42 protein-coding genes, 1 tRNA gene and 1 pseudogene (1 of these 44 only partly in view) are annotated in these 44,289 nt (G+C 65.4%); 23 read left to right on the top strand and 21 right to left on the bottom strand.

The features are described from left to right. The first annotated feature begins 197 nt into the window (after nucleotides 1–197). Both P2G62_RS12335 and P2G62_RS12330 read left to right on the top strand, forming a co-directional pair. On the top strand, nucleotides 198–374 hold the full coding sequence (locus P2G62_RS12335) for a hypothetical protein (RefSeq protein ID WP_275735203.1): 177 nt from the start codon (nucleotides 198–200) through the stop codon (nucleotides 372–374). Between the two features lie 117 nt (nucleotides 375–491). After that, nucleotides 492–1,130 (top strand): XRE family transcriptional regulator, encoded by a 639-nt coding sequence (locus P2G62_RS12330; protein ID WP_275735201.1) that lies wholly within the window; start codon nucleotides 492–494, stop codon nucleotides 1,128–1,130. Here the strand turns inward: P2G62_RS12330 and P2G62_RS12325 are convergent. Beyond that, nucleotides 1,118–1,516: a RidA family protein gene (locus P2G62_RS12325; protein ID WP_275735200.1), complete on the bottom strand. Its 399-nt coding sequence runs from the start codon at nucleotides 1,514–1,516 to the stop codon at nucleotides 1,118–1,120. The two genes, P2G62_RS12330 and P2G62_RS12325, sit on opposite strands and share 13 nt — an antisense overlap. 25 nt (nucleotides 1,517–1,541) lie before the next feature. Beyond that, the gene (locus P2G62_RS12320; RefSeq protein ID WP_275735199.1) at nucleotides 1,542–2,894 is read right to left on the bottom strand and encodes an FAD-binding oxidoreductase; all 1,353 of its coding nucleotides are present in this window, start codon (nucleotides 2,892–2,894) and stop codon (nucleotides 1,542–1,544) included. Between the two features lie 164 nt (nucleotides 2,895–3,058). On the opposite strand from P2G62_RS12320, the gene glnT reads away from it, so the two are divergent. From glnT to P2G62_RS12300, 4 genes are read left to right on the top strand one after another with little or no spacing between them, the layout of a single operon-like run. Next, nucleotides 3,059–4,456, top strand: coding sequence for a type III glutamate--ammonia ligase (gene glnT / locus P2G62_RS12315; RefSeq protein ID WP_275735198.1), 1,398 nt, complete (start codon nucleotides 3,059–3,061; stop codon nucleotides 4,454–4,456). Nucleotides 4,457–4,471: 15 nt separating this feature from the next. Beyond that, nucleotides 4,472–5,365 carry a glutamine amidotransferase family protein gene (locus P2G62_RS12310; RefSeq protein ID WP_275735197.1) on the top strand — a complete coding sequence of 298 codons (894 nt, stop codon included), beginning with the start codon at nucleotides 4,472–4,474 and terminating at the stop codon, nucleotides 5,363–5,365. Then, nucleotides 5,365–6,054, top strand: coding sequence for a protein GlxC (locus P2G62_RS12305; RefSeq protein WP_275735196.1), 690 nt, complete (start codon nucleotides 5,365–5,367; stop codon nucleotides 6,052–6,054). Before P2G62_RS12310 ends, P2G62_RS12305 begins: the two co-directional genes overlap by 1 nt. Next, nucleotides 6,054–7,385, top strand: coding sequence for an FMN-binding glutamate synthase family protein (locus P2G62_RS12300; RefSeq protein WP_275735195.1), 1,332 nt, complete (start codon nucleotides 6,054–6,056; stop codon nucleotides 7,383–7,385). Before P2G62_RS12305 ends, P2G62_RS12300 begins: the two co-directional genes overlap by 1 nt. A gap of 67 nt (nucleotides 7,386–7,452) precedes the next feature. Here P2G62_RS12300 and rnd read toward each other — a convergent pair whose 3' ends face one another. The 3 genes from rnd to purM all read right to left on the bottom strand — a co-directional run bounded on the left by rnd (nucleotide 7,453) and on the right by purM (nucleotide 10,414). Continuing rightward, entirely contained in the window at nucleotides 7,453–8,616 is a 1,164-nt protein-coding gene (gene rnd / locus P2G62_RS12295; protein WP_275735194.1) for a ribonuclease D, read from the bottom strand. Nucleotides 8,617–8,765: 149 nt separating this feature from the next. Then, the gene (gene purN, locus P2G62_RS12290) at nucleotides 8,766–9,359 is read right to left on the bottom strand and encodes a phosphoribosylglycinamide formyltransferase (RefSeq protein ID WP_275735193.1); all 594 of its coding nucleotides are present in this window, start codon (nucleotides 9,357–9,359) and stop codon (nucleotides 8,766–8,768) included. Next, on the bottom strand, nucleotides 9,356–10,414 hold the full coding sequence (gene purM / locus P2G62_RS12285; protein WP_275735192.1) for a phosphoribosylformylglycinamidine cyclo-ligase: 1,059 nt from the start codon (nucleotides 10,412–10,414) through the stop codon (nucleotides 9,356–9,358). Before purM ends, purN begins: the two co-directional genes overlap by 4 nt. Nucleotides 10,415–10,553: 139 nt before the next feature. Between purM and P2G62_RS12280 the strand changes: the two genes are divergently transcribed. Next, nucleotides 10,554–10,629: transfer RNA gene (locus tag P2G62_RS12280), tRNA-Ile, on the top strand. 179 nt (nucleotides 10,630–10,808) lie between these two features. Here the strand turns inward: P2G62_RS12280 and P2G62_RS12275 are convergent. Then, nucleotides 10,809–10,922 (bottom strand): annotated as a pseudogene (locus P2G62_RS12275) (IS5/IS1182 family transposase); the annotation flags it as partial. 61 nt (nucleotides 10,923–10,983) lie between these two features. Further along, nucleotides 10,984–11,931, bottom strand: a complete 948-nt coding sequence (locus tag P2G62_RS12270) for an ATP-grasp fold amidoligase family protein (protein ID WP_275735191.1) — start codon at nucleotides 11,929–11,931, stop codon at nucleotides 10,984–10,986. 84 nt (nucleotides 11,932–12,015) lie between these two features. Between P2G62_RS12270 and P2G62_RS12265 the strand changes: the two genes are divergently transcribed. From P2G62_RS12265 to P2G62_RS12255, 3 genes are all read left to right on the top strand, one after another. Further along, entirely contained in the window at nucleotides 12,016–12,783 is a 768-nt protein-coding gene (locus P2G62_RS12265; protein WP_275735190.1) for a glycosyl transferase, read from the top strand. Nucleotides 12,784–13,203: 420 nt separating this feature from the next. After that, nucleotides 13,204–14,541, top strand: a complete 1,338-nt coding sequence (locus P2G62_RS12260) for an efflux RND transporter periplasmic adaptor subunit (protein WP_275735189.1) — start codon at nucleotides 13,204–13,206, stop codon at nucleotides 14,539–14,541. Beyond that, entirely contained in the window at nucleotides 14,538–17,666 is a 3,129-nt protein-coding gene (locus P2G62_RS12255) for an efflux RND transporter permease subunit (protein WP_275735188.1), read from the top strand. Before P2G62_RS12260 ends, P2G62_RS12255 begins: the two co-directional genes overlap by 4 nt. 22 nt (nucleotides 17,667–17,688) lie before the next feature. Here P2G62_RS12255 and P2G62_RS12250 read toward each other — a convergent pair whose 3' ends face one another. After that, nucleotides 17,689–18,618: an MYG1 family protein gene (locus P2G62_RS12250; RefSeq protein WP_275735187.1), complete on the bottom strand. Its 930-nt coding sequence runs from the start codon at nucleotides 18,616–18,618 to the stop codon at nucleotides 17,689–17,691. A 127-nt stretch (nucleotides 18,619–18,745) separates the two neighbouring features. Continuing rightward, nucleotides 18,746–19,057 (bottom strand): ETC complex I subunit, encoded by a 312-nt coding sequence (locus tag P2G62_RS12245; RefSeq protein WP_275735186.1) that lies wholly within the window; start codon nucleotides 19,055–19,057, stop codon nucleotides 18,746–18,748. Between the two features lie 379 nt (nucleotides 19,058–19,436). Between P2G62_RS12245 and uvrB the strand changes: the two genes are divergently transcribed. Further along, the gene (gene uvrB, locus P2G62_RS12240) at nucleotides 19,437–21,620 is read left to right on the top strand and encodes an excinuclease ABC subunit UvrB (protein ID WP_275735185.1); all 2,184 of its coding nucleotides are present in this window, start codon (nucleotides 19,437–19,439) and stop codon (nucleotides 21,618–21,620) included. A gap of 21 nt (nucleotides 21,621–21,641) precedes the next feature. Here the strand turns inward: uvrB and P2G62_RS12235 are convergent, their stop codons facing one another. Next, on the bottom strand, nucleotides 21,642–22,265 hold the full coding sequence (locus P2G62_RS12235; RefSeq protein ID WP_275735184.1) for a rhodanese-like domain-containing protein: 624 nt from the start codon (nucleotides 22,263–22,265) through the stop codon (nucleotides 21,642–21,644). A gap of 62 nt (nucleotides 22,266–22,327) precedes the next feature. After that, nucleotides 22,328–22,954, bottom strand: coding sequence for a ParA family partition ATPase (gene parA / locus P2G62_RS12230; RefSeq protein WP_275735183.1), 627 nt, complete (start codon nucleotides 22,952–22,954; stop codon nucleotides 22,328–22,330). 147 nt (nucleotides 22,955–23,101) lie between these two features. Between parA and P2G62_RS12225 the strand changes: the two genes are divergently transcribed. Further along, on the top strand, nucleotides 23,102–24,067 hold the full coding sequence (locus P2G62_RS12225) for a hypothetical protein (protein WP_275735182.1): 966 nt from the start codon (nucleotides 23,102–23,104) through the stop codon (nucleotides 24,065–24,067). Between the two features lie 21 nt (nucleotides 24,068–24,088). Here the strand turns inward: P2G62_RS12225 and P2G62_RS12220 are convergent, their stop codons facing one another. From P2G62_RS12220 to P2G62_RS12200, 5 genes are all read right to left on the bottom strand, one after another. Further along, the gene (locus P2G62_RS12220) at nucleotides 24,089–24,406 is read right to left on the bottom strand and encodes an antibiotic biosynthesis monooxygenase (RefSeq protein ID WP_275735181.1); all 318 of its coding nucleotides are present in this window, start codon (nucleotides 24,404–24,406) and stop codon (nucleotides 24,089–24,091) included. 63 nt (nucleotides 24,407–24,469) lie between these two features. Further along, complete coding sequence (locus P2G62_RS12215; protein WP_275735180.1) at nucleotides 24,470–25,780, bottom strand: TRAP transporter large permease; 1,311 nt, start codon at nucleotides 25,778–25,780, stop codon at nucleotides 24,470–24,472. Next, complete coding sequence (locus P2G62_RS12210) at nucleotides 25,777–26,277, bottom strand: TRAP transporter small permease subunit (RefSeq protein ID WP_275735179.1); 501 nt, start codon at nucleotides 26,275–26,277, stop codon at nucleotides 25,777–25,779. The genes P2G62_RS12215 and P2G62_RS12210 overlap by 4 nt, the downstream gene beginning before the upstream one ends. Before the next feature lie 19 nt (nucleotides 26,278–26,296). Continuing rightward, nucleotides 26,297–27,313 (bottom strand): TRAP transporter substrate-binding protein, encoded by a 1,017-nt coding sequence (locus P2G62_RS12205; protein ID WP_275735178.1) that lies wholly within the window; start codon nucleotides 27,311–27,313, stop codon nucleotides 26,297–26,299. Between the two features lie 260 nt (nucleotides 27,314–27,573). Then, nucleotides 27,574–28,446: a MurR/RpiR family transcriptional regulator gene (locus P2G62_RS12200; RefSeq protein WP_275735177.1), complete on the bottom strand. Its 873-nt coding sequence runs from the start codon at nucleotides 28,444–28,446 to the stop codon at nucleotides 27,574–27,576. Between the two features lie 153 nt (nucleotides 28,447–28,599). Between P2G62_RS12200 and P2G62_RS12195 the strand changes: the two genes are divergently transcribed. From P2G62_RS12195 to P2G62_RS12165, 7 genes are all read left to right on the top strand, one after another. Beyond that, nucleotides 28,600–29,364 (top strand): N-formylglutamate amidohydrolase, encoded by a 765-nt coding sequence (locus tag P2G62_RS12195; protein WP_275735176.1) that lies wholly within the window; start codon nucleotides 28,600–28,602, stop codon nucleotides 29,362–29,364. Beyond that, nucleotides 29,364–29,870, top strand: coding sequence for a TRAP transporter small permease subunit (locus P2G62_RS12190; RefSeq protein ID WP_275735175.1), 507 nt, complete (start codon nucleotides 29,364–29,366; stop codon nucleotides 29,868–29,870). The genes P2G62_RS12195 and P2G62_RS12190 overlap by 1 nt, the downstream gene beginning before the upstream one ends. Further along, nucleotides 29,870–31,195: a TRAP transporter large permease subunit gene (locus P2G62_RS12185; protein WP_275735174.1), complete on the top strand. Its 1,326-nt coding sequence runs from the start codon at nucleotides 29,870–29,872 to the stop codon at nucleotides 31,193–31,195. The genes P2G62_RS12190 and P2G62_RS12185 overlap by 1 nt, the downstream gene beginning before the upstream one ends. A gap of 80 nt (nucleotides 31,196–31,275) precedes the next feature. Further along, nucleotides 31,276–32,313 (top strand): TRAP transporter substrate-binding protein, encoded by a 1,038-nt coding sequence (locus tag P2G62_RS12180; protein WP_275735173.1) that lies wholly within the window; start codon nucleotides 31,276–31,278, stop codon nucleotides 32,311–32,313. A 65-nt stretch (nucleotides 32,314–32,378) separates the two neighbouring features. Beyond that, the gene (locus P2G62_RS12175; RefSeq protein WP_275735172.1) at nucleotides 32,379–33,743 is read left to right on the top strand and encodes a glutamine synthetase family protein; all 1,365 of its coding nucleotides are present in this window, start codon (nucleotides 32,379–32,381) and stop codon (nucleotides 33,741–33,743) included. A 79-nt stretch (nucleotides 33,744–33,822) separates the two neighbouring features. After that, the gene (locus tag P2G62_RS12170; protein ID WP_275735171.1) at nucleotides 33,823–35,211 is read left to right on the top strand and encodes an aldehyde dehydrogenase family protein; all 1,389 of its coding nucleotides are present in this window, start codon (nucleotides 33,823–33,825) and stop codon (nucleotides 35,209–35,211) included. Next, a complete protein-coding gene (locus P2G62_RS12165) occupies nucleotides 35,208–36,362 on the top strand; it encodes an iron-containing alcohol dehydrogenase (RefSeq protein WP_275735170.1) in 1,155 nt (384 codons plus the stop codon). The genes P2G62_RS12170 and P2G62_RS12165 overlap by 4 nt, the downstream gene beginning before the upstream one ends. A 73-nt stretch (nucleotides 36,363–36,435) precedes the next feature. Here P2G62_RS12165 and P2G62_RS12160 read toward each other — a convergent pair whose 3' ends face one another. Next, a complete protein-coding gene (locus P2G62_RS12160) occupies nucleotides 36,436–36,831 on the bottom strand; it encodes a hypothetical protein (protein WP_275735169.1) in 396 nt (131 codons plus the stop codon). 293 nt (nucleotides 36,832–37,124) lie between these two features. Between P2G62_RS12160 and P2G62_RS12155 the strand changes: the two genes are divergently transcribed. Next, on the top strand, nucleotides 37,125–39,236 hold the full coding sequence (locus tag P2G62_RS12155) for a YjbH domain-containing protein (protein WP_275735168.1): 2,112 nt from the start codon (nucleotides 37,125–37,127) through the stop codon (nucleotides 39,234–39,236). Continuing rightward, nucleotides 39,233–39,937, top strand: a complete 705-nt coding sequence (locus P2G62_RS12150) for a YjbF family lipoprotein (protein ID WP_275735167.1) — start codon at nucleotides 39,233–39,235, stop codon at nucleotides 39,935–39,937. Before P2G62_RS12155 ends, P2G62_RS12150 begins: the two co-directional genes overlap by 4 nt. Nucleotides 39,938–40,075: 138 nt before the next feature. Here the strand turns inward: P2G62_RS12150 and P2G62_RS12145 are convergent, their stop codons facing one another. The 4 genes from P2G62_RS12145 to P2G62_RS12130 form a co-directional block, all read right to left on the bottom strand. Next, nucleotides 40,076–40,261, bottom strand: coding sequence for a hypothetical protein (locus P2G62_RS12145; RefSeq protein WP_275735166.1), 186 nt, complete (start codon nucleotides 40,259–40,261; stop codon nucleotides 40,076–40,078). Nucleotides 40,262–40,551: 290 nt separating this feature from the next. Further along, nucleotides 40,552–41,337, bottom strand: coding sequence for an iron chelate uptake ABC transporter family permease subunit (locus P2G62_RS12140; RefSeq protein WP_275735208.1), 786 nt, complete (start codon nucleotides 41,335–41,337; stop codon nucleotides 40,552–40,554). Then, on the bottom strand, nucleotides 41,327–42,160 hold the full coding sequence (locus tag P2G62_RS12135) for a metal ABC transporter ATP-binding protein (RefSeq protein ID WP_275735165.1): 834 nt from the start codon (nucleotides 42,158–42,160) through the stop codon (nucleotides 41,327–41,329). The genes P2G62_RS12140 and P2G62_RS12135 overlap by 11 nt, the downstream gene beginning before the upstream one ends. Beyond that, complete coding sequence (locus tag P2G62_RS12130; RefSeq protein WP_275735164.1) at nucleotides 42,144–42,659, bottom strand: transcriptional repressor; 516 nt, start codon at nucleotides 42,657–42,659, stop codon at nucleotides 42,144–42,146. Before P2G62_RS12130 ends, P2G62_RS12135 begins: the two co-directional genes overlap by 17 nt. Nucleotides 42,660–42,742: 83 nt before the next feature. Here P2G62_RS12130 and P2G62_RS12125 point away from each other — a divergent pair, with 83 nt between their 5' ends. Then, nucleotides 42,743–43,702 carry a zinc ABC transporter substrate-binding protein gene (locus P2G62_RS12125; RefSeq protein ID WP_275735163.1) on the top strand — a complete coding sequence of 320 codons (960 nt, stop codon included), beginning with the start codon at nucleotides 42,743–42,745 and terminating at the stop codon, nucleotides 43,700–43,702. An 86-nt stretch (nucleotides 43,703–43,788) separates the two neighbouring features. Next, a protein-coding gene (locus P2G62_RS12120) for a 2-dehydro-3-deoxygalactonokinase (protein ID WP_275735162.1) crosses the window boundary here: on the top strand, nucleotides 43,789–44,289 show its 5' portion. Its footprint extends 255 nt past the window's final position; only the first 501 of its 756 coding nucleotides appear in the window; its start codon is at nucleotides 43,789–43,791; its stop codon lies beyond the right edge, outside the window.

Raw genomic sequence — 44,289 nt, 5'->3', positions numbered from 1 at the left:
GTGATCGAGACCTCGTTCACCGGGCAGCTGGTGGGGGGGCTGGTGATGGCGGCCCTGGGCTTCGTGCCGGGCTATGCGATCTCGTGGCTTTTGGCCGCGATCGGCCAGCTGCGGGTGCCCGCCTCGGCCTATCCCGAAGCGCTGCACCCCACCGTCACCCCGGCTGAATAAGCCCCCGATCCCGAGAGGAAAACCCAATGGAAGCACCTTTTGACGCCACCTCGTGGGAGGGCATCTCCGGCGCGATCTACGCAGGCTTCGGCAGCGCCGAACTGTTCTGGATCGCCCTGTGCTACCTCTGCGTCCTGATCGCCGTCATCCTCGGATGGAAACACGAAAAACACGCTTATGACACGGCCAAAAACGGACAGTGAGGCCAAGCCCCCCGGCACGCCGGGGGGCGTTTTCCTGCGGGGTGCTGTCTGCGCGCTGTTCCCTTTTGCGCGCTGCGGCGTCACAATCGGGCGTAGTATCGTGACAGGAAATTTCAGATGCCCAAAGCCGCCAAGCCCCGTTCGCCCGCCGCAGACCCCTCGCCCGAGCGCCGCACGGAACAGGCGCATCTGCCGATCGACCAGCGCATCGGGGCCGCGATCCGGCGCAAGCGTCTGGCGCTGATGCTGACACTGGCGGATCTGGCCTCGGGGTCGGACATGTCGGCGGCGATGCTCAGCCGGATCGAGAACGGTCAGGCCAGTGCCAGCCTTGATGTGCTGGAGCGGATCTGCACGGCGCTTGGGGTGTCGATCTCGATGCTGCTGAGCGAGGTCGAGAACCGGAAGGGCGAGGCGCAGCTGATCAAGGCCGAGGATCAGCTGGAGGTGGTGCGCACCGGCACCAAGCACGGCCATACCTACCGGCTGCTGTCCTATCACCGCGGGCCGCAGAAACTGTTCGAGCCGTTCCTGATCGAGATGGACAAGGAAAGCGAAAGCTACCCCCGGTTCCAGCACCCCGGAACCGAGTTCATCTATATGCTGGAAGGCGAGATGGATTATCAGTTCGGCGAGAAGCGATTCACCCTGACGCCGGGCGATGCGCTCACCTTCTCGGGCGAGGTCGAGCATGGCCCGGCCGAATTGCGCAGCGAGAAGGTGAAGTTCATCTCGACGATCATCTACGCCGAATAGCCGCCGCGCTGCGCGGTCAGTTCGATCTCGACCTTCTGCCAGGGCCGCATCATCGAGACCACCTGCACCAGAGTCGACGCCGGGCGCACGGTGCCGAACACCTCGGCATGGGCACGCGCGACCTCTTCGGCATCGTTGATGTCGCGCAGGAAAACGGTCGTGCGCACGGTATCGGCAAAGCTGGCCCCTGCGCCCTCCAGCGCGCGCCCGATGATGTCGAGCGCGGCCTTGGCCTGGGTGTAGCAATCGCTTTTCTCGTGCCCGGCGGGGGCGCAGGTGCCCGACACATGCACCCAGCCCCCCTGGGCCACGGCGCGGGAATAGCCATAGACGGTTTCGAAGGCACCGCCCGAAGAAATCAGTTGGCGGGGGGATTGGTCGGTCATGGGACTCTCCTGTTTGGGGGAAGGATCAGAAAGCGAAACGGTCGCGCAGGCGATACCACTGCTCGACAAAGGGGACGGCCGCGGGGGCCAGTGCGGCGAAGGGATGGCTGGGGAAGCGCAGGTCGCTGAATTCCGAGGCGCCCTCGGCCACGCCCATCAGTTGCTGCGCGATCTTGCGCCCGAACCAGGTCGCGCGGGATACGCCGGTGCCGCAATAGCCCATCGCGTAATGCACGCCCGCCGGGGTGCGGCCCAGATGCGGGAATTCGTCGAAGGTGTAGCCGATGCGCCCTGACCAGGCGTGACTGACCGGGGCGTCGGCCATCTGCGGAAAGGTCGCCAGCAGGTCGCGCGCCAGATGGGCATAGGCGCGCGGATCGGTCTGCGCCGCGTTATGGCCGATCCGCCCGCCCCAGATCAGGCGGGGCGCATCGGGGGCGGCGCGGAAATAGGAAAACACCCGCGCGCTGTTGCCATACATCCGCCCGCCGGGCATCAGCGCCGCGATCCGCGCGGGTGGCAGCGCGCCGGTGGCGATCAGCGCCGATCCGACCGGCACGATCCGGCGGCGGGTGTAGCTGTCGAAATGCTGGGTGTAGCCATTGGTGGCGACGATCACATCGCGGGCCTGCACGCGGCCCCGCGGGGTGACGAGGGTGAAGCCCCGCGCCTCGGGACGCAGGGCCACGACCTCGGCCTGGCCCGCAACGATGCCGCCTGCCGCCTGCACCCGGTCCAGCAGACCCGCGTGATAAAGCCCCGGATGCAGGCTGGCGTCATCGGGCAGGACCGAGCCGCCGTGAAACAGATCCGAGGCGATTTCGGCGTGCTGCGCGGCGCGCGGCACCATGAACGACGCCACCCCGGCATGGCGGCGCAGATCCTCCATGTCGCGGGCCATCGCCTCGTAATGCGCAGGCCGCATCGCGCCCCGAAACCGCCCGCAGCGGGTGAAATGACAGGCGATGCCTTCATCGCGGATCAGCGCCTCGATATGGTCGAGCATCGCCACACCTTCGCGCAGCAGCGCCTCGGCCTTGGTCTGCCCCATCATCGCGATCAGGGTTTTCACGCGGAATTTCTGGTTGCCCGAACCGATCTGCCCGCCATTGCGGGTCGAGGCGCCGAAGCCCGGGCGTCCGGCCTCGAGCACCGTGACCGAACGGCCCGCCCGCAGCAGCGTCAGCGCCGCGACAAGCCCGGTGAACCCCGATCCGACGATCGCCACATCGACCGGCGCGCCCGGCAGCGCGGCGGGCGGCGCGTCGTCCAGCGGCTCCCACCACCAAGGCGCCATCGTCAGACCGGAGCGGACCCGGCCCTGGGCCAGATCGGCCAGGGTCGGAAGGGAAACGGGGGCGACGGAATCGGCGATCACGGGTCTCTCCTGCGGGGGTTTGGGCGCGACACCCCTACGGGCCGCGCCATGTGTGTTTGCGTTTAATACAAACTTATTGCATATAACGCAATCCTGAATTATGCCTGTCCGCCATGCGATCCGGTCGAGATCGCGCAAAGAACCAGTTCAACAAGGAGAGAATCATGTCGGCTGTTGCCGGAACGAAGGAGACGCCCGAACCCGGTGCGCTGGCCACGCCAAAGGGGCTGACGCCCGAAACGGCGCAGACCTGGCTGAAACAGAACGGCGTGCGTCAGGTGCTGGCGCAATTCGTCGACATCCACGGCGTGGCCAAGGCCAAGGCGGTGCCGCTGCCGCATCTGAACGCAATCCTCAAGGATGGCGCGGGCTTTGCGGGCGCGGGCTTCTGGGGATCGGGGATGAAGCCGCATCATTCGGAATACATGATGCGCGCCGATCTGGGCACGCTGGGGCTGACGCCGTGGATTCCGGGCTATGCCTCGCTGTTCGGCACCGGGCTGGTCAATGACGCAGAACATGTCTTCGACACGCGCAACGTTCTGGCGGCGCAGGTGGCACGGCTGGCCGAAAAGGGGCTGACGCTGAATACCGGGCTGGAGCCGGAATTCATGCTGCTGCGCCGCGACGAGACCGGTGCGATCCGACCGTTCGACGCCACCGACACGCTGGAAAAGGCCGCCTATGACTATCGCGGGCTGATGCGGGCGCGCGATGTGCTGAACGATCTGGTCGAAAGCCTGGAGGCGGTGGGCATCGACGTCTACCAGATCGACCACGAGGACGCGAACGGCCAGTACGAGATCAACTTCCGCTATGCCGACGCGATGACGACCGCCGATCAGGTCACCTATTTCAAGATGGCCGCAAGCGAGATCGCCCGTGCGGCGGGCGCGATCTGCTCGTTCATGCCAAAGCCCTTTGCCCGGGCGACCGGCAACGGCATGCACATCCATTTCTCGATCGCCGATGCCAGCGGGCGCAACCTGTTCGAGGACACCTCCGATCCTTCGGGGCTGGAGCTGAGCGAGATGGCCTATCACTTCCTGGGCGGCGTTCTGGCCCATGCGCCCGCGCTGACGGCGCTCTTGTGCCCCACGGTCAACAGCTACAAGCGGCTGGTGGTGGGCAACGATGCCTCGGGCACGAACTGGGCGCCGGTCTTCGTGACCTATGGCGACAACAACCGCACGGCGATGGTGCGGGTGCCGGGCGGGCGGCTGGAACTGCGGGTCGGCGACAGCGCGATGAACCCCTATCTGGCCAGCGCCGCGCTGATCGCCGCCGGTCTTGACGGGATCGAGCGCAAGCTGGACCCCGGCGCGCCGCATAACGTCAATTTCTATGAACTGAGCCCGGCCGAAGTTGCCGAGATGGGCATCGACGTGCTGCCGCAATCGCTGGCCGCCGCGTTGCGGGCCCTGCGCGAGGACCGGCTGTTTGCCGAAACCCTGGGCGCCGGGCTGATCGACGAATTCACCGCGCTCAAGCAGGCCGAATGGGATGGCTATCACCGCCATGTCTCGGACTGGGAACTGAACCGCTATCTGAGCTTCTTCTGAAAGGATTTCCGAAACATGTGTGGAATTGCAGGACTGTTCATCAAGGACAAGGCGCTGGAGCCGCAGCTGGGCGCGCTGCTGGCGCAGATGACCTCGACGCTGTGCGGACGCGGGCCGGATTCGGCGGGGTTTGCGATCTATGGCGCCGAACGCCCCGGCACGATCAAGATCACCGTGCAGGGCACCGAAGCCACGGATTTCGCCGCGCTGGCCGCCGATCTGGGCCGGGCCATCGGCGCCGAGGTGTCGTTTGAGCCCCACTGGACCCATGCCGTGCTGTTCGTGCCGCGCGAAAAGACCGAGATCGCCGAAAGCTGGATCGACAACCGTGCCGACATCGCGCTTGTGTCGAAAGGCGCGCGGCTCGAGATATTCAAGGAAGTCGGCTATCCCGATGATGTGGCCACCAAATTCGGCATCCCGGCGATGGCGGGCAGCCATGGCATCGCGCATACCCGGATGGCCACGGAAAGTGCTGTGACGACCGACGGTGCGCACCCGTTCTCGACCGGCGCCGATCAGTGTCTGGTGCATAACGGCTCGCTCTCGAACCACGCGTCGTTGCGGCGTGAATTGCTGGCCGACGGCATCCGCATCCGCACGCAAAACGACAGCGAAGTCGCCGCGGGCTACATCAGCCGCGAATTGCGCGCGGGCAAGACGCTGGGTCAGGCGCTGGAACACAGCCTGGGCGATCTGGACGGCTTCTTCACCTTCGTGATCGGCACCGAGGATGGCTTTGGCGTGCTGCGCGACCCGATCGCCTGCAAGCCCGCCGTGATGGCCGAGACCGACCAATATGTCGCCTTCGCCTCGGAATACAAAAGCCTGACCTGCCTGCCCGGGATCAAGACCGCCCGGGTGTGGGAACCCAAACCCGCCCAATCCTATTTCTGGGAGCATGCCTGATGACCCGCTTCGACCTTGAAACCCAAACCGTGCGCGATCTGAACGCCGCGCTGCATCGCCTGCCGCTGACCGGCGCTGCCGCGCCGTTCCAGATCCTCAATCCCAACGGCGAACATTCCATCGCGGTCGGCGTCGATGCCGATGTCGAAATCGCGATCGACGGTCCGGTGGGCTATTTCTGCGGCGGCATGTGCCGGCAGGCGCGCATCACCATCGACGGCAACGCCGGTCAGGGCGTGGGCGAGAACATGGAATCGGGCCTGATCCATGTGAAGGGCGATGCCAGCCAGTCGGCGGGCGCCACCGGCCGCGGCGGGCTGTTGCTGATCGAAGGCAATGCCTCGGCGCGCTGCGGCATCTCGATGAAGGGCGTCGACATCGTGGTGAAGGGCGACATCGGCCACCTGTCGGGCTTCATGGCGCAGACCGGGCGAATGGTGGTCTTTGGCGAGGCGGGCGAAAGCCTGGGCGACAGCCTTTATGAAGCGCGGCTTTATGTGCGCGGCCCGGTCGCAAGCCTTGGTGCCGATTGCATCGCCAAAGAGATGCGCGACACCCACCGCGCCGAACTTTACGACCTGCTGACCGCGGCAGGCGAGGCTGGCCGCGTCGATGTGGGCGAATTCACCCGCTACGGCTCTGCCCGCCAGCTTTACACCTTCCACGTCGACAACGCCGGAGCTTACTGATGACCGCCCCCTCCCCTTTCCACACGCTGCCGCGCAAATCGGCGACCTTCGACGATTACACCCTGTCCGAAATCCGCCGTGCCGCTGCGACCGGGATCTATGACATCCGCGGCGGCGGCACCAAACGCAAGCTGCCGCATTTCGACGACCTGCTGTTTCTGGGCGCCTCGATGAGCCGCTACCCGCTGGAAGGCTATCGCGAGAAATGCGCGACCAATGTCACACTGGGCACGCGCTTCGCGAAAAAACCGATCGAGCTGAAGATCCCGGTGACCATCGCGGGCATGTCCTTCGGCGCGCTGTCGGCGCAGGCGAAAGAGGCACTTGGCCGCGGCGCCTCGATTGCGGGCACCTCGACCACCACGGGCGACGGCGGCATGACGCCAGAGGAACGCGGCCAGTCGCAGACCTTGGTCTATCAATACCTGCCCTCGCGCTATGGCATGAACCTGCGCGATCTGAAAAAGGCCGATGCCATCGAAATCGTCGTGGGTCAGGGCGCGAAGCCGGGCGGCGGCGGGATGCTGCTGGGGCAGAAGATTTCCGACCGCGTGGCCGAGATGCGATCGCTGCCCAAGGGGATTGACCAGCGCTCGGCCTGCCGCCACCCGGACTGGACCGGCGCCGACGATCTGGAACTGAAGATCCTGGAGCTGCGCGAGATCACCGACTGGGAAAAGCCGATCTACCTGAAGATCGGCGCAAGCCGGCCTTATTACGACACGGCGCTGGCGGTGAAGACCGGGGCCGATGTGATCGTGCTGGACGGGATGCAGGGCGGCACCGCCGCGTCGCAGGATGTGTTCATCGAACATGTCGGCATCCCGATCCTGTCGGCCATTCGCCCGGCGGTGCAGGCGCTGCAGGATCTGGGGATGCATCGCAAGGTGCAGCTGATCGTGTCGGGCGGCATCCGCAACGGGGCCGATGTGGCCAAGGCGCTGGCGCTTGGGGCCGATGCGGTCTCGATCGGGTCGGCGGCGATGGTGGCCTTGGGCGACAACGATCCGCGATGGGAGGCCGAGTATCAGGCGCTCGGCTCGACTGCGGGGGCCTATGACGACTGGCACGAAGGGCTCGACCCGGCCGGGATCACCACGCAGGACCCCGCGCTGGCCGCGCGGCTTGATCCGGTGGCGGCGGGGCGGCGGCTGGCCAATTACCTGTCGGTGATGACGCTGGAGGCGCAGACCATCGCCCGCGCCTGCGGCAAAAGCCACCTGCACAACCTTGAACCCGAGGATCTGTGCGCGCTGACGCTGGAAGCCGCCGCGATGGCGCAGGTGCCGCTGGCGGGCACCGGCTGGGTTCCGGGCCGCAACGGGTTCTGAGCCGCAGATACCGAAAGAGGCGCCGATGGCGCCTCTTTTTTCAGGGTCGAACGGGTTGCGCGCGGGATCAGACGGTGACCACGCGCACCGCCCCGCCCGCTGCGGTCAGCGCGATCTCGCCATGCGCCAGACGCAGCGCATCGCGACCGAAGACCTCGTGCCGCCAGCCGGTCAGCGCCGCCACGTCGCGCTTGCCCGCCGCGATCCGGTCCAGATCCGAGGCCGAGGCGATCAGCTTGGCCGCCACCCCCTCGGCTTCGGATTTCGCTTTCAGCAGCACGCGCAGCAGATCGGCCAGCGCGGTGTTCACCTGCAGCTGCGCGGATTCTTCGGGCAGGCGCGGGAAATCCTCTGGCTTGGCCTCCATCCCGGCCTTCACGGCGGTGATGATCCCCTCGGCGATGTCGCCGCGCCGCGCCTCGCGCAGCAGCAGGCGCGATTTGTTCAGCTCGTCAAAGCTGGTGGGCTTGGTCGAGGCCAGTTCCAGCAGCGCGTCATCCTTGAAGATGCGCGACCGCGGGATGTTCTTGTTCTGGGCATAACCTTCGCGGAACCGCGCCAGTTCGCGCACCACCGCCAGAAACCGCCCCGAGGTGGTGCGCGTCTTGACCCGCATCCACGCCTCTTCGGGCCGGGTGATATAGGTTTCCGGGTTCAGAAGGATCGCTTCCTCTTCCTCGACCCAGGGCTCGCGGCCCGATTTCTTCAGCTCGCGCGCGAGGAATTCATAGATCACCCGCAGATGGGTCACGTCGGCCACGGCATATTTCAGCTGCGCATCGGTCAGCGGACGGCGCGACCAGTCGGTGAAGCGCGAGGTCTTGTCGAGCGATTGCCGTGCGATCTTTTTCACCAGCGTTTCATAGCCGACCTGTTCGCCAAAGCCGCAGACCATGGCCGCAACCTGGGTGTCGAACAGCGGGATCGGAAAGACCTGCGCTTCGGTGAAGAAGATTTCCAGATCCTGCCGCGCGGCGTGAAACACCTTGACCGTGCCGGAGTGGCGGAACAGGTCATACATCGGTTCGAGCGAGATCCCTTCGGCCAGCGGATCGACCAGAACGGCCGCGCCTTCCTCTTTGCCGTGATTGGGCAGCGCCATCTGCACCAGACAGAGCTTCGACCAATAGGTCCGTTCCCGCAGGAATTCGGTATCGACGGTGACGTAGGGTTCGGTTTTGGCCTTGGCGCAGAACTCTGCCAGGGCTTCGGTCGTAGTAATGGTCTGCATCGCGCGCTTTCTCGTGGTGCGGGGTCATCCCGCCGATCACTTCCCTTTAGGCGAGCGGGGCCTGAAAGAAAAGTGCGCAGGCTTTCGCGATGCGCGAAATATCCACAGGCTGGTCGTCTTGCACCGGCGGAGCCTCCGGCGGGAGTATTTCAGCCAAGAAGAAGCGGCCCGCGCTCGCCAGCGACGAAGCGTTTCAGCACCGCAGGATACAGCCGGTGTTCCTGCACCAGCACCCGCGCGGCCAGGGTTTCGGCGGTATCGCCCGGGGCGATCGCAACGCGCGCCTGCCCCAGGATCGGGCCATCGTCCAGCACCGGGGTGACCTCGTGCACGGTGCAGCCCGCCTCGGCATCGCCCGCATCCAGCGCGCGCTGATGGGTGTGCAGCCCGGGGTATTTCGGCAGCAGCGAGGGGTGGATGTTGAGCATCCGCCCCGCGAACCGGCCCACGAAATCGGGGGTCAGCACCCGCATGAAGCCAGCCAGGCACAGCACGTCGGGTTCCGCCGCAAGGATCGGTTTCAGCAACTCGGCCTCAAACGCCGCGCGATCGCGCCCAAAGGGGCGGTGGTCGATGGCGGCGGTGGGCACGCCCAGTTGCGCGGCCTTGCTCAGCCCGCTGGCCGCCGGATCGTTGCTGGCCACCAGAACCGGCGTCGCGAAACCGTCGGCCTGCATCGCCTCGACCAGACGGACCATGTTAGAGCCGCCCCCCGAGATCAGGATCGCGACGCGTTTGCTCACAGCAGTTGGCCCGTGTAGGCGACGCCCTGCCCTTCGGTCACGGTGCCGATCCGGGTGACGGTTTCACCGGCATCGCGCAGCAGTGCCGCCAGTTCCTCGGCGCGGTCGGCGGCGACGACACAGATCATGCCGATGCCGCAGTTGAAGGTTTTCAGCAGCTCGGGTTCGGCCATGTTCGCGGTCTCTGCCAGCCAGCGGAACACGCCCGGCAGTTTCCAGCTGTCCAGATCAATCGTGGCACCCAGACCTTCGGGCAACACGCGCGGCAGGTTTTCGGTCAGCCCGCCGCCGGTGATATGGGCCAGCGCATGCACGCCACCCGCGCGCACCGCCGCCAGCGCCTGCGTGACATAAAGCCGGGTCGGCGCCAGCAGGGCCGCGCCAAGGCTGCCCTCGGCGAAGGGGCAATCGGCATCCCAGCCCAGCCCCGACAGCTCGACCACCTTGCGCACGAAGCTGTAGCCGTTCGAATGCACACCGTTGGAGCCGAGCCCCAGCAGCACATCGCCCGCCACCACGCCCGCGGGCAGATCCGCGCCACGCTCCATCGCGCCCACCGCGAAACCGGCAAGGTCGAAATCGCCCTTGTGGTACATGCCCGGCATTTCCGCCGTCTCGCCCCCGATCAGCGCACAGCCCGACTGCGCGCAGCCCTCGGCGATGCCTTCGATGATGCGGGTCGCCTGATCGAGTTCCAGCTTGCCGGTCGCAAAATAATCCAGGAAGAACAGCGGCTCGGCGCCCTGACAGACCAGATCGTTGACGCACATCGCCACCAGGTCGATGCCGATCGTGTCCACGTTGCCGGTGTCGATCGCGATGCGCAGCTTGGTGCCCACACCATCGGTCGCGGCCACCAGAACCGGGTCGGTGTAGCCCGCGGCCTTCAGGTCGAACAGCGCACCGAACCCGCCCAGCCCCGACATCGTGCCGGATCGCGCCGTGCGCTTGGCCGCCGGTTTGATCCGCTCGACCAGCGCATTGCCCGCGTCGATATCGACGCCTGCATCGGCATAGGTCAGCCCGTTCTTGCCCTCGTTCGCACCCGTGCTCATTGCCCGCATCTCCACCAGTGGACCCCGTTGGCGCGCGGCTTAGCGCAAAGGGCGCGGCGGGGCAACGGATATGGCGGTGGCACCGGGCATATTCTTGACCCGCCGGGGCGGAATGCGTAAGCCATGAGGCAGACCTTGGGGGCCTGTAGCTCAATGGTCAGAGCAGGGCGCTCATAACGCCTTGGTTGGGGGTTCAAGTCCCTCCGGGCCTACCAAAATTTGCAAAAAACACGCGAAATCAGCGGACACGGGGACCAAGCGGCGATTTTTTGACGCCTTTGTCTTCAATGTATTACAGGCAGCACGGGCCATGAAATCCGTTCCGAACCGCCACCAAGGGGCCTTGGTGCGCAAATCAGTTGGTGGCCGGAGTTCCCCCTGTCCCCGGACACACTTATCCTGCGACGAGCAGGACCGGGATGCCGAGGGCCGAGAAGCGGTCGAGGACCGCCGCGCGGATCTGGGCCTCGGAAACCTGGCGGTCGAAGTCCCGTGACATCAGCCGCTGGGGAGGGCATTCGATCCGCACACCCCCCCCACCCAGCCCATGAAACGCAGAGACTGAACCGCTAGGCTTGATCTGCTGAAGCGATCACTTTCCTCAGTCGATCTGCATAGAGCTTCTTCCATCCGCTTTGCGGCGTTTGCATGAACCAGCTCTTTTGAAGATCCCATGAGGTGTTCACCCCCTCTGCCGGATCACGGCCGACAATCGGTATCATGCCCGCCAAATTATAGATCGTCAGTTCACTAAACCAAAGGTTGCGCCCGTCGGTAAGAATATCCACACGCATATGATCGAAATGATCCCCAATCTGGCGCGCGACATCCAGAGCCTGTTGTGTAGTTTCCGGCATTGGTCGATTGGCGTTTCGGGTAATTTCCGGGGATCCTTCAAAAAGCCTCCAGCCCCCCTGTCCGTCGGGCAACCACACGTCCGCGAAAATGCCATCCTCGCTGAAGCGGTCGTAAATAACCTGCAATCGCTCGACACGTTTCCCGAATGTAAATATCTTAAATTCGGCCCCCATATTCGGAATGATTTTTTCGACAAACAACTTCCTGGAAACCCCGAAGTAGCCCCACTCGAGTTTCTTTCGACCATGCGGCTTTCGCAGATATTTCCGCAATTTTCGATTGACCGCCGAACGGTTGGGTGGGGCTTCTTGCAAGAATAAATTCGTTCTGCTGCCATGATTGGTCTTCACGACAACACCACCGGACAATAAATGATCCGGAATATCAGCCGGGTCCGTTCCTGACCAAAGAACTGGTGGCCCCTCGATGTTGATCGAGTTTCTTTTCAGCCAGTCGCGCACAAGCAACTTATCACTTATCTCAGTGAATTCGGGGCGCCGATCAAATATCTTTCTCCAAAAAAACTTGTCATTTGCCGTTTGCGGATTGGCCGGGTTCGGAATTCTCTTGTAATGACCAACTTTCCAGTACCAATAGGACAGGCTAGGGTGCCGCAGCAAAATCGCCCACCGGATCAGAGACAATACTTTGTCGGACATATGCAATTTTCCTAAAAGCCCTATTGCAGATGGGCGAGGTCACGTTTAGTCCCAGAGCAGTAGCGTGGGGATGGTGCGTGTGCAATGACGAAGAGCCTGAATGTCGTTTGTGCCAAATGGGGGAGCGCTTACGGTGCGGACTACGTTAACCGCCTGCATCGGGGGGTCCTCAGAAACTCCACGCGACACGTTAACTTTTTTTGTGTGACTGATGACCCTAGGGGGATTGACAGTGACATCACCTGCATTGAGCTGAAAGAATTCGCATTCCAGAATGAATTGATTCGTGCGCAGAAATGCGCCGCCAAAAAGAACGGCGCCTATAGAAAAATCGCGATGTTCGAGCCCGGGCTTCTTCCGGTTACTGGCGCGGTTCTTGCCTTTGACCTGGATGTGATCATTTCTGGCCCGATTGATGATCTGGCAAATTTCGCGCCGGGCCATATTGCCATGCCACCGCCGTTTGCTGTCAGTTCCAAAAGGCCAACCTTTGGGGAAGGATCGGTGATAAAGTTTGAACCCGAACATCACGGATTTCTTTTTTCTGACATTGCAACATCAACTGCTTTAATGGTTCAGGAATCTTTCGGGTCCGAGCAAAGCTACACGTCGGGGCGTGCCAAAGCATATGGACTATTTTCGCCCTTTCCAAAAGATTGGGTCGTAAGCTTCAAACATCATTGCCGTCCAGCGCAGCCGTTGAACGCATTCATGCCCCCGAAAAAACCTCAAACCGCAAGGGTCATTTGCTTTCACGGAAGGCCAAGCATTCAGGAAGCAATTGATGGATTCAAATCAGACTTGCTTCACAAAACCAAACCGGCATCGTGGATCGCCCATCACTGGAAATAACCGCAATAAGACGAACGATTTTTGAAGTGGGGGGGGGGTATTTTTACGCTTCATCAATGCGACGCCCTGTAACGACCCATCTAATGAATGACCATCCTAGGGGTGCGTGGCAATAAGCACAGCTATCCGAACCAGACATCGCGCATGATCCGAAACAGGATCGCCGCCAACATCACCGTGTAGGATCTGCGCGGCCACCTCGGCCTCGCTCAGTCCCGTGGTCGTGATCTTGCCGAGGTCGCAATCGAACCCTTCGGCAAAACCCTCCTCGATCGCCACGCCCTCCGCCCTGCGAACGCATTCACGAAACACCATATTTCGGTCGCATCCTCCGGCAAGCTCTCGCATAGTGGGCGCGACTGCGCAGCGACAGGGGGCTTTGGGATGACGACAGCGGGCAGATTTATCCGGCGGGTGGCGATGGTTGGGCTGCCGGCGTTGCTGGGCGTCGCGGCGATCTGGGCTGCGGGCGGCTTGCGGCAACTGCCCGCCCCCACCGAGACCACGCGCCAGCCGACGCCGGTGCGGGTAATCACGCTGGCGCCCGTTGATCTGGTGCCGCGCGTCAGCGGCTATGGCACGGTCGCGCCGGTGCGCGAATGGCGTGCGGTCGCGCGGGTCGAGGGCGAGGTGACCCACATCGCGCAGCCACTGGCGCCGGGCGATCTGGTCGCGGCGGGCAGCGTTCTGTTCCGGATCGACGACAGCGACCTGAAGCTGGATCTGGCGGGGGTCGATGCGCAATTGGCCGCGTCCGAGCTGAAAGACGACACGCTCCGCGCGAGCCTTGCGCTGGCACGCTCGGATCTGGACCTGATGAACGAAGACCTGAGCCGGCAGGAGCAGTTGGCCACGCAGGGCGTCGTCACCCAGGCCGCGCTGGAGGCCACGCGCCGCCAGCAGCTGACCGCGCGCAGCAAGGTGACCGAACTGGACAGCGCGCTGAAACTGAACGCGGCCGAACGCGAGGTGCTGACCACGCAACGTACCTCGCTGGAGCGGGCGATCGGCTTTGCCGAAATCCGCGCGCCCTATGATCTGCGCGTCACCGAGCTGTCCGCCGATCTGGGCCAGTATGTCAGCCGCGGGCAGACGCTGCTGGCGGCCGAGGGCACCGAGGCGGTGGATATCGCTGCGCAATTCGCCATCGGCCGGATCGGGCCGCTGCTGCGTCAGGCGGGCGGCGGGACCACCGTGCAGAACCTGACGGCAAAGGTGCGGCTGCCTGCGGCGGATCATGATGTGGTCTGGCCTGCAACCGTGGTGCGGATGGGCGAAGCGATCGACGCCGCCACCCAAAGCGCGCCGGTGATCGTGCGGGTCGACGACCCGCAGGGGCAAAGCGTGGCTGGCCAGCGCCCGCCCCTGCGCCGCAACATGTTTGTCGCGATCGAACTGTCGGCGCCGCAGAGGCAGGCGCTGGTGGTGCCGCTGGAAGCCGTGCGCGACGGCAACGCCCTGGTGGTCTCTGCCGAGGGTATTCTGGAGAAACGCGCGGTCGAGACCGGGTTTGTGCTGGATGACATCGCGGTGGTCAGCAAGGGCCTGGCCCCGGGTGACAAGCTGGTGGTGACCGATCCGACCATCGCCGTGCCCGGGATGGCGGCGAAGCCGGTCGAAGACACCCTGCGCAAGGCCGAGATCGCGGCAGCGGCGCTCGGGCGCGCCCCGGATCAGGCGGCGGGCGCCACGCCAAAACCGGGCAGCGGCGCGGGCGGCGGCACTGGCGCGGGCAAGGCCAAAGAGGCCGGGCAATGATCGCCCTGTTTTCGCGCCACCCGACGGCGGCCAATATCCTGATGCTGGCGATTGCGGGGCTGGGGCTGCTGGCGCTGCCCCGGATGCAGCGCGACACATTTCCGCTGACGCCGCCGTCCGAGGTCTCGATCCGCGTCACCTACCCCGGCGCCGCCCCCGCCGAGGTCGAGCGGGGCATCTGCACAGTGGCCGAGGTGCCGCTGATGAAGGTGGAAAACCTGGCCGAGCTGACCTGTCTGGCGCGCGAAAACGCCGCCCAGATCACCGCCGAAATGATCGAGGGCGCGGATATGACGCGCTTTTACAACGATCTGAAGGATGCGGTGGATGCGATCACCAGCTTCCCCGCCAAGGCCGACGACCCGGTAACCCAGATTGTGGAGCGTGTGGCCTCGGTCGCATCGGTGGCGATCACCGGGCCGGACGACCCGGCCGTGCTGTTCGCTTATGCCCAGCATCTGGCGGATCGGCTGCGTGCGGACCCGGCGATTTCGCAGGTCGAGATCAGCGGCTTCTCCGACCGGGAAATCGCGGTCTCGGTCGATCAGGCGACGCTGGAGCGCTTCGGGCTGGACATGACCGCCATCGGCACGGCGCTGGCGCGCGACAGCATCGACATCCCCGCGGGAACCCTTGAAGGCCGGGCGGGCGATGCCGCGATCCGCTTCCTGGGAGAGAAACGCAGCCCCGAAGATCTGGCGCAGATCCCGATCGCCCACAGTGCCAACGGCGCCGAACTGCGGCTGGGCGATGTGGCCACGATCCGCGCGGGCTTCGACGACCCGGCGCAGGCAACCTATTTCGGCCAGCACCGCGCGGCCATCGTGGCGGTGTCGAAAACCGCCTCGCAGGACGCGCTGAAGGTCAAGGCCGCGCTCGACCGGCAACTGGCGATCGCACAGGCCGAGGCCCCGGGCGACATCCGGCTGGTGATCTCGCAGGATTCGACCTCGAACATCCGCGACCGGCTGCGGATCATCGGGGTGAACGGGGTGCAGGGGCTGGCGCTGGTGCTGGTCACGATGTGGCTGTTCTTCGGGCTGCGGCTGTCGTTCTGGGTGGCGATGGGATTGCCGGTGTCGTTTCTGGGCGCGATCTTCGTGATGCAGATGCTGGGCTACACGATCAACATGATGACGATGGTCGCCTTGCTGGTGGCAACCGGGCTGCTGATGGACGATGCCATCGTGATTTCGGAAAACATCGTGCGGCGCAGGCAGGCGGGCGAAAGCGCGCGCGCGGCCGCGCTGAATGGCGTGTTGCAGGTCGGGCCCGGGGTGCTGGCCTCGTTCCTGACCACGGCGATGATCATCGGCCCGCTGGCCTTCATGGCTGGCTCCATCGGTGCGATCCTGAAATACATCCCGATCGTTCTGCTGATGACCCTGACCGTCAGCCTGATCGAAGCGTTCCTGATCCTGCCCGCGCATATGCGCCATTCGCTGGACGGCGATCTGCGCCCCGGCCCGGTCGCCCGCAGGGTCAATGGCGCGTTCGACCGGCTGCGCGACCGGGCGATCGTGCCGCTCGCCGGGCTGGCGATCCGCTGGCGCTATCTGACGCTGGGCCTTGCGATTTTCCTCGTGGCCCTGTCGGTCGCCCCTTACACCGGGGGCTTCCTGAAATACCAAAGCTTCCCGACTCTTGAAAGCGACACGGTCGAGGCGCGTTTGCTGCTGGCCGAGGGCGCGCCGCTGGCCCGCACCGAAGCGCGCGTCGCCAAGGTGGTGCAGGCGCTGGAGCAAATGAACGCGGAATGGAGCCCGGATCAGCCGGACGGTCAGCCGCTGGTGCAAAGCTATACGATCACCTATTCCAGCAATGCCGACGCCGCCAGCACCGGGCCGAACATGGCCACGGTCAGCGCCGCCCTGCTGCCCGCAGGCGTGCGCACGACCGAAGTCACCGACATCGTCGACCGCTGGAAGAAGCTGACCGGACCGATGCCCGACATGGCGGCGATGCGGTTCACCGACAAGGAACGCGGCGCGGGCGGCAAGCCCATCGACCTGCGGTTGCTGGGCGACGATCTGGACGATCTGGCCACCACCGCGCGCGAATTGCGCAAGTTCTTTCGCGGCTTCGACGGGGTGCGCGATGTCACCTTCGATCTGCAACCGGGCAAGCCCGAGATCGAGGTGCGGATGCGCCCGGGTGCGGCCAATCTGCTGGGCGTGACGCCGCAGGCACTTGGGAACGAGCTGCGCGCGGCCTTCCGCGGCGATGCGGCGGTCAGCTTTGCCGATGCCTGGGGCCAGGTCGATGTCGTGGCCCGGCTGAGCACCACCGACCGGCGCACGCTGGGCGATATTCTGGCGCTGCAGGTGCCCGGGGCCAATGGCGCGCTGGTGCCCCTGTCGGCGGTGGCCGATGTCACCGAAACCCGCGGCTACAACACGATCACCCATGTCAACGGGCAGCGCGCGGTCTCGGTGCAGGGCGCGATCAACCCCGCGCTGGCGAATGCGCGTGAACTGATGGCGGCGATGCGGGCCGATTACCTGCCCGGGCTGGCCGAAAAACGCCCCGGCGTGCAGGTCGTCGTGCTGGGCGAGGCAGAGGATACCGCAACCACGGGCGCCTCGCTGGGGCGCAACATGCTGGCCGGGGGCATCGGCGTTTATCTGCTGCTGGCCTTCTACATGGGCAGCTTCATCCGCCCCGTCGCGGTGCTGGCCGCCGTCCCGCTGAGCCTGGTGGGTGTGGTCTGGGGGCACATGGCGCTCGGGTTGCAGATCTCGCTGCCGAGCCTCGTGGGCCTTGCGACGCTGGCCGGGGTGGTTGTGAACGACTCGATCCTGCTTGATGCCTTCATCGGCGAGCGCCGCGCGGCGGGGGCCGATATGCTCAGCGCCGGGCGCGAGGCGGTGCGCGACAGGTTCCGCGCGATCTTCCTGACCTCGCTGACCACGGTCGTGGGGCTCGGGCCGCTGCTGTTCGAGCAAAGCACACAGGCGCAGTTCCTGCGACCGATCGTGGCGAGCCTGGCCTTCGGGCTGAGCGCGGCGACGCTGCTGGCGCTGTTCGTGACCCCTGCACTGCTGGCGGTGCTGGACGATCTGGGGGTGAAGATCGGCGATCCCGCCCCCGATCAGCCTGCTGCCGATCCGCCACCGGGCGCGTGATCGGGGCGGACCGGGCTGCGCGTCACGAGGCCGCCAAGGCCTCGGCCACGGCACGTTCGGCCATCTGCAAGATCGCCTCGCGGCTGTCGGCCACCGCGATGAAACGCCCGTTGTGACAGAATTTCGCGCCCTTCACACCGCAGGCCGCCTCCAGTGCAGCATCCGTCAGCCCCGCCCAGGCGGCGGGCAGATCGGCGCGGCTGTCGAACGTATCCTCGCCCAGCCGGATCGTGGTCAGCACCCACTCGGCACGGCGCGGATGCACCACGAACAACAGATGCTCGGCCCCGGCCGCATGGATCGCCGCGTGAAAGGGCATGCCCATCGGCAGTTCCAGCACCCGCCCGGCACCGGCCGCCTCGATCGCCGCCATCACCAGCGCCGTCGCACGGTATTTCGCCGCCTTGCGCCGGATTTGCGCCTCGACAAGGGCCGCCGCGATCGGCAAGGCCGCCGCGAAAGCGCGATCATCGGCGCCCTCCTCGATATCATCGAAAACCGGCTTGAGCGTTTCAAGCAGCACCGGCAGGGTCAGCCCGGCAAACAGCGGCCCGGCCTCGGACGCACTCACCGCGCCGGTATCGAGCATGTCGACCGGCAGCACGAAGCGGCGGTCGAATGCCGCGTGGATCACCTCCAGATCGTGTTCGGGCACCGCCAGCGCGCGCAGATAGTCGCGCCCGTACTGCGCCCAGATCAGGCCGAACGAGCTGAACGGGTGGCCGTCCGGACGCAGCGGGTTGGGCCGCTGGTGATGATCGAAGATCTGCAGGGCTGCATCGAACTGCCCGCCCACGTCATAGATGATCCGGTCCGCCGCCGGCGTGATCCAGGCCGCATCGCGGCTGCGCACCAGCTCTGCCTGCGGATAAAGCCGCGTCAGGATCACCGATGACAACAGCTCGTCCGCATGAAACCCGCCGGAATGGGTGACAAGATGGGTGATGGTCATGGACAGGCCTCAAATAAAAGAGGCGACCATCCGGTCGCCTTTGTGTCATCGGATCGCAAGGCCGCTGCGCGACCGGTCCCCGGCCCTGTGCGCAACGACCAGAACAGGCGCAGCCGCGCGCCGCGGATCAATGCGTCCAGTTCGCCCGGCGACCCGAGGCGAAGTTCTCGCCATAGCCGCCTGCGCGAACGTTGGGGGCGCGCTTGTGCGGCTCGGTCACGGTGTATTCCAGGCCCTTGTCCTTGGCGAAGGCTTCGGCGGCCTCGCGGCTCTCGAATTTCAGACGCACCTGGCTTTGGGTGTCGCTGGAGCTGGTCCAGCCCATCAGCGGGTCGATCTCGCGGGCGTCGCTGGGCGCATAATCCAGATACCAGATCTTGGTTTTCGCCTGACCGGACTGCATGGCGTTGCGGGCCGGTTGATAGATACGCGCGCGCATGGGCTGACCTCCTCGGATGCTTGGCCTTTTCTTAGTCGATCACGCCGAAAGCGCAAGCCCTTTGGGCGGCAAACCGCCGCAGCGCCCGGCACCGGAGCCCCCCGTGAAATCAGGGCCCGCAACGGCCGCGCAAGGCGTAAACGGCTACCGGCCAGGCATGGGGAGCGAGGGGTGGGGTGGTGCTCCGGCCGGTAGCCTCTGCGCTACTTGCTGGAACAATATGCGAACGGATGTGTGGGAAATCAACAAAAATAGGCGCATCGCATTGATTTATATCATAAAATTTTACAGGCACGTTAACCCCTCGTTTACACATCCCACATCCCCTTGAAAGAGAACGAAAACAGATCAAATCTAGGGCAACGCGAAAGGCCACCGGATGCCCCACAACACTACCAATCTGCCCACCGAACGCCCCGATGTGCTGACCCGCCCCAAGCTGGAAGGCGGCAAGCGCTTTGTGATGCAAACCGAATTCGCCCCCGCGGGCGATCAGCCCACGGCGATTGCCGAACTGGCGGGCGGCATTCTGGCGGGCGAACACGATCAGGTGCTGCTGGGGGCGACTGGCACTGGCAAGACATTCACCATGGCCAAGGTCATCGAACAGACGCAGCGACCGGCGATCATCCTTGCGCCGAACAAGACGCTGGCGGCGCAATTATACGGCGAATTCAAAGGCTTCTTCCCCGATAACGCGGTGGAATATTTCGTTTCCTACTACGATTACTATCAACCCGAGGCCTATGTCGCGCGGTCGGACACCTATATCGAGAAGGAAAGCCAGATCAACGAACAGATCGACCGGATGCGCCACTCGGCCACCCGGGCTCTGTTGGAGCGCGACGATGTAATCATCGTGGCCTCGGTCAGCTGCATCTACGGCATCGGCTCGGTCGAGACCTATTCGGCGATGACGCAGGACATGATGGTCGGCGGGATCTACGATCAACGCAAGTTTCTGGCCGATCTGGTGGCGCAGCAATACAAACGCCTTGATGCCGCCTTCCAGCGCGGCACCTTCCGCGTCAAGGGCGACACGATCGACGTCTGGCCCGCGCACCTGGAAGACCGCGCCTGGCGCTTTAGCTTCTTTGGTGAAGAGCTTGAAGGTATTACAGAATTCGATCCGCTGACCGGAACGAAGACGAACACGTTCGAACAGATCCGCATCTATGCGAACAGCCACTATGTGACCCCGCGCCCGACGCTGCAGCAAGCCACGAAACAGATCCGCATCGAGCTGGCGCAGCAACTGAAGAAATTCACCGAAGAGGGCAAGCTGCTGGAGGCGCAGCGGCTGGAACAGCGCACGAATTTCGACCTTGAAATGCTGGAGGCGACCGGTGTGTGCAACGGGATCGAGAACTATTCACGCTATCTGACCGGGCGCGCCCCGGGCGAGCCGCCGCCCACGCTGTTCGAATTCATCCCCGACAATGCCATTGTTTTTGCAGATGAATCCCACGTCACCGTGCCGCAGATCGGCGGCATGTATCGGGGCGACTACCGGCGCAAGTTCACCCTGGCAGAGCACGGCTTCCGCCTGCCCAGTTGCATGGACAACCGCCCGCTGAAATTCGAGGAATGGGACGCGATGCGGCCCCAGTCGATTTTCGTTTCGGCCACCCCCGCCGCCTGGGAAATGGAACAGGCCGGCGGCGTTTTCGCCGAGCAGGTGATCCGCCCCACCGGCCTGTTGGACCCGGTGATCGAAATTCGGCCCGTCGAAACCCAGGTCGACGATGTGCTGGACGAAATCCGCGCGGTCGCGGCGCGCGGGATGCGCACGCTGGTCACCACGCTGACTAAGCGTATGGCCGAGGATCTTACAGAATATCTGCATGAACAGGGGGTGCGTGTGCGCTATATGCACTCCGATATTGACACAATCGAACGTATCGAGATTTTGCGCGATCTGCGGCTCGGGGCGTTCGACGTGCTGGTCGGCATCAACCTTCTGCGCGAGGGTCTGGATATTCCCGAATGCGGTTTGGTGGCGATTCTGGATGCCGACAAGGAAGGGTTCCTGCGCTCGGAAACCTCGCTGATCCAGACCATCGGGCGCGCCGCACGCAACGCCGACGGCCGGGTCATCATGTATGCCGACCGGATCACCGGCAGCATGGAACGCGCAATCGGCGAAACCAACCGGCGCCGGGAAAAGCAGATCGCCTATAACGAGGCCCATGGCATAACGCCGACGACCGTAAAGAAGAACGTCGAGGACGTGCTGGCAGGTCTGTGGCAGGGCGACACCGACATGAGCCGCGTCACCGCGACCCTCGACGCGCCGATGGTCGGCGCCAATCTGGCGGCACATCTGGACAGCCTGCGCGCGGCGATGCGCAAGGCCGCCGAAAACCTGGAATTCGAAGAAGCCGCCCGGCTGCGCGACGAGGTCAAGCGGCTGGAAGCGGTGGAACTGGCCGTTCACGACGACCCGCTGGCGCGACAATCGGCCGTGGAAGAGGCCGCAGAAGCGGCGGTCAGCGCGCGCGGGCGGTCAACGGCGGGCCGCCCGGGGCAACGGGGTGGCGTGAAACGGCGGAAGGGGCGGTAACCCCCCTTCCGGCCTGTGGCCTCAGTTCTGCGACGGCTCGACCACCGTCAGCCCCAGCATCCGCCAGGCCTGCATGCCTCCGCGGTAGTAATAGATCTTTTCGGCCGGGAAGCCTGCCTCGATCATCCGGCGGGCGGCGGTGGGGGATTGGCCGCACCACGGGCCGTTGCAATACAGGGCGGCGGATTTGACGCCATCGCCGGAACAGTCGAAGCCTTCGAAATCGGGTTCGCAGCCCAATTCGCCCAGCCGGTCGGCGGCCTCGGTATAGGGCACGTTGATCGCGCCCGGGATCGCACCGCCCAGAAAATCCGGGCGCACGCGGCCGTCGATCACCACCACTTCGGGGTCTTGCAGGAAGTCCATCAGCTCCAGCTCGCCGATCGGGGTGACGCCCGGGGCGGGCACCATCGGCTGGATGCAGAAATTCGGGCAGGGCCGCGAGGTGCGCGCCCATTCGCCGCTCAGCTCATGGGCCTCGTCCTGGATGCGGGCGATCTCGACCGGCCCTGCGTCGGTCTGCACGGTGACGCTGGCCACATCGGGGCGGATGTTGACGGTTTGCGCCTGCGCGGTGGCGACCCCAAGCGTGGCGGCGCAAGCAATCAGGCCCGGCACGGCCAGGCGACGGATGAAATACGACATGATGGTCCTCCCTTTGGCAACAGGATAGCGCAGGGGCGGACCATCGCAAGCCCGGCGTGCGCTCAGCCCGCCGCCACCTCGTCCATCAGGGCGGTCACCTCGGCATGCGCGGGGCCCTTGCGCGCAGTTTCCAGCACGCCCAACCCCTGCCCCAGCGTCTCGGCATAGGTCACGCGATGCGCAAGCGTCGCCGCCAGCAGGTCGGCCTCCAGCTCGGCGGCGGCGGCGGCGACCTGATCGCCCAGACGCGTGCCCGATTTGGTGCGGTTCAGAACGACCTTCGGACGCTTGCCTTCACGCCGTGCCAGATCCAGCACGCCTTCGGTGGCCCACAGATCGACATGGCTGGCCGCGACCGGCACCAGGATCACATCGGCCTCGCGCAGCGCGGGGCGCAGATCGCTGTCGACCTTGGGCGGCGTGTCGATGATCACCACATCGACGAGTTTCTTGAGCTTTTCGCATTCATAGCTGACGCCCCAGGCCGAAGAGGTGGAAAATTCCAGCCCCGCCTCGCCCAGCGTTTCGCGCCGCGTCATAAACCAGCGCCCGAGCGATCCCTGCGGGTCGGTATCAAGAAGTGCGACCGAGCGCCCCTGCCGCATGAACGCAACCGCAAGGTTGACCGCCAGTGTCGTTTTCCCCGCCCCGCCCTTTTGCTGGGCTACCGTAATCACCAAGCCTGACATCTCGCCCCCTCACATGCTGCGTCGCAGAATAGGCTGAGTCGCAGGCAATTGCACGCGAATTGGGGGGAATTGCGCCCGATCAAGGGCAGCAGGGCCCGATGCGGCTAGAATAAAGGTCCTTGAAACTTCAAGAGGAAGGGTCGGATCATGTGTGCCGCCGCCGTAATGCCAGCCCCCTATGGCCAGATTCACGCCGCCGTGCAGAAGTTTCTGGACGGGTTTTCCAAGGGCAAGACGCCGATCTCCAAGGCGCTGATCTTTGGCGAGCGCGTGCCGATTGATGTGAGCTGTGCGCCGCCTTGGCCGATCGTCGATGGCAAGGCGGGCAAGGCGTTTTGCGACGATCGCCCCGACGGCGGATCGAACGGGTGTTTCGATTGGGACAGCGGCACGCTCTATTTCGATTTCGACGTGAAATCCATGTCCCAAAGCAACGTGAAGACCTATCTGCACGAGGTCACGCACGGGAACGAATATCTTGCGGACTATGCACGCCCGCAGCCCGGCGCAGCCGGCAAGTCCGAGGCCGAGCGCAACACCGCCTATCTGGACCGTATGTGGGTGCTGGTCGGCGCCATTGCCAAGGCCGAGGCGCGGCTACAGCGCCCCGAAGGCGAACAATCGCTGGCGACCTATGTCGCGCAGCTTTGTGCCCTGCTCAATGCGCTGGAGGATTTCGAGCGCGCCGAACAGGGCCTGCCGTCGGTCGATCAGCCCGATGGGCTGACCACCCGCCGACCGATCCATGACGACCTGATCAAATGGTTCGGCTTCCATGTGGATTATTATCGGCTGATGCGGTTCTACGCCGAGGGCAAGGCCGGAGATCCGTTCGAGACCATCGCCGGACACTGGAATGACCTGCGCGGGGTCGGTCGGTCGCTAAACAAATTTCTGGCCAGGTATGAGGCGCATTTCAACGCCGAGGTGGAACGTTTTCTGGAAGCGCAAGGCCCTGGCATGAGTGCGCAGGAACGCGAGGAGCATCGCGCCGAAAAGGCCGCCGAGCTTGCCCGCAAACTGCCCGCACTGGCCGCGCAGGAACTGAGCATGGCCATCGGCAAGGCGGCGCGGTATCTGTTTCCGGGCGCCACCCTGCCCGACCCGTTCTAGGCGTGCGCCCGGGGCACGCGCTCAGAAATCGGCCTGCACGTCATACATCACCGGCTCGAAGCTGCGGCACAGCGTGGCGATGTGGCGGTTGCGCTTGATCATCTCGGGGCTGCGCAGCATCGCCTGATAATCGCCGCGCTTTTCCCATTTCGAGTAATTCGCGATCCGCGTCTGCGCATCGTTCATGTGCAGACCGGCCCCCAGAAAGCCCGGCTGATGGCGGATGCAATGCTGATAGGCATCGCGCAACGCCTCCATCAACTCGGCTGCGGTGGCCGGGGTCATCTCGAAGGTGCAGATAACGGTCTGCCCGTTGAATTCCTTGGTGATTTCGGTCATGGCGGTCCTCCTTGCGCCCATGCTGACACAGCGGCGCGGGAAAATCACGCGGATTACGCAGGGTTACAGCCAGATCGTCGCGAGTCCCGGCAGCGCAAAAATCAGAACGACCCGGATCAGGTCGGAGGCCACGAACCACACCACCGCGCCCCAGGTCGATGACAGCGGCGTCTGCCGGTCCAGCGCATTGATGACGAACAGGTTCATCCCCACCGGCGGCGTGATCAGCCCGACCTCGACCACGATCAGCACCAGAATGCCGAACCAGACCGCAAGCGCCTCGGGCGGCATACCGAAATCCATGCCCGCGATGATCGGCCAGAAGGTCGGGATCGTCAGCAGGATCATCGACAGGCTGTCCATGAAACAGCCCAGCACCAGATACAGAACCAGCATCAGCGCCAGCACCGCCAAAGGGTTCAGCCCCAGATCGCTCACCAGCGCCGCCAGATCCTGCGGCACCCGGGTCATCCCCAGAAAGCCGTTATAGACCGCCGCCCCCAGCAGGATGAAGAAGATCATGCCCGTGGTTTCGGCCGTGCCCAGCAGCGCATGGCGCAGGCCGCGCAGGCCCAGCCCGCCACTGGCGAAAGCCGCGATCCCGGTGGCCGCCGCGCCGACCGCCGCGCCCTCGGTCGGGGAAAACAGACCGCCATAGATGCCGCCCACCACGACGGCAAAGATCGCCACCACCGGCCAGACCCCCGCCAGCGCCGCCAGCCGCGCGCGCCAGGGCGCCGCGGCCCGGCTGCCCGCCGCCTGCGGGTGTCGCCGCAGATAGAGCGCAACCACCGCCACATAGCCCAGCATCGCCAACAGCCCCGGCACGATGGCGGCGGCAAACAGCCGGGCGATGTTCTGCTCGGTCTGGATCGCGAAGATCACCAGCACCACCGAGGGCGGGATCAGGATGCCCAGCGTCCCCCCCGCCGCCAGCGCCGCCGTGGACAAGCCCCCGGCATAGCCCGCCGCCCGCATCTCGGGCAGGGCCACACGCCCCATCGTGGCCGCCGTGGCCAGCGACGATCCGCAGATCGCGCCGAACCCCGCACAGGCGCCGATTGCCGCCATCGCCAGCCCGCCCTTGCGGTGCCCGATCAGCGCGTCGGCGGCGCGAAACAGCGCGCGGCTCATCCCGCCCTGCGTGGCGAACTGCCCCATCAACAGAAAGAAGGGCACCACGGACAGGTCATAATTGGCGAAGGTCGAAAACGCTTCGTTCTTCATCTTGGCCAGCCACATGTTCGGGCTGCCCGTCACCAGCCACAAGCCGCCCGCCCCAAGCGCCAGCATCGCCAGACCGATCGGCGCCCGCAGCGCGATCAGCAGCAACAGCAGGGGAAAGGACGCAAGCCCCAGGGCAAAATCGCTCATGCCAGACCCTCGCGGCGAGCGAAAGCTGCCTGCCCCGCCTGCCACAGCGCAACCGCTGCGGCCAGCCACGCCCCCGGCAGGCAGGCAGCGTAGAACCACCACAGCGGCCAGCCCAGCAGAAAGGTGGTGGTGCCCGACCGCATCTTGGCGCCCATCCCCAGCCCCAGCCGCCAGGCGATCACCGCCAGCAGCGCAGCCGCCAACAGCGCCCAGATCACCGCCAGCGCCCGGCGCAACACAGGCGGAAACCGATCCGCCAGCAGATCGACGCGGGCATGGGCGTTTTGCAATTGCACCCAGGGCAGGAAGGCAAAGACGATCATCGGCAGGCTGGCCTCGATCAATTCGTAGCTGGCCTTCAGGGGGGCCGTCGCCAGGCCGAGCCTGTGCCCGGCCGCGCCCAGGGCGCTGATCCCCACCATCGCCACCAGCGCCAGCAGGGCCAGACCGCCCGCCAGCGCCAGCGTGCGCGCGGCAAAGGTCACCACCGCCTGCATGGCCACCCCCTCGCCTGACCTACTGCGCCTGCGCGGCGATCCCGGCGCGCGCCGCGTCGAGCAGCGCCTGACCGTCGATGCCCTGCGCGCCCATCTCGGCGACCCAATCGGCCACGACCGGCGCCGTGGCCTCGGCCCAGACGGCGGTCTCCGCCTCGGGGATCCTCACGATGGCATTGCCCAGACCCGCGGCAAAGGCGCGCGAAGGGATATCCTCGGCCTGCTGCACCTTTCCGGCATGGGCTGAAAAATCGCGCCCCGACACGCTGTCGATCGCCGCTTTCAGATCGTCGGGCAGCGCGGCATAGGCATCCTTGTTCATCGCCAGAATGAAGGTCGCGGTATAGATCGAGGGTCCGGCGAATTCGGTGTGGTTATGCACCAGTTCCCCCACCTTGAGCGAGGCCGACACCTCCCACGGCAGAAGCGCCCCGTCGATCGTGCCTTTCGACAGCGCCTCGGGCACCGCAGGCACCGGCATGCCGACTGCAGTCGCCCCCAGCGCCTCGAGCGCCTTGGTCGTCACCCGCGACGGGCCGCGCAGCTTCAGCCCGGCGATATCGGACGGACTGTGGATCGCCTTGTTCGAATGGATCACGCCCGGCCCGTGCATCCAGGTGCCCAGCAGGTGAAGATCGGCAAAATCGGTGTCGACCATCTCGGCCTGCGCCAGATCCCAGAACGCGGCCGACCCGGCCTCGGCATCGGCCACCATGAAGGGCAGCTCGAACACCTCGGTGCGCGGGAACCGGCCCGGGGTGTAGCCCGGCAGCGTCCAGATGATGTCGACCACCCCGTCGACCGCCTGATCGACCAGATCGCCGGGCTTGCCGCCCAGCTGCATCGAGGGGTAATGCTCGATCGCGATGCGACCGTCCGAGGCCTCTTGGACCGCCGCGATCCAGGGGGTCAGGATCTGCGCGGGCACGAAGCTGTTTTCGGGCAGGAACTGGTGCAGCCGCAGCGTCACCTCCTGCGCGGTGGCCGGCAGGCCCAGCCCCAGGGTCAGCACCGTCGCGGCAATAATTCGTTTCATGGGATCACTCCTCTCCTGTCGCGCGGCATTTATCGGGGGGCGCGGGGGCGCTGTCCAGCACAGAGATCAGAACAGGGTGACGTTAGGACATCGCCGCAACAGGGGGCGCTGCCCCCTCTTGGCTGCGCCAATTCACCCCCGGGATATTTCGACCAGAAAGAAAGCAAAGGACATTCTTTCTGGCTGAAATGTCCCGGGGGGAGTCCGGCACGGACGGGGGGCAGCGCCCCCTCTGCCCCGGCCGCCCCGGGGCGCGCGGCTCATTTCCGCCCCCGGAAGAACCGCGCGCGGGCATAGAGATCTTCGAGCCGTTTCATCCGCGCGGCCGTGTCTTCCCAGGTCAGCGACTGCACCGCCGCCATCAGGGTTTCGGCCAGCACCTGCAGCGCCACGGTCGAATCCCACGCGCTCGGCACCTCGATCTGTGCCGAGAAACGATAGCGGGCATGCGCGGCGGCCGGGCTGACCCAGGGGTCGGTGACCAGCACCACCTCGGCGCCTTGTTCCGAAGCCATTTCAACCAGTTGCAGCACGTTGTTCTCGTAGCGGCGGATATCGAAGGCCAGCAGCACATCCCCCGGGCGCATCTCGATCAGGGCGGGCGGCCAGGCGTTTGACACCGGCAGCAGCAGTTCGACATCGGGACGGATCACCTTCATGTGGGTGACGAAATATTCCGCCATCGCCAGCGTGATACGTCCGCCGGTGGCAAAGATCTTGCGCGCCGGATCGGCCATCAGCCGCGCCACCGCGTCGAATTCGGCATGGTCGATCTGTGCCAGCGTGGCCTGCAGGTTGCCCAGCACCGCATCGGCAAAACGGTTGAGGATATGCGCCTCGGGGGCCGCGGCGGCCCAGCGGTCGTGTTTGGCCAGCGGGCTGATCAGCCTTGCCTCCAACTCATCGCGCACCGCCGATTGCAGCCCGGGATAACCGCCAAAGCCCATCTTCTGGGCCAGCCGCACCACGGTGGGCGAGCTGACCTCGGCGGCGCGGGCCAGTTGCGTGACCGACCCCAGCAGCGCGACCGGGTAATGCCGCAGGATATGGCTGGCCAATTGGCGTTCGGCGCGGGTCATCGTGTCGATGGCGGCGCGGATCTGGTCTTCGATGGTCTGCGTCGCTGCCGCCAAATCGGGCACTCCTTCTGTCCAGCGCCTGATTCGGCCCAAGAACAGATTGTAACAGAATTGTCGGATTTGAAATAATGTTGACAGAATGGGATCTGCGGAGGAGCCTGACCGAAAGATAAAATCAGAATCGCCACCACGACCGAACGGGAACAGATGACCGATCAGGCTGCCGATCATGCCGTGACTGTCGAGGGCGCCGAGGCGCCCGGCCGGTTCGTGCTGGTGTGCGAGCATGCATCGAACCACTTCCCGGCGCAGTGGGGCGATCTGGGGTTGGATGAGGCCGCGCGCGCGGCGCATATCGCCTGGGACCCCGGCGCCCTGGGGTTGGCACGGGGGCTGGCCACGCGGCTGCAAGCGGTGCTGGTGCGGGGGACCGCCTCGCGGCTGATCTACGATCTGAACCGCCCGCCCCATGCGTCGGGCGCGATGCCAGAGCGGTCGGAAATCCATGACATCCCGGGCAACCGCGCCCTGCCCATGGCCGAGCGGCGGGCCCGGACCGAAGCGCTGTATCTGCCGTTTCACGCAGCACTCGATGCGCAGATCGCGCGGCGGCTGGCACAGGGGATCGCGCCGGTGCTGGTGACTGTGCATAGCTTCACCCCGGTGTTCCACGGGGTGCCGCGCGCGGTGGAGCTGGGGCTGATCCACGACACCGACCCGCGCTACGCCACGGCGCTGGCCGCCGAGGCGCGGGCACAGACCGGGCTGAATGTGCAACTCAACGCGCCCTATTCGGCAGCGGACGGGGTGACGCATACGCTGGCGCGCCACGCGACGCCGATCGGCCTGCCGCATGTGATGCTGGAGCTGCGCAACGACCTGATCGCCACACCCACCGCGCAAGAGGCGATGGCCGCGCAGCTGACAACGCTGCTGCATGCCGCCCTGCCCCGGATCGAGGAGACGCCCTGATGCCCGCCTGGACCCGCGCCTATGTCCGTTTCGTCGAGGCTATGAATTACCGCGTCGGGCGGTTCGCGATGTATCTGCTTTATGTGATGATGGCGATCTTGCTGTGGTCTTCGGTCACCAAGATCATGCATGTGCCCGCGCTGTGGACGCTGGAAATGGCGCAGTTCACGCTGGTGGCCTATTTCATGCTGGGCGCGCCCTATTCGCTGCAGCTGGATACCAATGTGCGGATGGACCTGATCTATGCGCGCTTCACCACCAAGGGCCAGGCGCTGTGGGACGTGTTCACCGTCTTTTGCCTGATGTTCTATCTGGGCGTGATGCTGTGGGGCGCGTTCGATGCCACCGCCTATTCCTTTGCGGTGAATGAACGCAACCCGACCGCCTGGCGCCCGCCGCTCTGGCCGATCAAGTCGGTCATCACCTTCGCGTTTGCCCTGATGCTGCTGCAAGCCAGCGCCCATCTGATCCGCGACATCGCCACGATCCGCGGGGAGAAGATCTGATGGATTACAACACCATCGCTTTGCTGATGTTCTCGACGATGCTGCTGATGATGCTGACCGGGCAGCGGGTGTTCGGCGCCATCGGCTTTGTCGCGGTGGTGGCCGCGCTGGCGCTTTGGGGACCGGGCGGCACCGACATGGGCTTTTCCGCCGTGATGAAGCTGATGAAATGGACGCCGTTGCTGACGCTGCCGATGTTCGTTTTCATGGGCTATGTGATGAGCGAAAGCCGTCTGGCCGAGGACCTCTATCGGATGTTTCACGTCTGGTTCGGGCCGGTGCCCGGGGGGCTGGCGATCGGCACGATCCTGTTGATGGTGATGATTTCCGTGATGAACGGGCTGTCGGTCGCGGGCATGGCGATCGGCGCCACCATCGCGCTGCCCGAACTGATGCGGCGCGGCTATGACAAGCTGATGATTTCGGGCGTGATTCAGGCCGGGTCGAGCCTGGGCATCCTGATCCCGCCCTCGGTCGTGCTGGTGCTGTTTTCGCTGATCGCGCGCCAGCCGGTGTCGCAGCTGTGGCTGGCGGGCGCGGTGCCGGGGATGCTGATGGCGGCGCTGTTCATCGCCTATATCCTGATCCGCACCTGGCTGAACCCCGCCCTCGCCCCGCCGATGAGCGCCGACGAGCTGGCCTCTGTCACCCGGGCCGAGAAATTCCGCCTGCTGCGCGCGGGCCTGCTGCCGGTGTTCATTTTCGTCGCGATGATGGTGCCTTTCCTGAACGGCTGGGCCAGCCTGACCGAGGCCTCGGTGATCGGCGCGCTGGCGGCGGTGGCGGCGGCGCTGATCAAGGGCCGCTTCACCCGCGCGGTGTTCGAAACCGCCACCCGTCAGACCATGGCGATCACCGTGATGTTCATGCTGATCATCACCGCTGCGCTGTCCTTCGGGGCGGTGTTCGATGGCTTGGGCGCGGGCCGCGCGATCCAGAATTTCTTTGTCGACAGTCTGGGCCTCAGCCCCTGGCAGGTGCTGGTGCTGATGCAGCTGAGCTTTCTGGTGATGGGCACCTTTCTGGACGACACCGCGATGCTGGTGATCGTGGCGCCGGTCTATGTGAGCCTGGCCAAGGTGCTGGGCTTCGATCTGGTGTGGTATGGTGTGCTGTATACGATCACCTGCCAGATCGCCTATCTGACGCCGCCCTTCGGCTATAACCTGTTCCTGATGAAGGCGATGGCGCCCCCGGAATTCACCCTGCCGGTGATCTACCGTTCGGTGTTTCCCTTCGTTCTGGTGATGATCCTGACGCTGGTTCTGGTGATGATCTTCCCCGAACTGGCGCTGTGGCTGCCGCGCGAGGTGCTGGGCCGCTGAATTCATAATGACCCCAAAGGGGGCACACCCCACATGAACGACCCCGAAAAAAGGGGCGCCAACCCAACAAGGAGAGAGACATGACCACGACAAGACGGAAGTTTCTGACCACCGGCGCATTGGGGGCCGCAGCCGCGGGCCTTGCCGCCCCCGCCCGTGCCGAAGGCACGATCAAGTGGCGCTTGCAGACCTATGCGGGCCCCGCGCTGGCCGAACAGGTCGTCAAACCCGCGATCGAGGCCTTCAACGCGATCGCCAACGGCCAGATGGAGATCGAGCTTTACACCTCGGACCAGTTGGTCCCCACGTCAGAGCTGTTCCGCGCGATGCAGAACGGCACCATCGACGCGGTGCAATCGGATGATGACAGCATGGCGTCACCGACCGAAGTCACGGTGTTCGGCGGCTATTTTCCCTTTGCGCTGCGCTATTCGCTGGATGTGCCGGCGCTGTTCAACGAATGGGGCCTCGATCAGATCTGGAAGGAAGAATACGCCAAGGTCGGCATCCAGCACATTTCGGCCGGGTCGTGGGACCCGTGCAATTTCAACATGAAAGAGCCGGTCAACAGCCTGGCCGACCTGAAGGGCAAGCGCGTTTTCACCTTCCCGACCGCCGGGCGGTTCCTGGCGCAGTTCGGCGTGGTGCCCGTCACCCTGCCGTGGGAAGATGTCGAGGTCGCGCTGCAGACGGGCGAGCTGGACGGTCTGGCATGGTCGGGCATCACCGAGGATTACACCTCGGGCTGGTCCAAGGTTGCGCCCTATTTCCTGACCAACAACATTTCGGGCGCGTGGATCGGGCATTTCTTCGCCAATATGGACCGCTGGAACGAGGTGCCGCCGCATCTGCAGCAACTGCTCAAGACCTGTTTCGACCAGTCGCATTACCACCGCCAGTGGTGGTATTGGGCGGGCGAGGCCAAGCTGCGCGTCGAGGGCGCGGACATGACGCTGACTTCGTTGCCCGACGAGGATTACGCCCAGATCGAGGCCGCCGCGCACAAGTTCTGGGACGAGGTTGCGGCCGAAAGCCCGCTGAAAGCCAAGGTCGTGGACATCATTCGTAAATACAATGAGACCATGGTGAAAGCCGGGCAGCCCTATCGCTACGGCTGAGGCTGGCCTTGATGACAGTGGCCCCGCGCGCCCTTCGCGCGGGGCCTTTCCCGGAGGAGGACCGAATGCCCGCGAACCTGAGTTTTGCCGCCCTGAAGACCGCCGTCAAAGCCGGCGAGATCGACACCGTGATCGCCTGCATCTGCGACATGCAGGGCCGGTTGCAGGGCAAGCGCTTTCACGCGCAGCATTTCATCGACTCGGCCCATGAGGAAACGCATTGCTGCAACTACCTGCTGGCCACCGACATGGAGATGGTCACGGTTCCCGGCTATGATGCCTCGTCCTGGACACGCGGCTATGGCGATTATGTGATGAAGCCCGACATGGCCACGCTGCGCACCATTCCCTGGGTGCCGGGCACCGCGCTGGTGATGTGCGATGTGCTGGATCATCACACGCACGAACCCGTGCCGCATGCCCCGCGCTCGGTGCTGATGCGGCAGATCGCGCGGGCTCGCGCGATGGGGTTCGATGTGATGATGGCGACCGAGCTGGAATTCTTCCTGTTCGAGGAAAGCTTCCCCGAGCTGTTCGACGCGGGCTATCCCACGCCCACGCCGATGGCGCGCTACAACGTCGATTATGCGCTGTTCGGCACGGCACGCGACGAGCCGATCATGCGTGACATCCGCAATCAGCTTTATGCCGCAGGCATCCCGATCGAATGTTCCAAGGGCGAGGCCGAGGCCGGGCAGGAAGAGGTGAACGCGAAATATTCCGACGCGCTTGATACCGCCGACATGCATGTGCTGATCAAGCAGGGCGTCAAGGAAATCGCGCAACAGCACGGCGCCAGCGTCACCTTCATGGCGAAATACGATCATACCAAGGCGGGCAGTTCCAGCCATGTCCACCAGTCGCTGTGGAAGGACGGCGCCAATGCCTTCCACGACCCCGCAGCGCCCCATGGCATGTCCGAGGTGATGCGGCACTTCCTCGCCGGGCAGCTCGCCTTTTCGCGCGAGATCACCTATTTCCTGGCGCCCTATATCAACAGCTACAAACGCTTCTGCGAAGGCATGTTCGCGCCCACCCGCGCGGTCTGGTCGCTGGACAACCGCACCGCGGGGTACCGGATCTGCGGCGAGGGCACGAAATCGGTGCGCGTCGAATGCCGGATCGGCGGCGCCGATCTGAACCCCTATCTGGCCTGCGCGGCGCTGCTGGCGGCAGGGTTGGAGGGGATCGAGCAGATGCTTGATCCGGGCGATCCGGTCTCGGGCGATCTGTATCAGGCGGCCACCGCCCCGCATGTGCCCCGATCGCTGGGCGAGGCGGGCGAAGCGATGCGCGACAGCGAATTTCTGGAACGCGCCTTCGGGGCCGATGTGGTCGCGCATTACTACCGCGCCGCCCGCTGGGAAGTCGAGGAACACCTGCGCGTGGTGACCGATTGGGAACGCATGCGCGGTTTTGAACGGGCCTGAGACGGCCCGGCAGCAATGGCAGCGCCCGGCCCCTCGGGCGTGACGGGAAGCGCCCGGAGCGGCGCGAAGGAAGGTCGATATGACGAAGATGATCCAATGCATCTCGCCCGTGGACGGGCAGATCTATGCCGAGCGGCCCGCGCTGAGCCTGAGCGAGGCACAGGCGATGGCCGCCCGCGCGCGCGCCGCGCAACCCGCCTGGGCCGCGCGCCCGCTGGCCGAGCGCATCGCACTGGTCAAGGCGGGCGTGGCCAAGCTGAACGAAATGAAGGACCAGGTGGTCGAGGAACTGGCCTGGCAAATGGGCCGCCCGACCCGCTTTGGCGGTGAATTCGGCGGGGTGAACGACCGCACCGAGTACATGGCCGAAATCGCCGCCGAGGCGCTGGCCCCGATGGTGGTCGAGGACAGCGACCGCTTCACCCGCCAGATCGCGCGCGAGCCGGTCGGCGTGGTGTTCATCATCGCGCCCTGGAACTATCCCTATCTGACCACGATCAACACCCTCGCGCCCGCGTTGATCGCGGGCAATACGGTGGTTCTGAAACACGCCAGCCAGACCCTGCTGGTGGGCGAACGCCTGGCCGAGGCCTTCCATGCCGCGGGCGTGCCCGAGGATGTGTTCCAGAATGTCGTGCTGAGCCATGACGTGACCGAGGCGCTGATCGGCGCGCGGGCGTTCAACTTCGTCAACTTCACCGGCTCAGTCACCGGCGGTCAGGCGATTGAACGCGCGGCGGCGGGCACCTTCACCGGGCTCGGGCTGGAACTGGGTGGCAAGGACCCGGGCTATGTGATGGACGACGCCGATCTGGATGCCGCTGTCGACAGCCTGATGGACGGCGCGATGTTCAACGCAGGGCAGTGCTGCTGCGGGATCGAGCGGATCTATGTGCATGAAAGCCTGTATGACGCCTTCGTCGAAAAGGCGGTGGCCTGGGTCAAGGCGCTCAAGCTCGGCAATCCGTTCGACGCCGACATCACGCTTGGCCCGATGGCGAACAAGCGCTTCGCCCATATCGTGCGCGAACAGATCGCCGAGGCCATCGCCGACGGCGCAACCGCGCTGATCGACCCGGCGCTGTTCCCCGAAGATGACGGCGGCGGCTATCTGGCCCCGCAAATCCTGGTCAACGTGAACCACGAAATGCGGGTGATGCGCGAGGAAAGCTTCGGCCCCGTTGTCGGCATCATGCCGGTGAAAGACGACGCCGAGGCGATCGCGGTGATGAACGACAGCCCCTATGGGCTGACCTGTTCGCTATGGACGGCCGATCCCGCCCGCGCCGCCGCGGTGGGCGCGCAGGTCGAAACCGGCACCGTCTTCATGAACCGCTGCGATTATCTGGACCCGGCGCTGTGCTGGACCGGCTGCAAGGACACCGGGCGGGGCGGCTCGCTGTCGGTTCTGGGCTTTTATTCGGTCACCCGGCCGAAATCCTACCATCTGAAAAAGGTGACGAAATGAACGTGCCGAACATGAACTGGTCCTATCCCACGGCGATCAAATTCGGCGTGGGCCGGGTGGTGGAACTGGCCGACCACTGCCGCGCGGTGGGGATGACAAAACCGCTGCTGGTCACCGACAAGGCGCTGGCCGCCCTGCCGATCACCGCGCAAGCGCTTGATATCCTTGATGCTGCGGGTCTGGGCCGCGCGGTCTTTTCGCAGGTGGACCCGAACCCGAACGAGGCGAACCTTGCCGATGGCATCGCCCTTTACAAGGCGGGCGGGCATGACGGGGTGGTCTGTTTCGGTGGCGGCTCGGCGCTGGATCTGGGCAAGCTGATCGCGCTGATGGCCGATCAACCCGCCAGCCTGAGCATCTGGGATTTGGAGGACATCGGCGATTGGTGGACGCGCGCGGATGCAGCCAAGATCGCGCCGATCATCGCGGTGCCGACCACGGCGGGCACCGGGTCAGAGGTCGGGCGCGCGGGCGTTCTGACCAATTCGGTGACGCATAAGAAGAAGATCATCTTCCACCCGAAACTGCTGCCCTCGGTCACGATCTGCGACCCGGCGCTGACGGTCGGCATGCCGGCCTTCATCACCGCGGGCACCGGCATGGATGCGCTGGCGCATTGCCTCGAGGCCTATTGCAGCCCGTTCTACCACCCGATGAGCCAGGGCATCGCGCTGGAAGGAATGCGGCTGGTGTTCGAAAACCTGCCCAAGGTCTATGCCGACCCCACTGACCTGCAGGCGCGCGCGCATATGATGTCGGCCGCCGCGATGGGGGCGGTCGCGTTCCAGAAGGGCCTGGGCGCGATCCATTCGCTCAGCCATCCGGTCGGCGCGGTTTACGGCACGCACCATGGCACGACGAATGCCTGCGTGATGCCGATGGTGCTGGATTACAACCGCGCCGCGATCGAAGGGCTGATCGACCGCGCCGCCGCCTATCTGGGCATCGCGGGCGGGTTCGAGGGCTTCCGCGCGGCGGTGATGGAGCTGCGCGCGACGCTGAACATCCCGGCCAATCTGACCGCGATGGGGGTCAAGCGCGAAGATCTGGCGATGCTGACCGAAATGGCGCTGGAAGACCCGTCTTGCGGGGGCAATCCTATTGAAATGACGGCGGAAAACACCCGCGCGCTGTTCGAGGCCTGCCTGTAATTTCGTCCGGACCGGGGGCGCGGGGACGCACGTCCCCCGGTCCGGGCAGCGGCCGTGGCACCGGCCGCATCGCTTAGCCGGTAACCCGGCGATAGGCATCTGGCAGCGGACTTTCTTGCGCCGCCACCTTGGCGCCACCCGCGACGAAACGCGACACCTGCGCCCCATGCGCCTGGATCAGCAGCACGACGTTCGGATCGTCCGAAGTCTCGATCACCCGCACACCGTCGGGCAGGATTTCAACCTGCATCCGCACCTTGTCCTTCTGCGCGAAGATCTCGGCAAAGGCCGGGTCCCAGTGGCGCAGGCCAAAACCTTCGGTCATCCGGCGGTGCATTTCGTGGGCGTGATCGTGCAGCAGCGCGACGATCTCGGGGCTGTCCGAGGTGGTCAGCGTGTCGATCCCCTGCGCGGTTTGCGTAACTTTCCGGCGGATTTCGGTATGGCGGGCCAGAAGGGTGTGAAACACCGACTGGTCGTGGCGGTGGCGGTCGGCGCGGGCCGGATCGCCACCGTGCCCCCTGCCCCTGTGCCCGCCCCGATGAGAGGGATGATCTGACGCCATGGCCATTCCTGCATTTAAAATACATGTTAGGTTATCTGATAACAGATTCATCGCCCTTCGCAGCGGGGCGCATTGCCGCAGCCCCGACCGCCCGCAAAATGCTGCGTCGAACCTGCCACGGCGCGCAAAATTCGGGGCATTGCCCCTCGCGTTGTGGGCAAAAGCCGGGTTATAGAGGGGCAAAGGTGGAGGGTCCGATGGCGCGCATGTTCACGAAAATCGGTAAGGTCAGCACGCTGGCGCTGATCGCAGGGCTGGTGCCTGCGGGCTTTGCCGCCCGGGCCGAGACCACCTCGACGCTGGGCTGGAGCCTCGGCCGCTTCGGCACCCCCGGCCTGATCGACATGCCCACCGCCGAGGCGATGCAGGACGGCGAGATCGCGACCTCGGTCGGCAAGGCCGCAGGCGCGCTGCGCGGCAATTTCGCCTTCCAGATCACCCCGCGCGTCACCGGCACGCTGCGCTTCACCCATCAGGACGGGCTGGGCGCCGGCGGCGACACGCTGAAAGAAAAGACCCTCGATCTGCACTGGCAGGTGCTGGACGAACAGGGCTGGCGCCCGGCGGTGGCCGTCGGCCTGCGCGACATGTTCGGCACCGGTGTGAATGCCGCCGAATATGTGGTGGCCACGAAAACCCTGACCCCTCAGTTGCGCGCCACGGCAGGCATCGGCTGGGGCCGTCTGGGCACCGAAGGCAGCTTTGGCGGCGGCACGCGCCCGGCGGCCGATCCGGTGGGCGGGCTGAATGCCGACACCTGGTTTCGTGGCCCCGCGGCAGCCTTTGCCGGCGTGGCCTGGCAGGCCAATGACAAGCTGGTTCTGAAGGCCGAGGTCAGCTCGGACGATTATGCCGCCGAAGTTGCGGCCAACGACTTCGACCGCAAGACCTCGGTCAACTTCGGCGCCGATTACAAGATCAACAACATGGCCTCGGTTTCGGCCTATTATCTGGCGGGGTCCGAGGTCGGGTTCCAGTTCAACATCGTGCTGGACCCGCATCAGCCGCCCGCGCCGTCGGGGCTGGAAAAGGCGCCGCTGCCGGTGCGCCCGCGCCCGGCCCCCAGCGCCGACCCGGATGGCTGGTCCGGCGCCTGGACCGCCGATCCCACCGCCGCGCCGGCAATTCAGAAAGCTGTCGCAGACAGCCTGAAGAAGGACGGCCAGATCCTTGATTCGATGCAGCTTTCGGCAACCAGTGCCGAAGTGCGCCTGCGCAATGAGACCTACAATTCGACACCGCAGGCCCTGGGCCATACCGCGCGCATCCTGACCCGGGCGCTGCCGCCTTCGGTCGAGACCATCGTGATTACCCCCGTGGTGAACGGGCTGCCCACGGCCTCGGTCAGCTTCAAGCGCAGCGATCTGGAGCGTCTGGAAAACACCCAATCGGGCGAAATCCTGGCGCGCACGGTGATTGGCGAAGCCGCGCTGGACGGCGCCTTCACCGCCACCCCCGGGATCTATCCGCGTTATCGCTTCGGCCTCTCGCCCTATGTCGAGTTTTCGAGCTTCGATCCGGGGCAGGATCTGCATGCCGACATGGGCATCGCGCTGAACGGCAGCCTTGATCTGGCGCCCGGGCTGATCCTGTCGGGCACCCTGCGCCAGAAGGTGTTCGGCAATCTCGACGATCAGACGCGCGTTTCCACCTCGCCCGTGCAGCATGTGCGTTCGGACGTGGCCGAATACCAGAAGAACAGCGACCTGACGCTGGAGCGGCTGACGCTGGCCTGGTATGGCCGCCCGGCCGAGGCGATCTATAGCCGCGTTACGGTGGGCTATCTGGAACGGATGTATGGCGGTGTCTCGGGCGAGGTGCTGTGGAAACCCGTCGACAGCCGCCTCGCACTTGGCGCCGAACTGGATTACGTCAAGCAGCGCGCCTTCGATGACGCCTTCGATTTCCAGGATTATGACACCCTCGGCGGTCACCTGTCGGCCTATTACGATTTCGGCCCGGGCGTGACCGGGCAGCTGGATGTCGGGCGCTATCTGGCCGAAGACTGGGGCGCGACGATTTCGGTCGATCGCCAGCTGGCCAATGGCTGGAGCGTCGGCGCCTTCGCCACGCTGACCGACATGTCCTCGTCCGATTTCGGGCCCGGCTCTTTCGACAAGGGCGTGCGCCTGACGATCCCGCTCAGCTGGGCGCTCGGCAAACCGACGCTGGCGACCTTCCACCCGACGATCCGGCCCTATACCGGCGATGGCGGCGCGCGGGTCGATGTGGACGGGCGGCTTTACGAAACGGTGCGCGGCAACCACATGGGCGCGATCTACGAGGATTGGGGGAGATTCTGGCGATGAGCCATCTCTCGGTGCGGGGCACGGCGGCCCTGCTGATCGCCGCGCTGGCACTTGCGGGCTGTTCGCGCGACTCTGCCGGGCTGGAACGGGGCGCAGGCGGTGCGGCACTGGTCAAGAACGGGCTGGGCGCGGTATTGCCCGGCAAACGCGCCAGTACGGCATCGGCCCAGGCGCCCGATCCCGCACAGCTGGCACAGGCCGCGCTGGCCTCGGTCAAGGGGCCCGTGCTGCTGGCCACCTTCGAGTCCGTGGGCGCGCCCACCGTGCTGGGCATGGTTGGCGAGAACGGCACGATGCGCAGCTATCAGACCCCCGATCAGCGCGGTGTGATGCTGCGCAGCGGTCTTCTGGCGGGCACACGCGGCTATGGCCGTGATCTGATGTCAGCCGACACGGATGCCGTCGCCCGACTGATCCGCACGCGCCAGGCGGGCAGCGCGCCGCGGGTGCAGCGCTATCTGGATGGCAACGGGGTCGAACGTCCGGTGCCGATGACCTGCACAGTCACCCCCGGCGCCAGCATGACGCAGGACATTGCGGGCATCACCTACACAGGTCAGCAGGTGGCAGAGCATTGCGAAGGCTCTGGCGCGGTGGTCGACAATGGCTATCTGGTGGCCACGGACGGGCGCGTGCTGGTATCCCGACAGTGGGTCGGGCCGGGATTGGGCTATCTGGTTCTGCAAAGCCTGCGCGACTGAGGCACTGCCCTGCCCCGTCACATGACAAAAGCGCCCCACGGGGCGCTTTTTCCTTTCGGGCCACGCTGAACCACAGGCCCCAATACAAAAAGCCGGAAAGCGATGCTTTCCGGCTTTTGATTTTAGCCGAAGCTAAAATTAGTTCGACGAGGCAGCCGCGATGCCTGCGATCAGCAGGACCGGGATCAGCCAAGCAGCGTTCGACGACGAAGCGCCTTCGACGACGACCGGCTCAGCGTCGACGACGGGAGCGGTGTAGCCGCCAGCAAAAGCGGTCGAAGCGGTCAGGCCCAGGGCCAGAGCGATGGTAGCGATTTTTTTCATAGTAATCTCCGTCATTACTGTAGACAGCCGCCAACGCCGGCAGCATCGAAGCGAGATTCGCATAACCACGATTAAATGCAAAGGAGAATCGCGGCTATTTACCTCTGGGCCCTATCGACTGTTGCAGTTTAGCACAGATCGGAACCCCCAAAGCCGGGATTGCCGTGCAAAAGCGTCGCAACTGCGACTTTTTCGCCGTTTTTTGCCCATAGGATGATTCCGGGCCAAATTTTTTTATGATTCCGGGAACTTGTGGCGCGGTTGTGAATTGGCGCGTCCCGGCGCCCCGATCAGGCGCGGCGCGGAAAGATCAGCGACGCCGTGAACAGCGCCGCCGCCATCGCCACGATCGAGGGGCCCGCGGGCGTGTCGAACCGCATCGAAGCCCAAAGCCCCAGCACGATCGAAACCGCCCCCGTCGCCGTCGCCCCCAGTGCCATGGTTTCGGGCGTGCGCGCAAATTGCCTCGCGGTGGCGGCGGGCACGATCAGAAGCGCGGCGATCAGCAGCGCGCCGACGATCTTGATCGACACCGCCACCGTCAGCGCCAGCGCCAGCACCAGCACCAGCCGTTCGGTCCGCGGATTGAGCCCCGAGGCCTGCGCCAGCTCCTCGTTCACGGTCGCGGCCAAGAGCCCCTGCCAGCGCCAGACCAACGCCGCCAGCACCAGCAGCGCACCGCCCCAGACGATGCCCAGATCCGCGCGGCTGACCGCCAGAATATCGCCAAACAGCCAGGCGCTCAGATCCACCCGCAGCCCCGAAATCAGCGACGCCGCGATCAGGCCGAAGGCCAGCGCGGAATGTGCCAGAACACCCAGCACCGTATCCATCGCATGCCCCCGCCCCGACAGCTGCGCCACGGTCAGCGCCATGCCAAGGGCCACCGCCAGCGTGCCGGCATAGACCGAAATGCCGAAGCCGAAGCTCAGCGCGACCCCCAGAATCGCCGCATGCGCCGTGGCATCGCCGAAATAGGCCATCCGCCGCCAGACCACGAACGATCCCAGCGGCCCGGTGGCCAGCGTCAGCCCGGCGCCCGCCAGCGCCGCACGGGTCAGAAAATCATCCAGCATGGTCGTGCTCGCAGTCGTGGGTATGGGAATGGTCGTGGCCGTGGGCCTGCGGATGCGCGTGATGCGGATGTGCCGGATCGTGGCCGTGGCCTTCGTCATGGTCGTGATCGTGGTCATGCACATGTTGATACAGCGCGAAGGCCCCGCCGGTGCCCATCCCGAACAGCGCGCGATATTCCGGCGCGTTCGACACCACCCGGGGCGTGCCTGCACAGCAGACATGCCCGTTCAGGCAGATCACCCGGTCCGAGGCCGACATCACCACATGCAGATCGTGGCTGACCATCAGCACGGCCGCGCCGGTCTCGTGGCGGACCTCTTCGATCAGCTTGTAGAACGCCGCCGTGCCGGGCTGGTCCAGCCCCTGCGTCGGTTCGTCCAGAATCAGGATCTGCGGCCGCGCCAGCAGTGCGCGCGCCAGCAGAACGCGCTGAAACTGCCCGCCCGACAGCCGCGTGATCTGCCGCCCTTCCAGCCCCGGCACCCCGGTGCGCGCCAGCGCCGCGGCAGCATCGGCGTCGCGCACGCGTTTGGGCAAAGACAGGAACCGGCGCACCGTCATCGGCAGGCTGGCGTCCAGATGCAGCTTTTGCGGGACATAGCCGATCACCAGACCGGGCTGGCGGGTGACCTGCCCGGTCGCTGCGGGCTCCAGCCCGATCAGCGCACGGATCAGCGTCGACTTGCCCGATCCATTGGGCCCGACCACGGTCACGATCTCGCCCGGGGCGATGGTAAAATCCACGCCCGACAAGACCGGCGCACCGCCATGGGTGACGCTGAGGTTCGTGGCCGAAATCAGGGCCTCAGACGGTTGCGTCATCTGCGCCTCCGGCACAGGCGGGGCACAGGCCCAGCGCTTCGATATTGGCACGTTCGACCGCAAACCCCAGATCGGCTGCCGCCTGATCCAACGCCGCACGCACGGCGGCCCCCGGCGCCTCGGCCACCGCATCGCACACCCGGCAGATCAGGAACACCGGCGCGTGATCCTCGCCCGGGTGCATGCAGGCCGCAAAGGCGTTCAAACGCCGCACGCGATGCGCCAGCCCGTTCTCGACCAGAAATTCCAGCGCCCGATAGGCCACCGGCGGCTGATTGCCGAACCCGTCGGCCGCCAGCCGGTCCAGCACCTCATAGGCGCCCATCGCCCGATGCGCCTCGAGCAAGATTTCCAGCGTGCGCTTGCGCACCGGGGTCAGCCGGGCGCCGCGCCGCGCAGCCTCGGCCTCGGCGCGTGCCAGCGTATCGCAGGCGCAATGCGCATGGTCATGGCGCGCGAAGGCCAGGGTCGCGTCGGGGTCGGTCTCTGGGCTAGACATGTTACTCTATCACATTTCTCTTGACCTGTTATGATATTACATAGATAAACAGCCCCCAATTCACAAGCCCAAGGAGCCCGCCGATGCGTCCGATAACCCTGAGTGTGCCGTTTTTTCTGCTGACCGCGCCGGCGATGGCCGCCGTGCCGCAGGTGGTGACCGATATTCCCGCGGTCGGTTCGCTGGTGGCCCAGGTGATGGGCGATCTGGGCGCGCCCGAGGTCTTGCTCGACCAGGGGGCCAATGCGCACAACTACCAACTGCGCCCCTCGCAGGCGCGGGCGCTGCAATCGGCCGATCTGGTGTTCTGGATCGGGCCGGAGATGACCCCCTGGCTTGACCGGGCCCTGCAGGGCGTGGCGGGCGGCACGGCGATCGAACTGCTTGAAGCCGCCGGCACGCACAAACGCGCGTTCGACGCCCCGCATGACCATGAGGCCGAAGACGAACATGCAGATCACGCCGATGAACATGGCGCGGAAGAGCATGGCGAGGAAGAAGCCCATGCGCACAGTCACGAAGGGCTTGACCCGCACGCCTGGCTCGACCCCGGCAACGCGCAGGTCTGGCTGACGGCGATCGGCGATCAACTGGCTACGGCCGACCCCGAGAATGCCGCGACCTATGCCGCCAACGCCGAGGCCGCCCGTGCCCGCATCGCGCAGATGGATAGCGAGATTTCCGCGCAACTCCAGCCGGTGCACGACAAGCCCTTCGTGGTGGCCCATGCCGCCTATGGCTATTTCGCCGAGCATTACGCACTGCATGTGGCGGGCGCGGTGGCGCTTGGCGATGCCGCCGCACCGGGCGCGGCCCATCTGGCCGATCTGCGCGCCGATCTGCAGGCCGATGGTGTGGTCTGCGCCTTCCCCGAAGCCCAGCACGACCCCAAGCAGATGGCCCTGCTGATCGAGGGCACCAATGTGCGGCTGGGCGCGGCGCTTGATCCCTCGGGCTCGTCGCTGGCCTATGGCCCGGGGCTTTACGAGGCCCTGATGCGCGATCTGGGCACTGCAATCAGCACCTGCCTGAGCGCAGAGTGACCCCGGCCCCTTGAACCGCGCGCCCACGCATGGTTTCTGGGGAAAACGGGGGCTTGCCCATGGGTCCCGGGCAAACTGGGGATCGAATGGCCGCGATAGCGTGGATTGCACTGAGCGAAGACCCGGGCCTGTTTCAGACCCGGGCCTTTGACATGTCCGGCACGCAGATCGAGCGGCGCACGGCACCGAAGGGCGATGCTGCGCTTTGTGCGGACTGGCAGGCGCCGGTGGTGGCCGCCCGCCTGCATCCCGATGTCGCGCCACGCCCCCTGCCCTGCGCGCCGCTGCCCGATGCGGGCAGCCCCGATCTGCCTGCGCTGCAACAAGCCACCCCGCCCGAAATCGTCCATCCCGCCGAAGTCGCGCGGATCGCGGGGCTTCTGGCCGCGCAGCCGCAATTCGACGGCGTGGTGTGGCTGTGCGGCGCCACCAGCCTGTGGGCGCATCTGAGCGCGGGCGAAGTCGTCAGCGTGACCCGCACGGCCAGCGCCGCACTGCTGCCCCCGGCCGCGCGTTGCGATGGCCCGGGCTTTGCCGATGCGCTGGCGGACTGCCTGTCGCGCCCCGAACGCCTGTTGCGCCACCTT

The sequence above is a fragment of the Paenirhodobacter sp. CAU 1674 genome (assembly GCF_029222945.1).
Lineage (GTDB): Bacteria > Pseudomonadota > Alphaproteobacteria > Rhodobacterales > Rhodobacteraceae > Rhodobacter.
Note: the sequence above shows the minus strand (reverse complement) of the source record. Positions and strands in the feature narration are given on the sequence as shown.

Bases quoted from the DNA above. Each gene is read 5' to 3' on its own strand.
- P2G62_RS12185 (WP_275735174.1), top strand. From the start codon at position 29,870: ATGGATTACAACACCATCGCTTTGCTGATGTTCTCGACGATGCTGCTG.
- P2G62_RS12210 (WP_275735179.1), bottom strand. From the start codon at position 26,277: ATGCAGGCGGTGGTGACCTTTGCCGCGCGCACGCTGGCGCTGGCGGGC.
- purM (WP_275735192.1), bottom strand. From the start codon at position 10,414: ATGAGCACGGGTGCGAACGAGGGCAAGAACGGGCTGACCTATGCCGAT.
- P2G62_RS12255 (WP_275735188.1), top strand. From the start codon at position 14,538: ATGATCGCCCTGTTTTCGCGCCACCCGACGGCGGCCAATATCCTGATG.
- P2G62_RS12260 (WP_275735189.1), top strand. From the start codon at position 13,204: ATGGTTGGGCTGCCGGCGTTGCTGGGCGTCGCGGCGATCTGGGCTGCG.
- P2G62_RS12150 (WP_275735167.1), top strand. From the start codon at position 39,233: ATGAGCCATCTCTCGGTGCGGGGCACGGCGGCCCTGCTGATCGCCGCG.
- glnT (WP_275735198.1), top strand. From the start codon at position 3,059: ATGTCGGCTGTTGCCGGAACGAAGGAGACGCCCGAACCCGGTGCGCTG.
- P2G62_RS12175 (WP_275735172.1), top strand. From the start codon at position 32,379: ATGCCCGCGAACCTGAGTTTTGCCGCCCTGAAGACCGCCGTCAAAGCC.
- P2G62_RS12155 (WP_275735168.1), top strand. From the start codon at position 37,125: ATGGCGCGCATGTTCACGAAAATCGGTAAGGTCAGCACGCTGGCGCTG.
- P2G62_RS12145 (WP_275735166.1), bottom strand. From the start codon at position 40,261: ATGAAAAAAATCGCTACCATCGCTCTGGCCCTGGGCCTGACCGCTTCG.
- P2G62_RS12205 (WP_275735178.1), bottom strand. From the start codon at position 27,313: ATGAAACGAATTATTGCCGCGACGGTGCTGACCCTGGGGCTGGGCCTG.
- P2G62_RS12195 (WP_275735176.1), top strand. From the start codon at position 28,600: ATGACCGATCAGGCTGCCGATCATGCCGTGACTGTCGAGGGCGCCGAG.
- P2G62_RS12225 (WP_275735182.1), top strand. From the start codon at position 23,102: ATGTGTGCCGCCGCCGTAATGCCAGCCCCCTATGGCCAGATTCACGCC.
- P2G62_RS12170 (WP_275735171.1), top strand. From the start codon at position 33,823: ATGACGAAGATGATCCAATGCATCTCGCCCGTGGACGGGCAGATCTAT.
- P2G62_RS12140 (WP_275735208.1), bottom strand. From the start codon at position 41,337: ATGCTGGATGATTTTCTGACCCGTGCGGCGCTGGCGGGCGCCGGGCTG.
- P2G62_RS12265 (WP_275735190.1), top strand. From the start codon at position 12,016: ATGACGAAGAGCCTGAATGTCGTTTGTGCCAAATGGGGGAGCGCTTAC.
- P2G62_RS12125 (WP_275735163.1), top strand. From the start codon at position 42,743: ATGCGTCCGATAACCCTGAGTGTGCCGTTTTTTCTGCTGACCGCGCCG.
- P2G62_RS12180 (WP_275735173.1), top strand. From the start codon at position 31,276: ATGACCACGACAAGACGGAAGTTTCTGACCACCGGCGCATTGGGGGCC.
- uvrB (WP_275735185.1), top strand. From the start codon at position 19,437: ATGCCCCACAACACTACCAATCTGCCCACCGAACGCCCCGATGTGCTG.
- P2G62_RS12190 (WP_275735175.1), top strand. From the start codon at position 29,364: ATGCCCGCCTGGACCCGCGCCTATGTCCGTTTCGTCGAGGCTATGAAT.
- P2G62_RS12245 (WP_275735186.1), bottom strand. From the start codon at position 19,057: ATGCGCGCGCGTATCTATCAACCGGCCCGCAACGCCATGCAGTCCGGT.
- P2G62_RS12165 (WP_275735170.1), top strand. From the start codon at position 35,208: ATGAACGTGCCGAACATGAACTGGTCCTATCCCACGGCGATCAAATTC.
- P2G62_RS12270 (WP_275735191.1), bottom strand. From the start codon at position 11,931: ATGTCCGACAAAGTATTGTCTCTGATCCGGTGGGCGATTTTGCTGCGG.
- P2G62_RS12135 (WP_275735165.1), bottom strand. From the start codon at position 42,160: ATGACGCAACCGTCTGAGGCCCTGATTTCGGCCACGAACCTCAGCGTC.
- P2G62_RS12335 (WP_275735203.1), top strand. From the start codon at position 198: ATGGAAGCACCTTTTGACGCCACCTCGTGGGAGGGCATCTCCGGCGCG.
- P2G62_RS12130 (WP_275735164.1), bottom strand. From the start codon at position 42,659: ATGTCTAGCCCAGAGACCGACCCCGACGCGACCCTGGCCTTCGCGCGC.
- P2G62_RS12215 (WP_275735180.1), bottom strand. From the start codon at position 25,780: ATGAGCGATTTTGCCCTGGGGCTTGCGTCCTTTCCCCTGCTGTTGCTG.
- rnd (WP_275735194.1), bottom strand. From the start codon at position 8,616: ATGCAGACCATTACTACGACCGAAGCCCTGGCAGAGTTCTGCGCCAAG.
- P2G62_RS12325 (WP_275735200.1), bottom strand. From the start codon at position 1,516: ATGACCGACCAATCCCCCCGCCAACTGATTTCTTCGGGCGGTGCCTTC.
- P2G62_RS12300 (WP_275735195.1), top strand. From the start codon at position 6,054: ATGACCGCCCCCTCCCCTTTCCACACGCTGCCGCGCAAATCGGCGACC.
- P2G62_RS12330 (WP_275735201.1), top strand. From the start codon at position 492: ATGCCCAAAGCCGCCAAGCCCCGTTCGCCCGCCGCAGACCCCTCGCCC.
- P2G62_RS12220 (WP_275735181.1), bottom strand. From the start codon at position 24,406: ATGACCGAAATCACCAAGGAATTCAACGGGCAGACCGTTATCTGCACC.
- P2G62_RS12310 (WP_275735197.1), top strand. From the start codon at position 4,472: ATGTGTGGAATTGCAGGACTGTTCATCAAGGACAAGGCGCTGGAGCCG.
- P2G62_RS12305 (WP_275735196.1), top strand. From the start codon at position 5,365: ATGACCCGCTTCGACCTTGAAACCCAAACCGTGCGCGATCTGAACGCC.
- parA (WP_275735183.1), bottom strand. From the start codon at position 22,954: ATGTCAGGCTTGGTGATTACGGTAGCCCAGCAAAAGGGCGGGGCGGGG.
- P2G62_RS12250 (WP_275735187.1), bottom strand. From the start codon at position 18,618: ATGACCATCACCCATCTTGTCACCCATTCCGGCGGGTTTCATGCGGAC.
- P2G62_RS12235 (WP_275735184.1), bottom strand. From the start codon at position 22,265: ATGTCGTATTTCATCCGTCGCCTGGCCGTGCCGGGCCTGATTGCTTGC.